At 45.1% G+C, this 57,671-nt stretch carries 52 protein-coding genes and 1 tRNA gene (1 of these 53 running past the window's edge); 9 read left to right on the top strand and 44 right to left on the bottom strand.

Annotated elements, in window-relative coordinates; all coding sequences use genetic code 11:
• The 7 genes from I2F54_RS02890 to mnmA form a co-directional block, all read right to left on the bottom strand.
• Window positions 1–804, bottom strand: partial view of a SusC/RagA family TonB-linked outer membrane protein gene (locus I2F54_RS02890; protein WP_162609573.1) — the 5' portion only. The gene continues 2,784 nt to the left of window position 1, outside the view; 804 of the gene's 3,588 nt are visible here — the first part of the coding sequence; it begins with the start codon at window positions 802–804; its stop codon lies off the left edge, out of view.
• Between the two features lie 161 nt (window positions 805–965).
• Entirely contained in the window at window positions 966–2,111 is a 1,146-nt protein-coding gene (locus I2F54_RS02885) for a FecR family protein (RefSeq protein ID WP_195500478.1), read from the bottom strand.
• Window positions 2,112–2,190: 79 nt separating this feature from the next.
• A complete protein-coding gene (locus I2F54_RS02880; protein WP_009122780.1) occupies window positions 2,191–2,679 on the bottom strand; it encodes an RNA polymerase sigma-70 factor in 489 nt (162 codons plus the stop codon).
• A gap of 156 nt (window positions 2,680–2,835) precedes the next feature.
• A complete protein-coding gene (gene xseB / locus I2F54_RS02875; RefSeq protein ID WP_009122781.1) occupies window positions 2,836–3,045 on the bottom strand; it encodes an exodeoxyribonuclease VII small subunit in 210 nt (69 codons plus the stop codon).
• 4 nt (window positions 3,046–3,049) lie between these two features.
• The gene (gene xseA / locus I2F54_RS02870) at window positions 3,050–4,300 is read right to left on the bottom strand and encodes an exodeoxyribonuclease VII large subunit (protein WP_195500477.1); all 1,251 of its coding nucleotides are present in this window, start codon (window positions 4,298–4,300) and stop codon (window positions 3,050–3,052) included.
• Between the two features lie 41 nt (window positions 4,301–4,341).
• Window positions 4,342–5,712, bottom strand: a complete 1,371-nt coding sequence (locus I2F54_RS02865) for a S8 family peptidase (protein WP_195500476.1) — start codon at window positions 5,710–5,712, stop codon at window positions 4,342–4,344.
• Window positions 5,713–5,750: 38 nt separating this feature from the next.
• Window positions 5,751–6,818 carry a tRNA 2-thiouridine(34) synthase MnmA gene (gene mnmA / locus I2F54_RS02860; RefSeq protein ID WP_129618653.1) on the bottom strand — a complete coding sequence of 356 codons (1,068 nt, stop codon included), beginning with the start codon at window positions 6,816–6,818 and terminating at the stop codon, window positions 5,751–5,753.
• A gap of 206 nt (window positions 6,819–7,024) precedes the next feature.
• Between mnmA and I2F54_RS02855 the strand changes: the two genes are divergently transcribed.
• From I2F54_RS02855 to I2F54_RS02845, 3 genes are all read left to right on the top strand, one after another.
• Window positions 7,025–8,080 (top strand): porin, encoded by a 1,056-nt coding sequence (locus I2F54_RS02855; RefSeq protein WP_195500475.1) that lies wholly within the window; start codon window positions 7,025–7,027, stop codon window positions 8,078–8,080.
• 37 nt (window positions 8,081–8,117) lie between these two features.
• Window positions 8,118–8,969: an exodeoxyribonuclease X C-terminal domain-containing protein gene (locus tag I2F54_RS02850; protein WP_195500474.1), complete on the top strand. Its 852-nt coding sequence runs from the start codon at window positions 8,118–8,120 to the stop codon at window positions 8,967–8,969.
• 103 nt (window positions 8,970–9,072) lie between these two features.
• Window positions 9,073–10,431, top strand: a complete 1,359-nt coding sequence (locus tag I2F54_RS02845; protein WP_009122787.1) for a glycoside hydrolase family 28 protein — start codon at window positions 9,073–9,075, stop codon at window positions 10,429–10,431.
• 10 nt (window positions 10,432–10,441) lie between these two features.
• On the opposite strand, the gene ispF is transcribed toward I2F54_RS02845, so the two are convergent.
• From ispF to I2F54_RS02830, 3 genes are read right to left on the bottom strand one after another with little or no spacing between them, the layout of a single operon-like run.
• Window positions 10,442–10,921, bottom strand: a complete 480-nt coding sequence (gene ispF / locus I2F54_RS02840) for a 2-C-methyl-D-erythritol 2,4-cyclodiphosphate synthase (RefSeq protein ID WP_039950980.1) — start codon at window positions 10,919–10,921, stop codon at window positions 10,442–10,444.
• Between the two features lie 42 nt (window positions 10,922–10,963).
• Complete coding sequence (locus I2F54_RS02835; protein WP_087426945.1) at window positions 10,964–11,581, bottom strand: fumarylacetoacetate hydrolase family protein; 618 nt, start codon at window positions 11,579–11,581, stop codon at window positions 10,964–10,966.
• Complete coding sequence (locus I2F54_RS02830) at window positions 11,581–12,237, bottom strand: redox-sensing transcriptional repressor Rex (protein ID WP_009122790.1); 657 nt, start codon at window positions 12,235–12,237, stop codon at window positions 11,581–11,583. Before I2F54_RS02830 ends, I2F54_RS02835 begins: the two co-directional genes overlap by 1 nt.
• Window positions 12,238–12,406: 169 nt before the next feature.
• Between I2F54_RS02830 and I2F54_RS02825 the strand changes: the two genes are divergently transcribed.
• Window positions 12,407–12,766, top strand: a complete 360-nt coding sequence (locus I2F54_RS02825; RefSeq protein ID WP_087412878.1) for a translation initiation factor — start codon at window positions 12,407–12,409, stop codon at window positions 12,764–12,766.
• Window positions 12,767–12,856: 90 nt separating this feature from the next.
• Here I2F54_RS02825 and tsf read toward each other — a convergent pair whose 3' ends face one another.
• From tsf to carB, 12 genes are all read right to left on the bottom strand, one after another.
• Entirely contained in the window at window positions 12,857–13,849 is a 993-nt protein-coding gene (gene tsf, locus I2F54_RS02820) for a translation elongation factor Ts (protein WP_009122792.1), read from the bottom strand.
• Window positions 13,850–13,977: 128 nt separating this feature from the next.
• Window positions 13,978–14,814, bottom strand: coding sequence for a 30S ribosomal protein S2 (gene rpsB / locus I2F54_RS02815; RefSeq protein ID WP_005658322.1), 837 nt, complete (start codon window positions 14,812–14,814; stop codon window positions 13,978–13,980).
• 177 nt (window positions 14,815–14,991) lie between these two features.
• Window positions 14,992–15,378, bottom strand: coding sequence for a 30S ribosomal protein S9 (gene rpsI / locus I2F54_RS02810; RefSeq protein ID WP_004288304.1), 387 nt, complete (start codon window positions 15,376–15,378; stop codon window positions 14,992–14,994).
• Between the two features lie 6 nt (window positions 15,379–15,384).
• The gene (rplM, locus tag I2F54_RS02805) at window positions 15,385–15,846 is read right to left on the bottom strand and encodes a 50S ribosomal protein L13 (protein WP_195500473.1); all 462 of its coding nucleotides are present in this window, start codon (window positions 15,844–15,846) and stop codon (window positions 15,385–15,387) included.
• A gap of 337 nt (window positions 15,847–16,183) precedes the next feature.
• Window positions 16,184–16,675, bottom strand: a complete 492-nt coding sequence (locus tag I2F54_RS02800) for a DUF4488 domain-containing protein (RefSeq protein ID WP_009122795.1) — start codon at window positions 16,673–16,675, stop codon at window positions 16,184–16,186.
• Window positions 16,676–16,831: 156 nt separating this feature from the next.
• Complete coding sequence (gene asnS, locus I2F54_RS02795; RefSeq protein ID WP_009122796.1) at window positions 16,832–18,235, bottom strand: asparagine--tRNA ligase; 1,404 nt, start codon at window positions 18,233–18,235, stop codon at window positions 16,832–16,834.
• A 29-nt stretch (window positions 18,236–18,264) separates the two neighbouring features.
• Entirely contained in the window at window positions 18,265–19,731 is a 1,467-nt protein-coding gene (locus I2F54_RS02790; RefSeq protein ID WP_195500472.1) for a pseudouridine synthase, read from the bottom strand.
• A gap of 140 nt (window positions 19,732–19,871) precedes the next feature.
• Window positions 19,872–21,218 (bottom strand): adenylosuccinate lyase, encoded by a 1,347-nt coding sequence (gene purB, locus I2F54_RS02785; protein ID WP_195500471.1) that lies wholly within the window; start codon window positions 21,216–21,218, stop codon window positions 19,872–19,874.
• A 155-nt stretch (window positions 21,219–21,373) separates the two neighbouring features.
• Window positions 21,374–21,448, bottom strand: a tRNA-Val gene (locus I2F54_RS02780).
• Window positions 21,449–21,578: 130 nt separating this feature from the next.
• Window positions 21,579–22,139 (bottom strand): sugar O-acetyltransferase, encoded by a 561-nt coding sequence (locus I2F54_RS02775; RefSeq protein ID WP_195500470.1) that lies wholly within the window; start codon window positions 22,137–22,139, stop codon window positions 21,579–21,581.
• Between the two features lie 34 nt (window positions 22,140–22,173).
• Window positions 22,174–22,806, bottom strand: coding sequence for an HAD family hydrolase (locus I2F54_RS02770; protein ID WP_195500469.1), 633 nt, complete (start codon window positions 22,804–22,806; stop codon window positions 22,174–22,176).
• 144 nt (window positions 22,807–22,950) lie between these two features.
• The gene (carB, locus tag I2F54_RS02765; protein WP_039951031.1) at window positions 22,951–26,178 is read right to left on the bottom strand and encodes a carbamoyl-phosphate synthase (glutamine-hydrolyzing) large subunit; all 3,228 of its coding nucleotides are present in this window, start codon (window positions 26,176–26,178) and stop codon (window positions 22,951–22,953) included.
• A gap of 427 nt (window positions 26,179–26,605) precedes the next feature.
• Here carB and I2F54_RS02760 point away from each other — a divergent pair, with 427 nt between their 5' ends.
• Entirely contained in the window at window positions 26,606–27,232 is a 627-nt protein-coding gene (locus I2F54_RS02760; RefSeq protein WP_009122803.1) for an HU family DNA-binding protein, read from the top strand.
• Between the two features lie 203 nt (window positions 27,233–27,435).
• Window positions 27,436–28,530 (top strand): tryptophan--tRNA ligase, encoded by a 1,095-nt coding sequence (trpS, locus tag I2F54_RS02755; protein ID WP_195500468.1) that lies wholly within the window; start codon window positions 27,436–27,438, stop codon window positions 28,528–28,530.
• A gap of 67 nt (window positions 28,531–28,597) precedes the next feature.
• Here trpS and I2F54_RS02750 read toward each other — a convergent pair whose 3' ends face one another.
• From I2F54_RS02750 to tig, 12 genes are all read right to left on the bottom strand, one after another.
• The gene (locus tag I2F54_RS02750; RefSeq protein ID WP_087426948.1) at window positions 28,598–29,788 is read right to left on the bottom strand and encodes an OmpA family protein; all 1,191 of its coding nucleotides are present in this window, start codon (window positions 29,786–29,788) and stop codon (window positions 28,598–28,600) included.
• A 250-nt stretch (window positions 29,789–30,038) separates the two neighbouring features.
• Window positions 30,039–31,934: a DNA mismatch repair endonuclease MutL gene (mutL, locus tag I2F54_RS02745; RefSeq protein WP_195500467.1), complete on the bottom strand. Its 1,896-nt coding sequence runs from the start codon at window positions 31,932–31,934 to the stop codon at window positions 30,039–30,041.
• Between the two features lie 46 nt (window positions 31,935–31,980).
• Window positions 31,981–32,271: a hypothetical protein gene (locus I2F54_RS02740; RefSeq protein WP_022219432.1), complete on the bottom strand. Its 291-nt coding sequence runs from the start codon at window positions 32,269–32,271 to the stop codon at window positions 31,981–31,983.
• A 4-nt stretch (window positions 32,272–32,275) separates the two neighbouring features.
• Complete coding sequence (locus tag I2F54_RS02735; protein WP_009122808.1) at window positions 32,276–33,901, bottom strand: OstA-like protein; 1,626 nt, start codon at window positions 33,899–33,901, stop codon at window positions 32,276–32,278.
• Window positions 33,886–35,253: a peptidylprolyl isomerase gene (locus I2F54_RS02730; RefSeq protein WP_009122809.1), complete on the bottom strand. Its 1,368-nt coding sequence runs from the start codon at window positions 35,251–35,253 to the stop codon at window positions 33,886–33,888. Before I2F54_RS02730 ends, I2F54_RS02735 begins: the two co-directional genes overlap by 16 nt.
• Before the next feature lie 15 nt (window positions 35,254–35,268).
• Window positions 35,269–36,111 carry a peptidylprolyl isomerase gene (locus I2F54_RS02725; protein ID WP_087426950.1) on the bottom strand — a complete coding sequence of 281 codons (843 nt, stop codon included), beginning with the start codon at window positions 36,109–36,111 and terminating at the stop codon, window positions 35,269–35,271.
• A 57-nt stretch (window positions 36,112–36,168) separates the two neighbouring features.
• The gene (locus tag I2F54_RS02720; protein WP_195500466.1) at window positions 36,169–37,725 is read right to left on the bottom strand and encodes a peptidylprolyl isomerase; all 1,557 of its coding nucleotides are present in this window, start codon (window positions 37,723–37,725) and stop codon (window positions 36,169–36,171) included.
• A gap of 121 nt (window positions 37,726–37,846) precedes the next feature.
• The gene (gene guaB, locus I2F54_RS02715) at window positions 37,847–39,322 is read right to left on the bottom strand and encodes an IMP dehydrogenase (RefSeq protein WP_009122813.1); all 1,476 of its coding nucleotides are present in this window, start codon (window positions 39,320–39,322) and stop codon (window positions 37,847–37,849) included.
• A 106-nt stretch (window positions 39,323–39,428) separates the two neighbouring features.
• Window positions 39,429–41,612: a DNA helicase RecQ gene (gene recQ, locus I2F54_RS02710; RefSeq protein ID WP_009122814.1), complete on the bottom strand. Its 2,184-nt coding sequence runs from the start codon at window positions 41,610–41,612 to the stop codon at window positions 39,429–39,431.
• A 174-nt stretch (window positions 41,613–41,786) separates the two neighbouring features.
• Window positions 41,787–43,031, bottom strand: coding sequence for an ATP-dependent Clp protease ATP-binding subunit ClpX (gene clpX / locus I2F54_RS02705; RefSeq protein ID WP_009122815.1), 1,245 nt, complete (start codon window positions 43,029–43,031; stop codon window positions 41,787–41,789).
• Between the two features lie 2 nt (window positions 43,032–43,033).
• On the bottom strand, window positions 43,034–43,696 hold the full coding sequence (gene clpP, locus I2F54_RS02700; protein WP_009122816.1) for an ATP-dependent Clp endopeptidase proteolytic subunit ClpP: 663 nt from the start codon (window positions 43,694–43,696) through the stop codon (window positions 43,034–43,036).
• Window positions 43,697–43,829: 133 nt separating this feature from the next.
• Complete coding sequence (gene tig, locus I2F54_RS02695) at window positions 43,830–45,185, bottom strand: trigger factor (protein WP_195500465.1); 1,356 nt, start codon at window positions 45,183–45,185, stop codon at window positions 43,830–43,832.
• A gap of 520 nt (window positions 45,186–45,705) precedes the next feature.
• Between tig and I2F54_RS02690 the strand changes: the two genes are divergently transcribed.
• Window positions 45,706–45,954 (top strand): RNA recognition motif domain-containing protein, encoded by a 249-nt coding sequence (locus tag I2F54_RS02690; protein WP_009122820.1) that lies wholly within the window; start codon window positions 45,706–45,708, stop codon window positions 45,952–45,954.
• Between the two features lie 92 nt (window positions 45,955–46,046).
• Here I2F54_RS02690 and I2F54_RS02685 read toward each other — a convergent pair whose 3' ends face one another.
• The 5 genes from I2F54_RS02685 to lptB form a co-directional block, all read right to left on the bottom strand.
• Window positions 46,047–47,447 carry a hypothetical protein gene (locus tag I2F54_RS02685; RefSeq protein ID WP_195500464.1) on the bottom strand — a complete coding sequence of 467 codons (1,401 nt, stop codon included), beginning with the start codon at window positions 47,445–47,447 and terminating at the stop codon, window positions 46,047–46,049.
• A 30-nt stretch (window positions 47,448–47,477) separates the two neighbouring features.
• Complete coding sequence (locus I2F54_RS02680; protein WP_009122822.1) at window positions 47,478–47,852, bottom strand: hypothetical protein; 375 nt, start codon at window positions 47,850–47,852, stop codon at window positions 47,478–47,480.
• An 83-nt stretch (window positions 47,853–47,935) separates the two neighbouring features.
• Window positions 47,936–48,583, bottom strand: a complete 648-nt coding sequence (locus I2F54_RS02675; protein WP_195500463.1) for a response regulator transcription factor — start codon at window positions 48,581–48,583, stop codon at window positions 47,936–47,938.
• 81 nt (window positions 48,584–48,664) lie between these two features.
• Window positions 48,665–50,446 carry a tetratricopeptide repeat-containing sensor histidine kinase gene (locus tag I2F54_RS02670; protein ID WP_195500462.1) on the bottom strand — a complete coding sequence of 594 codons (1,782 nt, stop codon included), beginning with the start codon at window positions 50,444–50,446 and terminating at the stop codon, window positions 48,665–48,667.
• 5 nt (window positions 50,447–50,451) lie between these two features.
• Window positions 50,452–51,210 carry an LPS export ABC transporter ATP-binding protein gene (gene lptB, locus I2F54_RS02665; RefSeq protein ID WP_004288278.1) on the bottom strand — a complete coding sequence of 253 codons (759 nt, stop codon included), beginning with the start codon at window positions 51,208–51,210 and terminating at the stop codon, window positions 50,452–50,454.
• Between the two features lie 199 nt (window positions 51,211–51,409).
• Between lptB and I2F54_RS02660 the strand changes: the two genes are divergently transcribed.
• Together I2F54_RS02660 and I2F54_RS02655 are read left to right on the top strand one after the other, a co-directional pair.
• Complete coding sequence (locus I2F54_RS02660; RefSeq protein WP_009122825.1) at window positions 51,410–52,153, top strand: MlaE family ABC transporter permease; 744 nt, start codon at window positions 51,410–51,412, stop codon at window positions 52,151–52,153.
• Window positions 52,154–52,185: 32 nt separating this feature from the next.
• Window positions 52,186–52,956, top strand: coding sequence for an ABC transporter ATP-binding protein (locus I2F54_RS02655; protein WP_009122826.1), 771 nt, complete (start codon window positions 52,186–52,188; stop codon window positions 52,954–52,956).
• A gap of 230 nt (window positions 52,957–53,186) precedes the next feature.
• Here I2F54_RS02655 and der read toward each other — a convergent pair whose 3' ends face one another.
• The 5 genes from der to I2F54_RS02630 form a co-directional block, all read right to left on the bottom strand.
• Window positions 53,187–54,500 (bottom strand): ribosome biogenesis GTPase Der, encoded by a 1,314-nt coding sequence (der, locus tag I2F54_RS02650; protein ID WP_009122828.1) that lies wholly within the window; start codon window positions 54,498–54,500, stop codon window positions 53,187–53,189.
• Between the two features lie 46 nt (window positions 54,501–54,546).
• A complete protein-coding gene (era, locus tag I2F54_RS02645) occupies window positions 54,547–55,428 on the bottom strand; it encodes a GTPase Era (RefSeq protein ID WP_195500461.1) in 882 nt (293 codons plus the stop codon).
• 89 nt (window positions 55,429–55,517) lie between these two features.
• Entirely contained in the window at window positions 55,518–56,522 is a 1,005-nt protein-coding gene (locus I2F54_RS02640; protein WP_009122829.1) for a beta-ketoacyl-ACP synthase III, read from the bottom strand.
• A 120-nt stretch (window positions 56,523–56,642) separates the two neighbouring features.
• A complete protein-coding gene (rpmF, locus tag I2F54_RS02635; RefSeq protein WP_002562387.1) occupies window positions 56,643–56,828 on the bottom strand; it encodes a 50S ribosomal protein L32 in 186 nt (61 codons plus the stop codon).
• A 12-nt stretch (window positions 56,829–56,840) separates the two neighbouring features.
• Window positions 56,841–57,422: a DUF177 domain-containing protein gene (locus I2F54_RS02630; RefSeq protein ID WP_009122830.1), complete on the bottom strand. Its 582-nt coding sequence runs from the start codon at window positions 57,420–57,422 to the stop codon at window positions 56,841–56,843.
• Between the last annotated feature and the right edge of the window lie 249 nt (window positions 57,423–57,671).

The following is a 57,671-nucleotide window of genomic DNA, read 5'->3' as shown; positions in this document are numbered from 1 at the left end:
AACCCACAAAGGCTTGGAACTACCATAAATGGAAGTTGCGCCACGTACGCGAATTTTGGGCGCCGTACCGAAAGTTCCGGATACGTTTTGTACGGAGACACCGGCCGAACGTCCTTCCAGACCGCGGCTGATATCCGCCATACCATCCATTTTTATATTTTCTGCCTTTAACTGGTCGGTAGCGCCGGTAAACATACGTTTATCCATACGCTGCATACCCGTCACAACAACCTCCGACAGTGTCTGTACATCCGATTGCAGAGACACTTTCATTGTCGGTGAGGGAGAAAGTGACTGCGGCAGCATACCTACATAGGAAAATTCCAACTTGGAACGACTGGACACATTAGGTAATGTAAATTTACCGTCCATATCCGTCAGCACACCGGTAGAAGTACCTTTCACCATAACGGTAGCTCCGATAAGCGGTTCACCATCATCAGCCGACAACACAACACCGTTTACCGTATATACTTTAGCCTGTTTGGACGGGCCTTTCGTTGTAATGGTAATAAATTCCTTATCGATATTGTACTCAAGTTTCTTACCCGACAGGACAATATCCAAAGCCTCCCGGATATTTTTATCCTTGATGACACCGCTATACGTATATGGCTTCACATCATCATACGTAAAAAGGATTTTATAACCCGAAATTTTGCTTAACTGTTTAAATACGGAAGATAGCTCTTCATTTTTAAACTCTACCGTAAGTTTCTTCTCACTCACTTGAGCTTCCGCACAGAACGGAAGCCAAAATAGGAAAAAGAAAAGCGGAAATAATAAGTACCTCTTTCTTCTCATCATACGTTTATTTTTAATAATATTAGCGAAGCTTCATTTATTAATAGTGCGTACGACTTGAATAACAAGACACCTCTTTTCCTTATTTTTTTCGATTCATGAAACTTTTTCTCTAAAAAGCATCTACAATATGGAAGAATTTACACAAAATATGCATTCATTTAGTCAACATAGACTGTATTCTCACAAAGTGTTAACGTTACCTTTTTTAAACGATTCATTAAACGAATAGTTTCTTCGATGCCACTTTGGCGATTAGACATAAAATGTATGCGATATGCCATGGCTTCTTTATTTCTAAATGTAACGTTCACATTATACCAACGTCCGATAGACTTCATGATATCCGCCAACGGCAGTTCGTCAAAATAGAAATATCCGTCTTTCCAATAAGTATAGGCTTCACTGTTTACTTCTTTCACCTCAAACAATCCATCGGAAAGAAGCATGGCGTCTTTACCCGGTTCCAAATCCACAAAACGTGCATTTTCATGACTGCGAACCTGTACTTTACCGCTAATCAGTGTTACATGACTGTTTTCAGCCGTATAACTTTTCACATTAAATTCTGTTCCTAGAACCTTAGTCTGCAAATAATCTGTCTTTACGATAAAAGGCTTTGCGTCTTTTGTAACTTTAAAGTACGCTTCTCCTTCAAGAAAAACCGTACGTTCCTTTTCTATAAAAGCGGTAGGATAAACCAATTTACTATTGGCATTCAGCCAAACCTCCGTACCATCACAAAGAATCAATTTGAATGTCTCGCCTCTGGGAATGACAATAGAATGAGTCTGCAACATTTTTTTTACTACCGGAACGGAAGTCTTTGCCAGATTGGTATAATCAAGAGTTCGCCGTTTTTCCACCTGTTTGTTTTCTTTTTTAGGCTCATCGTCCAAAAAGAACTGCTTACCGTCATTTAATTCCAGAACAATACGCTGCTCATTCGGATCTGCAGCAAACACCGTGACTGATTTAGGCGAAGTAACCGGTACATTAAATAGATAATTCAATGAGAAAAAAGCTCCTACCAAGATAGCTGCCACCGAACCGCTCCATATCCAAAACATCTTAAGATATTTTTTCCTATTGCGTCTGCTTTTCAAACGGGCTAGCTCAGCCTCAACGTCGACCATACCGGAAGCTTGGTGCTTATGTAAAAGAAATCTGACATCCATCAAATCCTTACAGGCATCTAATGTCTCCGCATCTTCCAAATCTTCCCATTTCTTATCAGAAATATCGGATGAGCTCTCCATTAAATCCAATGCTTTCTCAAATTCAGATGTACTATCTTGATTACTCATAAATCCGCTAATTAGTTAATACTCTATTATAATTGCGTTTATAAAACTTATTTTGAACCGTTTAGCCTATTTTTTAGGTTTATTTAGCAAATTCTTCCCGAATTGCTTTCAAGGCTTTAACAATATGTTTTCTAACCGCACTTATGCTTATATTCAATTCTGCGGCTACTTCTTTATATTTCTTCTCATGTAGATAGCACTCTTCCAGGATGTGTCTCGTATGCGGTGTCATTCCATCCAATACTTTCTGAATCTTCACCATACGTTCGTCTTGTTCCTTAAATTCCACTTCAGTATAATTTTCATACAATTTCTGAGAGAATTCAGCATAAGCGTAATGTATGTCTTGGTGTCTCAGATAGTCGATAGAGCGATTGCGTACATATATAAAGAGATACGACTTAGCCGTGGCCTTCTCTATCCTATCAAAATTCTTCCATATATATTCAAAAGCATCACTCGCTATATCACGGCTTACTTCCCAATTGTTAATGAGAGAATGTGCATAGGAATAAAGAGGGACATAATATTCTTTAAAAAAGAAATCAAAGTCAGCAAAGTCCTCCACCTTTTACAATTTATTATTTATCTTAAACAAATTCGCCAGCGAAATTAATTATTATAATAATAAAGAAAAAGCAGAATCTTCTCTTTCAGCCTCTAAAAGAGTTATATAATATTAATACATTAAAAATCGAGCTAACAAAAAGCCGTTCCAGGTTGTTTAATCTTGCTGTTTATCCGATAAAAGTTTTTTGACCTCACAATCTGCCTTGGTCAATTTATCACTACAAAATGCAATGATTTCATTCGCTTCTTTTATCTTTTCGGCAAGTGCATCTATTTCCAACTCATTGTTGTCTATCTGACTGACAATTTTCTCCAGCCGTTCCATTGCTTGGGAATACGTCTCTTTTTTCTTGGGTGTAGGCATAGGATTATTTATTTTTTGACGATTTATTCGTTACTACTGAAATCACTTCTCCGTGATACAATCGAGTGATGATTTCATCACCCTCGTTTAGGAGAGAAGTATTCTTTACAGCTTTACCGTTTTTCAATGTAATACTGTAACCACGGGCCAGTTGTTTTTCCGGGGAAGCATCCATCAGCCGCTGTTGAAGTAGTTCCAGCCGATGATGTTGACGAAACAAAGAAGACGTTACAGCTTGTACAATATCTTTTCGAACGGTAAGTAAAGTTAATTTCGCATCCGAGATACAACTATAAGCAGCGGAAGGAATACGATTCTTACAGGATACTAACCTCTGATGTTCTTGCATCAGCAAATTCCGGGCACCATCGTATAAACGGGCAGCCAACAAATCCAACTCATCGGCAGCGTCATTCATACAGTCTATCAGGAATTCCGCAGCAGCAGTAGGAGTCTTGACACGGGTGTGGACTACAGAATCAATCACCGTATCGTCACGCTCATGCCCGATACCTGTAATAACAGGTAAAGGAAACTGCGCACAGGCCGCCGCGAGCAAATAAGTATCAAACCCGGAAAGGTCGGAGGTTGCTCCACCACCACGAATAATGACCACCACATCGAAATTATCCAAGCGGGAGTTTATCTTGTCCAAAGCAGCCAAAACAGATTCTTCAACACGCTCACCTTGCATCAATGCCGGAAAAAGCTCCGTATGGAAGTAAAAACCTCCCGGATTATTTTGTAACTGGTGGCAAAAGTCACCGTATCCGGCAGCGGTTGGGGAAGAAATAACCGCGATACGCTGCGGCAAGCGAGGTATTTTCAATTCTTTATTTAAAGTGAGTACCCCTTCTTCTTCCAATTGTTTCAGAATTTCCTTACGACGACGAGCCATATCACCCAAAGTATAGGTGGGGTCTATATCCTGTACCGTAAGACTGTATCCATACAGCTCATGGAAGCTGACGGTAACTTGCACCAACACTTTGATACCCGAAACAAATGCCTGTCCTGTGGCTTCCTCAAAATAAGGTTTCAACAGACGAAATACATTCGACCAGATTGTTCCTCTTGCCTTGGCTATCAAACTATTACTACGGGCATCCTTCTGTACGAACTCCAGATAACAATGTCCGGTGCTGTTGGTACGTACATCGCTTAATTCCGCCTGTATCCAATAGGTATCAGGCAGACATTGTTCCAAGCTTCGGCGTACCAGAGCATTCAAGTCGTATAGTGATAATGCATCCACGTTTTTAAATATAAAGTATAGGTTTGAAGGTTTCTGTTTTTTTACTTCTTTTGCTTATAACTATTATAAGCTTTCCACATATCCGGCACACCATAACCATAGATATTATCCGGATAGTCGGCACGGTCACCGGAAGTACGAACCAATTCAATCAGTTCCTTCGCGGTCAGCCGGGGACATGCCTGCCATAAACAAGCCACCATTCCACACATGATGGGCGAAGAAAAAGAAGTCCCGTTTGCTTTGCCTTGATTCCCGTCCGTACGAATCACATCCGATCCTTCACCCACAGCTACAACATCCGGCTTAATCCGGTTATCGGCCGTATTGCCGATAGAAGAGAACGGAGCCAGTACCGCTTGTTTGTTGATAGCGCCTACCGTCAATACATTCTCAGCATCTCCCGGAGGAGTTATCTTTTTCCAAGCCCCCATTCCCGAATTACCGGCACTGCACACCAACACCATACCCTTATCAGCTATATGTGAGGCCTGACGGGACATCAAAGCATGGCGTCCATCCAAATCACGGTATTTATAATTTTTCGATTTATCATCGAAAGCATAATACCCCAAAGAGGTATTAAGCACGTCCACACCCACACTATCGGCAAATTCTACGGCGGCAGCCCAATAGTCCTGCTCTACCAAATGCTCGGAATATTCATCCTCACTGCGAAGCAGCCAAAAAGAAGCTTCAGGTGCGGTACCTGTCATAATACCCGGCCGGTTCATTCCGATACAAGAAAGCACACTCAGTCCATGACTGCTCTCAGCAAATAAATCCGCCTGAGGATTGACAAAATCTTTAACACCTAAAACACGGATGTTCCGCATTGCCGTTATCTTATCCAAATTATGAAATCCGGCATCAATGACAGCAATCGTCATTCCCTGCCCCTTAAATCCGGCATCATGCAATTTATCTCCATTGCTCAACTGAATTTGGGTGATAGCAGGTCCGTAAATACTGTCAGTGTATATCTTCGGCTCATTAATTACAGAATCACGTGTTGCGACCCTCGTCCCTTCATTCATTTTCGGAGCAGTCCATACCTTTTCCGCAGTACGTACAAACGGCAATGCGGCAATACGGTCAATCAAAGTAGAATCATTGCAGGAAACCGTAACAAAGTTTTCCCATTTTCCCTCAACCACGATATTCACTCCTTGCCTGCGTATCTCATCGATATACTTACGGCAAACCGGCAGATCGGTGGAGTCAATCGCCAGATTCTGTTTTTGGCGTCTTGCAATGGCTTTCTCCGAAAGAAACTGTTCCGGACGTTCCAATGAATAAACGGTAGCTGCCTTGTCTCTTAAACTAATACGATATTTCAACGTATCTTGCTGTGCCGATGCACCTGCCACAAACAACGCTAAAACTGAAAGAATAATTAATCTCTTCCTCATCAATCTCTTTTTATTTTCAAATTTCCATTCTTAATTCTCTAAATATACATACCGATACCCCGTTGCGAAGCGATAAACGAACCGCCTGCCACCCGTTTTCCGATGTAGAATACAGCAGACTGTCCCGGTGCAATGGCAGATGCTTCCGCCTCAAAATGTACCAGTAACCGTCCGTCTTCCAGGCGTTTTACCGAACAAGGAACCGGCTTACTGCGATAGCGGATGCGAACCGTCAGTCCACTGCTTCCGAGAACCTCTCCCTCATCAATCAGATTATCCTGTTCCGCAAGCATATATTCCGCTTTGAGTTGCTCTGCATCTCCCAGCATTACGGTATTCTTCTGCGGATTGATTTTCAACACATAAGCGGGTTTTCCCAATGCGATTTCAAGTCCTTTCCGTTGTCCGATGGTATAGTAAGGAAAGCCCTTATGTTCTCCCAACTTCACCCCTTCCGAATTGACAAACCAGCCCGGTCCTACTTCATCGTCTATCTCCGGAGAATGTTCGCGCAGAAAATCCCGATAATCTCCCTTTATGAAACAGACTTCCATGCTTTCCCCTTCTTCGGCCTTCAGCGTATAACCTTTATCCCGCAGGTAATCACGTACTTGCAATTTTGTATATGCTCCTAATGGAAAAAGGCAGCGTCTCAAAACATCCTGCCCCAGTCTCCAAAGAAAATAAGACTGATCTTTCTTCTCATCGTCCCCGGCGACTATGTATATTTTCCCATTCAGTTCTTCCAAACGGGTATAGTGCCCCGTAGCAATATACCGGCAATTCAATTTATCCGCCCACTCCGTAAGAATACGGAACTTAAACAGAGGGTTGCACATCACACAAGGGTTGGGTGTCCGCCCCTGTCGGTATTCATCTATAAAATTCTGAACAATCACATTGCGAAAGGCCTCACGTTCGTCAGCCACATGATGTTCAATGCCCATACTCCGAGCCAGTTGACGGGCCTCTAACGGTTCGTCTCCCCACACCCACATCGTAAGGCCGATTATCTCGTAGCCCTGTTCTTGCAGCATCAAACATGTAGCGGTACTGTCAATACCACCGCTCATACCAACCAGCACTCGCTTTTCTATCTTGTTCATTTCTCGGATATTCATCGTTTTAGCCTGCAAAAATACGGGTTTTCGAGTAGAAGACAGAGAAAAGCCCCGCCTTTTTAGCAAGACTTCACATAGATACATATAGTTTTCTCTCTGATTTTGTAACAAAAACGAAACGTATATGACATAAAAACACAACATATATGACCGTATCTTTGCCGCCGTAAATAAATCGACAACAACAAATTATGAAAAAAAGCGCATTGATGCTGCTCATCATCCTGCTGCCCTTTACGGCGAAAGCCCAAAGTGCCTACAACAACGAGGACGGAAAGAAGATAAACAAAGAAAAACTGGAAACAAAAGACTATCTGCCCGAAATTCATGGAACCATCCGCTCCAAATACGAATACCAGACCACTATGGGCGCCGGACGCTTTGAAGTGCGAAACGCACGTGTCAGTGTCACCGGTAATGTCTTACCGATTGTGGCCTATAAAGCCGAAATCGACCTATCGGACGAAGGAAGCATCAAAATGCTCGATGCCTATGCACGCCTGTTTCCGGCAAAAGGGCTGACAGTAACCGCCGGACAGATGCGTGTACCCTTTACCATCGACGCACACCGTTCACCACACCAACAATATTTTGCCAACCGTTCATTCATCGCCAAACAAGTAGGTAACGTACGTGATGTGGGTGTCACACTGGGATATACCCTGCCTACCGAACTACCCATCACGATAGAAGGCGGACTGTACAACGGTTCGGGACTGACCAATCAAAAGGAATGGCATAAAGAAATAAATTATTCCGCCAAAGCCCAATTCCTTTTCACCAAAGGGCTGAACCTGACACTGAGCGTACAAAGCATACAGCCGAAAGAGATACGCGTACAATCATACGATATCGGCGCTTACTATGAGTTCCACCGCTTCCATATAGAAGGTGAATATCTATACAAGCAATACTCCGACAACGCCTTCGGAGATGTACAGGCCGTAAACACATTTATCAATTACGACCTTCCCCTGCGGAAAGTATTCAATAAAATGTCTTTCCTGCTACGCTACGACATGATGACAGACCAAAGTGACGCCAAAACAACCGACGAGGAAACCGGTTCATTAATCACCACCGACTACAAACGCCAGCGACTGACAGGCGGTATCACTTTCAGTCTCAGTAAAGCGTTCCGCACAGACCTGCGTCTGAATTACGAAAAGTATTTCTATGCCCACAACAGTATTGCAAAAGAATCTGAACAAGACAAAATCGTACTGGAACTGATGATACGATTCTAAATAAAATTCCGTATATTTGGAATAAGCAAATTGATGTATGGCAAATCCGCTTATTCCAGGCATCACCGCCACAGAACAAGACTTGTTGTATCAAAAGCTCAATGCATACAACCGGCAAAAGACCTCCTTCAAAGAAGTTGGCGCTTATCTTGTGGTACTGCCGAGAGCGGATCATCCCCGCTATTCACTTTGGATTTACTCCCCCTTACCCGAAAAGCAATCCATATTTTACATATTCGACCTGGACGAAGACGTACACGAAGCCTTACGCATATCCAGTACTTTATGTTATTACTCTTCACGCCCTCTGTTTTTAGTGGAATATAACGCCAAACGAATGCAGAACAGAGGCGACGACATTATCTCTTTCGGTAAATACCACGGACATTACCTGCACGAGATTCTGCAAGTGGATCCCGGCTATCTCACTTGGATAGCTTTTAAGTTCACCCCCCGAATACCCAAGCAAGAACGTTTCGCTCAAATCGCCCGGATATATCATTCCGTATATATCGACATCCTGCAACGAAAAGCCCAACAACCGTCTATCGGACGCTATCTCGGCAAAGAGGGAGAAAAAGTAGAGAATCTGGTTCTAACCATTTTCAGTGTCCGTCTGGAAGACGATCCCTATAAGACGCAAGTCAAAGGTACGACCCCTTACTTCTATGTCCGACAAATACTGAAACTGAAAGACGCCTCCGGAAATCTTGTAACTTTCCGCATCAGCTCTCGTACGGCAAGCAGGCATTCATGCCAACTGCCGGCCATGGAGCATGCTTACCGGATAGACGAAACAGTCCATATAGCCTCGGCACGTATTGCCAACACCTATACCATTGGAAAAAACAAATGGACGCGACTTAATTATGTAAAAATCCGGCAATAGCACAAATCCAATCAAAAATTCCATTTCAAACATCAATTCATCCACCTTTCCCCGGAAAGAAACCCGTATTTTTGCCTTGTACATATTTAGATACTGTAATACCATGAAAAAACAATCTGCACTCTGGTGCTTACTTCTCTTATTGACGATAGTAGCATGCACTGCCACATCCCCCCGGAAAGAAACCGGAGAATGGGCAAAAGTACCCGGAATACTAAAAAATATCGTACCGCCTGCATTTGCCGATACGATTTATGATGTGACCGAATACGGAGCAAAAGACGATACAGCTTTCGACAGCCGTCCCGCCATCCTGAAAGCCATCAATCAATGTAACACCGATGGCGGCGGTACCGTACTGATTCCCGCGGGAAACTATTTCATCAAAGGAGCCATTACGCTGAAAAGTAACATCAATCTGCATATCGCCGAAGGTGCACGTCTGGAATTCTCTACCGAAGCCGCCGACTACCTTCCTATGGTACTGACTAAATGGGAAGGAACGGAATGCTTCAACTACTCTCCCTTTATCTACGCATACCAGTGCACAAATGTCGCAGTAACCGGCAAAGGTACTATCGACGGAAACGGTTCGGTGACCTTCAACGACTGGCATGCCATACAAGGCCCTGCCGTAGACCGTCTGCGCCAAATGGGCATCGATTCCGTTCCGGTCTACGAACGCGTATTCGGCGAAGGACATTATCTACGTCCTTGTATGATACAATTTTACGGTTGCAAAAACGTATTGGTGGAAGACTTGAAGATATACGATTCTCCTTTCTGGATTATCCACCCCGTATTCTGTGACAACGTAACCGTACGAAACGTATATATCGACAGTAATAACTACAACAATGACGGCTGCGACCCGGAATCCAGCACCAACGTACTGATAGAGGGAATGGACTTCAATGTAGGCGACGACGGCATCGCCATCAAATCCGGACGCGACCAGGACGGCTGGCGCATCGGACAGGCTACGGAAAATGTCATCATCCGCAACTGCCACTTCGCACGTTGGGCCATCACTATCGGAAGCGAGATGTCCGGCGGAGTACGAAATATCTATATCGAAGACTGCAAGATAGACAGTTGCCGCAATGGCATATACTTCAAGTCCAACTTAGACAGAGGAGGTTATTTTGAGAATCTGAATATGCGCCGCATTGAAGCGGATGTCTGTCTATGGGGTGTCATCAATTTCCGTACAAACTATCACGGATACCGGGGCGGCAATCATCCTACATTGTTCCGTAACATCTGCATTGAAGATGTAACCTGCAACCGTGTGGACAGCGTAGCTCTCATGGCTAACGGACTGCCCGAAGCCAAGCTGTACGACATCACCTTGAGAAATATAACCGTAAAGAAAGCCCCGAAAGCCATCCAAATGGAAAATGTGGTAAATCTGACATTGGATAACGTGACGGTTAACGGAAAGGCGGTAACCGCTCCCTGATTAAATCAGCCTATTCTTTCATTATCAACACGGTTGCATAAGCGGATATACCTTCCTCCCGTCCGGTAAAGCCCAGTTTTTCCGTGGTAGTGGCCTTTATGGAGATATCATCTTCATCAATCCCCATTACAGCGGAAAGAGTTTGCTGCATGGCAGGTATATTCGCTTTCAATTTAGGACGTTCGGCACAAATTGTCGCATCGATATTACCGACAGAATAGCCTTTGTCACCTATCAGCTCTACCGTTTTCTTCAACAGAATCTTGCTATCTATGTTTTTGAACTCACCTGCCGTATCTGGAAAGTGATAACCTATATCACGCATATTCGCCGCCCCCAGCAATGCATCACAAATGGCGTGTATCAATACGTCGGCATCCGAATGTCCCAACAGACCTTTCTCATGTTCCAAACGCACGCCACCCAACCAAAGTTCTCTGCCTGCCACCAATTGGTGAACATCAAAGCCAAAGCCAACACGTATCTTCATATCTTTTTGATTCTTTTGTTTTGACACAATAAGCAACCGAAATCAGCGAATATAGAAATCGAGCAGTTTTTCTTCTCCCAGATAACCTTGCAAATGCTGCCCGATACCGACAGGCCCTACACCGGCCGGCGTACCCGTAAACAATAAGTCGCCAATCTTCAAAGTCATGAAGCGACTGACGTAGGCTATTATATCATCTATCTTGAAAAGCATATCTGCCGTATTACCGCGCTGCACTTCCTTACCGTCTATATCAAGATGAAAATCCAGCTTCTGTAAGTCACCGCCGGCTTGTTCCGGAGAAATGAACGTACCGATAGCCGCCGAGTTATCAAACCCTTTACACAACTCCCACGGATTGCCGGCCTCACGGAATTTCCTCTGCAAGTCACGGGCAGTAAAATCAATACCTACCGTCACCGCATCATAGTAACGATGAGCAAAGCGCGGAGCGATATTCTTGCCCAGCCTGCAAATACGCACTACAACTTCCGTCTCATAATGCACCTCATTGGAAAAGTCGGGAACAAAAAACGGCTTACCGTCTTTCAGGATGGCCGAATCGGGTTTCATGAAGATAACAGGTTCCTGATTTATTTGAGTATGCCCCAGCTCCTTATTATGCCGTGCATAGTTCATCCCTACCGCAATAATCTTCATTACTTTATCTCATTAAAGTTCAAACGGTTAAACATAACAGCCAGATGTGCATACAACGAGGTGTTCTGAACTACTATATCTTCCGGCACGCGGATACGGAACGGAGTAAAGTTCCATACGGCCTTAATGCCGCCGGCCACCATAGTATCCGTAATGGTCTGCGCAATCTCGATAGGTACTGTCAACACACCGATATTGACATCATATTCGCGCATTTTCTTCTCAAAGTCATTGGAGTGATAAATAGGAATGCCATTCAAGGTCGTACCCACCAAATCCGGGTTTACATCGAACGCCGCTACAATCTCCAACCCGAAATGATTCAAACCGGAGTCGCGCAACAACGCGCCTCCCAGGCTTCCTACGCCGAAAAGAAAAGCTTTATGTATATTGGTAAATCCCAGAAAATCTTCCAATACAGCAATCAACGTATCTATCTCATACCCCACACGAGTACGGCCGGAGATATTGACATACGACAAATCCTTTGCTATCTGGGAAGCATCAATATTGATTTCTTTGGAGATTTGAGTAGAGGAAACAAAGCGTTCACCTTTCTTTCTAAGCAACTTTACATTGGAAAGGTACCACGGAAGCCGGCGCAAGGTAGGTTCCGGCACCTTCATGGAGTCTTTCTTTTGTAACTGATTGTTCATAGTCTTCCCTTTAAGTTCTCAATATTATGACTGACAAAAGTAGTGCTTTTTTTCTAATCTATAACATATCTATGACAAAAGGTTAACATTATTTCTACCTATGATTGCAAACTTCCCTATAAAACCGTATTTTTGAACTCCTTTTCACAGACAATTAAAATAGATATATATGGCTAAGAATCCAAAAGACAACGACTGGAAAGACAGACTGAACGTGGTGTACTCCACCAACCCCGACTTCAATTACGAAATGGATGATGAAGAAGAGCAAGCCACTCTCCAACCTTCCCAACAGCGTCTGCGCGTACAATTGGACCGCAAGAACCGGGGTGGTAAAGTCGTAACTCTCATTACCGGATTTGTCGGTACGGAAGATGATTTGAAAGAATTGGGCAAGTTCCTTAAAAGTAAATGCGGCGTGGGCGGAAGCGCCAAAGACGGAGAAGTCATTGTACAAGGAGACTTTAAACAAAAAGTGCTGGAATTACTGAAGAAAGAGGGATATACACAAACCAAGCCGGTGGGGTAACCTGCTTCCGCTTTAAAAACATAATAAATAAAAACGGCCGCTATGGATATTTCCATGCGACCGTTTCTATTTATTTCTATTCGTACAGAATTATTCAGCACGCAAAGTGAAACGCTTGAAGTCGACGATCTTCAGTTCGGGATCAGCTTCTTTCAGCACTTCTCTTACTGTCTTCTTAGCATCCATGATGTCTTCCTGGTTCAGCAAGCAAACTTCTTTCAAGAATTTACCCAGACGACCCTTAGCGATGTTCTGAATCATCTGTTCGGGCAAGTTAGCAGCCTTTTCAGCGGAAACGGTAGCGATGATTTCTTTAGCTTTTGCCACGTCTTCAGCTGTAATCCAGCCCTTAGCCATGTTGCTTTCCATGTGGTCTTCGCTGTCTACATGAGCCGGGTTGATATTCGCTTTCTTCAAAGCAGCCTCAACAGCCTTCTGTACTTGTTCAGCTTTTGTTTTCTCGATGGCAACATCGATTTCTTTCTGCTTAACTTCCTCAGATACGCCGTCTTCATCGATAGCCAACGGATTCATAGCGGCAATCTGCATAGCTACTTGCTTAGCCAACTGCTCGTTTACTTCCTTGTTGAAAGCAACGATTGTACAAAGACCGTTTCTGTTCATGTGGTTGTACACAACAGTGGTTGTACCCTCTACGGTCAGATAACCGTCGAGTTCCATTTTCTCGCCTGTAATACCGCTACGGTCTGTTACAGCATCCTGTACGGTACCGTTACCCATCGGCAACGCTTTCACTTCATCCAAAGTCTTGCACTTGTTGGCGACAGCGAGATCAAGGATATCCTGAGTCAGTTTCACGAAGTCAGCATTCTGAGCAACGAAATCGGTTTCGCACTTCAAAGCGATGATAACCGCAAAGTCACCGGTAGTCTTAGCCAAAACGCAACCTTCAGAAGCTTCACGGTCTGAACGCTTAGCGGCAACAGCCTGTCCCTTCTTACGGATAATTTCCATTGCCTTGTCGAAATCGCCTTCAGCATCATTCAATGCATTCTTGCAATCCATCATACCAGCGCCGGTCATTTTACGGAGCTTGGTTATATCAGCCATACTTACAGCCATAATATCTTTCCTTTATATTTTAGTTAATAAATATCGTTCTAAAAAGCGAAAAAGAGCTGAGAATAGAGAATTGAGAATTGCCGTAAAGTAACTCTCAACTTTCAATTCTCAACTCTCGGTTCTATGATTTAAGCCTCTTCGTCTTCCTTGATGAAAGCGGCAGCTTTGGCTGCGTTGATTGCTTCCTCGTCAGACTTGTCGAGTCTTGCTTTTGTAGCTTTCTTCTTGCCTTTGTTGGCAGGAGCTTCGCCGGCGGCTTCCATATCTACCTTTTCAGCCTTACGTTCTTCCAAACCTTCCTGCATAGCGGCGCAGCAAGCATCCAAGATAACTTCTACCGACTTGGTAGCGTCATCATTTGCCGGAATAACGAAGTCGATGTTTGTAGGATCGGAGTTGGTATCAACGATACCGAATACCGGAATACCCAAACGGTTAGCTTCGCGAACTGCAATATTCTCTTTCATTACGTCGATAACGAACAAAGCGGACGGCAGACGAGTCAGGTCGGCGATAGAGCCCAAAGTCTTGTCCAACTTAGCGCGTTGACGGGAGATTTGCAGAATTTCTCTCTTAGAGAGGTTAGAATAAGTACCATCGTTAGTCAACTTATCGATAGTAGCCATCTTCTTCACAGCCTTACGGATTGTCGGGAAGTTAGTCAACATACCACCCGGCCAGCGCTCGATTACATAAGGCATATTTACAGATGCAGCCTTGTCGGCAACCACCTGCTTAGCTTGTTTTTTAGTAGCAACAAACAGGACTTTCTTTCCTGATTTAGCGATTTGCTTCAAAGCTTCAGCAGCTTCGTCAATTTTAGCAACCGTCTTGTTGAGGTCAATGATATGAATACCATTGCGCTCCATGAAGATATAAGGAGCCATTGCAGGGTTCCACTTTCTTTTCAAGTGACCGAAGTGACAACCGGCTTCCAATAATGTATCAAAATTTGTTCTTGACATTTTGTTTTAATCTTTAAATCGTTTACTTTCTTTTTTGTTTTTTCTAAACCAACCGCCGGGTAGCCTATCCAGATGAAGAGTCCCGGTAGTTTAGATACTAAACGCTTTTTCAGTTGAGAGTTGAGAGGTGAAAGTCGAGAATTAAGCAACTTGTCCGCCCCAACCGTTCTCCAACTCTTAACGTTTACTGAACTGGAATCTACGACGAGCTTTCGGCTGTCCCGGTTTCTTACGTTCAACAGAACGGGGATCGCGGGTCATGAAGCCTTCAGCGCGGAGAGCAGCCTTGTCTTCAGCATTGATTTTCACCAGCGCGCGAGCGATTGCAAGACGCAATGCCTGAGACTGACCGGTAAAACCGCCACCGCAGAGGTTTACTTTGATGTCGTACTTTTCAGCAACACCCAGTTTGTTCAACGGTTGTTTCACTACATACTGAAGAATGCTTGATGGAAAGTACTCTGCGAGGTCTCTCTTGTTAATAGTAATCTTTCCAGTACCTTCGCTTACGAAAATACGTGCAATTGCACTTTTACGTCTGCCTAATGCATTTACTACTTCCATTATCTCTTATTTAAGTGCGTTAATATCAATCATTTTCGGGCCCTGAGCTTCATGTTTGTGCTCGCTGCCTGCATAAACGTACATATTGCCCAGCAATTGAGCACCCAGTTTATTCTTAGGCAACATACCCTTTACTACTTTTCTCAGCAACTTGTCATCACCGTTCGGTTTTGCCTGCAAACGAGCAGGAGTGATTTCTCTCTGACCGCCGGGATAGCCTGTATATGACAGATATACCTTGTCATTCCATTTGTTACCGGTTAATTTTACTTTGTCGGCGTTGATAATGATTACATTATCGCCACAATCTACGTGAGGAGTAAAGTTTGGTTTATACTTTCCTCTCAACAGTTTCGCAACTTTCGCGCCCAGACGACCCAATACTTGATCCGTAGCGTCAACAATGACCCATTCTTTAGTCACTGTAGCTTTGTTTGCAGAAATGGTCTTGTAACTTAAAGTATCCACTCTTAATTGTTTTTTTAAATGTTACTACTAAATGTTTTGCTTCACCACGAATTAACCGCCTCGGACAAAGGGAGATTAACTCGCTATGAATTAAATGCTTATCCTTATGAGATAATAATCGGCTTGCAAAGGTACGGATTTTCTTATAACTGGCAAACGTTTTCTTCTTTTTTTTAAATTGCACTTGGCTGATATACAACAAAAAGAAATTATCTTCCGAAGAAATAAAAATATCCCCGGAAGATAATTTCAAAAGTTCCCGCCCGCGCATGCAAACACCTGTAAACAGGATATTCCCGGATTTGCGCAAGGGGTATGAAATGGCATTTGTTTTCTGTTACCGGACAATGTCCTCCGGAAATGCGGATGGCATATTTACCCGTTTCCAGGTTTCATGAAACCATGTATTCAGTTCATTTCCGTTTAAATCTTTTGCGATAAAATATTTCAGATACATCACACCGCCCTCACCCATTTCAAATTCAAGGATATTATCCTTATTATCCAACATAGGCAGATGGATGTTCTTCTCGATGCTTTCCTTATAGGCCGTGCCCGATATTTGCCGATAGGTGCCATACCCCGTAATAATGGCGTCCGCACCGGGTCGTATCGTGAAATTAACAATACGGCCGTCATCGCTCAGCACCTTAAATGTATTGCTCGGCTTCAATATTCCGGGAATATCCGGATTTTCGGACACATAATGACACAACTGCCAAATACCTTCCAGATGCGCCGGCTCGAAAACAGCCTTATCCTGCGCCCGGACTCCTGTTACCGCAAGCAGCACCGCCGCCAGCATGGTAAAGAAATAACTCTTTTTCATATTCGTATGATATTGGTTAACGCTATGTCATTCCTGTTGACACAAATATAAAGATTTATTTTGAGAAAATAACAGTTTATCGCATAAAAAAGCCCGCATAAACCAAAGTTTATGCGGGCTTATCCGTTAAAGATATTCTATTCCGTTCTCCATCGATTAGAACTCCGCATTGCGCGGAGTACGCGGGAACGGTATCACGTCACGAATATTAGTCATACCGGTTACGAACAGCAACAGACGCTCAAAGCCTAATCCGAAACCTGAGTGCGGACACGTACCGAACTTACGGGTATCAAGATACCACCACATATCTTTCATCGGGATATGAAGCTCCTCGATACGGTTCATCAGTTTAGCGTAGTCGGACTCACGCTCGGAACCTCCGATAATCTCGCCAATCTTCGGGAAGAGTACGTCCATGGCACGTACCGTTTTACCGTCGTCGTTCTGTTTCATATAGAACGCCTTGATTTCTTTCGGATAATCCGTCAGGATAACCGGACGCTTGAAGTGCTCTTCCACCAAATAACGCTCGTGTTCGGAAGCCAGGTCGACGCCCCAGTATACGGGGAACTCGAACTTATGTCCCTTCGCTACGGCTTCTTCCAGAATCTTGATACCTTCCGTATAAGGCAGACGAACGAAGCTTTCTTTCAGAACACCCTGCAGACGTTCTACCAAGCCCTTGTCAAACATATCGTTCAAGAACTTCACGTCATCGGCGCAGTTATCCAAAGCCCACTGTACGCAGAACTTGATGAATTCTTCCGCCAAGTCCATGTTATCGGCAATGTCGTTGAACGCGACTTCCGGCTCAACCATCCAGAACTCCGCCAAGTGACGGGGAGTATTGGAGTTTTCGGCGCGGAACGTAGGTCCGAACGTATAGATAGCGCCCAATGCCGTAGCGGCGAGCTCACCTTCCAACTGGCCGGAAACCGTCAGGCTGGCCTGTTTGCCGAAGAAATCGTCATCGTAGATAATGGAACCGTTTTCATCTTTCTTCAAATCATACAGGTTCATCGTAGTAACCTGGAACATCTGTCCGGCGCCTTCACAGTCAGAACCCGTAATGATAGGCGTATGGAAATAGAAGAACCCTTTCTTATGGAAGAACTCATGAATGGCGATAGCCATATTGTGACGAATGCGGAACACAGCGCCGAACGTATTCGTACGCGGACGCAGATGGGCTATCTCACGAAGGAACTCCATAGAGTGTCCCTTTTTCTGCAAAGGATATGTATTGTCGCAAGTTCCCAACACTTCGATTTCACGAGCCTGGATTTCGGCTTTCTGACCGGAGCCTACCGATTCCGTCAGCACGCCGTTCACGCTCAAACAAGCGCCTGTGGTAATATCTTTCAGCATCTCCTCATCGAAGTTCGCCAAATCCACCACAATCTGCACATTATTTATTGTAGAACCATCGTTCAGCGCGATAAAATTAACTTGCTTACTACCTCTGCGGGTACGAACCCAGCCTTTCACGTTGACCATAGCGCCAAAATCCTCGCGCTTCAACAGGTCAACAATCTTTGTTCTACTAATTTTTTCCATAAAACAGTTATTATACCTTATTATATATATTATTCGAAAGAGCCCATACGCAGGAAGTTTACCTCCGGTTCAGTGAGGTAACGCCACTCGCCGCGACGCAAGCCTTTCTTGGTTAAGCCGGCAAAGAATACACGGTCCAGTTTCACAACCTTATATCCCAGCGATTCGAAAATACGACGCACGATACGGTTCTTACCGGAGTGGATTTCTATGCCCACCTCATCTTTTTTGAATTCATCAGTGTAACTGATAGCATCCGCCTGGATTTCACCGTCATCCAACTGAATACCGGCCGCAATCTGCTCCATATCGGCTTTAGTCAGATTCTTATCCAAGTGCACATGATATATTTTCTTTTTCAGATACTTGGGATGAGTCAGCTTGGAAGCCAGGTCACCGTCGTTCGTCAGCAACAATACTCCTGTAGTATTACGGTCCAGACGACCTACCGGATAGATACGTTCGTCGCAAGCGCCTTTCACCAAATCCATTACAGTACGACGCGCCTGCGGATCATCGGAAGTTGTCACCGTATCTTTCGGCTTGTTCAACAGAACATATATCTTACGTTCGATGCTGACCGTCTGATCGTGGAACTTCACTTCATCGCCACGCTTAATCTTAGTACCCAATTCCGTAACCACCTCTCCGTTTACAGACACTACACCGGCTGTAATAAACTCATCCGCTTCACGACGTGAGCACACACCGGCATTAGCCAGGAACTTATTCAGACGAATCGGTTCGTTCGGGTCGACAAACTGTTCCTTATACTCTATCTGTTTCTTCTTGCTGTACTTGGCATTGGGATCGTAATCCCCCGTACGGCGAATCGGACGGCTGTAACTATCCCTGTTGCCATAAGGGCGTTGAGGACGGTCGCCATTCGAGTTATAGCGCGGACGGAAAGGACGGTCGCCACCGGCATTGTTACCGTAAGGACGCTGAGGACGGTCGCCGCCTTCGCTGTTATAACGGGGACGGTAAGGACGGTCACCACCGGCATTGTTGCCGTAAGGACGCTGAGAACGGTCACTACCTTCGCTGTTATAACGGGGACGGTAAGGACGGTCACCACCGGCATTATTGCCGTAAGGACGTTGGGGACGGTCGCCGCCTTCGCTGTTATAGCGGGGACGGTAAGGACGGTCACCGCCGGCATTATTACCGTAAGAGCGTTGGGGGCGGTCGCCGCCTTCACTGTTATAGCGGGGACGGTAAGGACGGTCGGTATTATAAGAACGCTGAGGGCGGTCGCCATTCTCCGCATTCGGATTAAAACGCGGACGGTAAGGGCGGTCACTGCCGTAAGAGCGTTGCGGACGATCGCCGTTTTCACCATTAAATTTCGGACGATAAGGGCGGTCCCCATTTTCACGGTTATAAGACGGGCGGCTATAGCTTCCCTCTCTGTTAAATTGGTTACCATCACGGCCGGCGCCTGAGTTCTCCTCTGAGGAAGAAGCATCACGCCAAGTTTCATTTTCTGTACTCATTGTTTTTTTATTCGAATAAAATTAAACCTACTGGCCTCACGGCCATTCTTTCTTTATCTCTGATTACCTTTTCTTTTATTTTAGCTTATAAACAAATTCCGGATTAAAAAGTTGAATATTCCGGACTCTCTTGTCGCTTCTTAAAGCCCCGTATATGTATGGGGAGTAATTGCACGTAATTCTTTCTTTATCTCTTCGCTTACATTCAATTCTTCGATGAATTCTTTGATAGAACTCTCCGTGATAGCCTGATTGGTACGCGTCAACGCTTTCAGCGCCTCGTAAGGATGCGGATAGGCCTCACGGCGCAGGATTGTCTGGATGGCCTCGGCCACAACACTCCAGCAGTTATCCAAATCGCGGTAAATAGCCGTTTCGTTCAACAGCAGCTTCCGCAATCCTTTCAATGAACTCTGAATGGCAATTACGATATGCCCGAACGGAACACCCACGTTACGCAATACGGTAGAGTCCGTCAGGTCGCGCTGCAGACGTGACACCGGCAACTTCACGGCCAGATGCTCCAGAATAGCGTTCGCTATCCCCAGATTACCTTCGGCATTCTCAAAGTCAATCGGATTTACCTTATGCGGCATTGCGCTCGAACCGACCTCGCCCGCCTTAATCTTCTGCTTGAAGTATTCCATGGAGATATACTGCCAGAAGTCACGGTTCATATCAATCATCACCGTATTAATGCGCTTCATCGCATCGAAGACAGCGGACAGATTATCATAATTGGAAATCTGGGTCGTATACTCCTCACGCTCCAATCCCAGCTTCTCCGCAACAAACTTATTACCGAAAGCCTTCCAGTCATATTCCGGATAAGCCACATGATGCGCATTGTAATTTCCCGTAGCACCGCCAAACTTGGCGGTAACCGGGCAAGCCTTCAATGCAGCCAGCTGGCGTTCCAAACGGTATACAAACACCATTACCTCTTTTCCCAAACGAGTAGGAGAAGCCGGCTGTCCGTGTGTCTTGGCAAGCATAGGAATGTTCGCCCACTCTTCCGCATAAGTACGGAGTTGCGCTATCAGTTCCTCTATCTGAGGGTAATACACCTGCTCCAATGCCTCTTTGACAGACAAAGGAATAGAAGTATTGTTGATATCCTGTGAAGTCAGTCCGAAGTGGATAAACTCTTTATAGTCGTCCATTCCGCCCAGCTTATCAAATTCTTCTTTCAAAAAATATTCAACAGCCTTCACGTCATGGTTAGTCACGCTTTCAATATCCTTAATACGTCCGGCATCGGCTTCTGAAAAATTGCGGTAAATGTTTCTCAATGTTTCGAACACACCCTTATCCACCCCTTTCAACTGGGGTAAAGGCAGTTCACACAAGGTTATAAAATATTCCACTTCAACCTGTACACGGTATTTTATCAGTGCGAATTCTGAGAAATAGGCGGCCAAAGCATCCGTCTTGCCCCTGTATCGACCGTCAATCGGAGAGATTGCGGTAAGTAAATCAAGTTCCATACGTCGTATTTATGATAATTATCGGGCTGCAAAATTACGGCTTTTTTCCGAGTAATAAGGTATAAAGAAGAAATAAATTACAAAAATGAAGTCGCAGGACAAAAAAATAGCTTTGCATATATCATGCAAAGCTATTTTCAATAAAAACTACACTGTGGGCGTTGACGGATTCGAACCGCCGACCCTCTGCTTGTAAGGCAGATGCTCTGAACCAGCTGAGCTAAACGCCCGTACACTTCCGTTTCAAAAGCGATGCAAAGGTACAGCTTATTTTGAAACTACCAAAACTTTCGCCATCTATTTTGCAAGTTTTTTTTCACACAATACCGACTGTTATTGAAATTCAAGCAATTAGCCTCATCACTTTTTTACTTCATTTTTTCGGATTACCCTTGCCGGATTCCCAACGGCTACACAATCGGACGGAATATCTTTTGTCACTACACTCCCCGCACCTATAATGCAACGGTCGCCAATGGTTACCCCGGGACAAATAACAGCGCCGCCGCCAATCCAGCAATCTTCACCTATCGTCACCGGATAGGCGTGTTCCTGCTCCACACGCCGTTCCAGATAATCAAACGGATGCTGAGGGGTGTAAATCTGCACACAAGGTCCTATCAGCGTATACGCTCCGACAGTGATGTAACCACCGTCCAGGAAAGTACAATTGGAATTGATAAAGACATGTTCCCCAAGACGGATACCGTCACCATGGTCGCAACAGAAAGGCGGCCAAATAGTGGCGGAAGCAGGAATACCGGGTATCAATTCTTCCAATACGCTCCGGCATTCTTCATCATAACCGCTCGTGGCATTCAGTCTCAGCAACAGTTTTTTCGCACGTTTAAAACGCTCCTGAATTTCCGGAGAAGCAGTATTCGCCAATTGCGAGCTTCTCATTTTATCTACCTCACTCATATTCTTATCCTAATTGCTTTTCATTGCAAATATACTACAAACCATTACATGTATGCAACAACGCTGTCAGCCTTTCCATCCAATCTTCATCGGGAGCTACATGCAACCCGCGTATGCCAAGCGCTTCCGCAGCCCTGATATTCTTTAAGCTGTCATCTACGAATATCGTTTCTTCGGCTTTCATACCATCAGCGGCCAACGCTTTAAGAAAAATATCAGGTTCAGGCTTGTAAGCCCGCATTTCATAACTGCAAAACAGTGTATCGAAGTAATCGCTTATCGGTCTGTGTTCGTCACTGAACTTATCGCTACGGGTAAAAGCCATAATAAACGGGTTGGTATTACTAAGCAGGCAGACATGGTATTCAACCCTCAACTTCAACAAGTTATGAAGCCTGTCCACCGGAACATCACGTATAAAGCCCAACCAGCAATGCTGCGCTTCATCCCAACTGACAGACTCGCGTCCGGCAGCCTCAGCCATTCTCCGGCAAAACTCGCCGGCGTCGATTTTTCCCGTTTCCACATCCAGGAAAAAACCTTTCTGGCCATATTCACCCATGTAATCATCCGTATTCACTCCCATCGCCCGAAAACGGCGATAAGCCTCTTCCGAATTCTGGCGGAATATCACACCGCCCATATCAAATAATAGATTCTTTATCATACGCCAATGCCTATTTAAGGAAAAGAGGCTGTACAAAACTCTGATAAACATATCATTCTGTCATCAGCTACGCTCTGCACGACAGAATGATAGTAGGATTCGAGTTTGGTACAACCTCTTTATTACAATAACATACCAACCGGCTTATTTATATTCCTGCCAGCTCTTGATTTGGATATCTTCCATTTTCATCTCACAGAAAGCTTCAATGAAAGCGCCTGCCAGACGGGCATTCGTAATCAACGGAATATTGTGGTCGATAGCGCCGCGGCGAATCTTGTAACCGTTAGTCAGCTCGCGTTTGGAATGATTCTTCGGAATATTTACAATCAGGTCGAACTTATGCTCAGCAATCATTGTCATTACATTATTTTCCGCATCGGCACGTTCATCCGGCCAGAACACGGCTTCGGTGCTTACGCCATGCGCATTGAGGAATGCGGCGGTACCTGCCGTAGCGTAAATCTTATACCCCTTCGCAAAAAGCATGCGGCTGGCATCCAGCAAATCCACTTTCGATTTCATCGCGCCGGAAGAGAACATCACACCCTTTTCAGGACGCGGAATCTTGAAGCCGGTAGCAATCATGGAGTTCAGCAACGCTTCGGAGAAGTCATCACCGATACAGCCCACCTCACCCGTAGAGGACATATCCACACCCAATACAGGGTCTGCGTTGTGCAGGCGGGAGAATGAGAACTGGGAAGCCTTCACGCCGATCCAGTCGATGTCGAACGCCGACTTGTCCGGACGGGAATAAGGAGCATCCAGCATAATCTTCGTGGCAGTTTCGATGAAGTTGCGTTTCAGCACTTTAGACACAAACGGGAAACTACGTGAAGCACGCAGGTTACATTCGATAACTTTCACCTCGTTGTTGCGTGCCAGGAACTGGATGTTGAAAGGACCGGAGATATTGAGCTCTTTTGCAATCTGGCGGCTGATTTTCTTGATACGGCGCGCCGTAGCGAAGTAAATCTTCTGCGCCGGGAATACCAGTGTAGCGTCACCGGAGTGTACACCGGCAAACTCAACATGCTCGGAGATGGCATATTCCACCACCTCGCCGTTTTGAGCAACAGCGTCAAACTCAATTTCTTTCGTATTCTGCAGGAACTGGGAAACCACTACCGGATATTCCTTGGAAACCTCGGCAGCCATTTTCAGGAAGTTCTCCAATTCTTCTTCATCGTAGCATACGTTCATCGCAGCGCCGGAAAGCACATACGACGGACGCACCAATACCGGATAACCCACTTTCTCAACGAAGCCCTTCACGTCTTCCAGACTGGTAAGTTCCTGCCAAGCCGGCTGGTCGATACCGAGCTGGTCGAGCATGGCTGAGAACTTGTTACGGTTCTCCGCACGGTCGATAGAGATAGGAGAAGTACCCAGCACAGGAACAGACTGGCGATGAAGCTTCATAGCCAGATTGTTGGGAATCTGTCCGCCCACGGACACGATTACGCCGCGCGGTTGTTCGAGGTCGATAACATCGAGCACACGTTCGAAAGACAGCTCATCGAAGTACAGGCGGTCGCACATATCATAGTCGGTAGACACTGTTTCGGGGTTATAGTTAATCATGATGGATTTGTAACCCAGCTTGCGCGCAGTCTGGATGGCGTTCACCGAACACCAGTCGAACTCTACGGAAGAACCGATGCGGTAAGCGCCCGAACCCAATACAACCACCGATTTCTCATTCTTATAATAGTTCACATCATATCCCTGTACGGCATACGTCATATAGAGGTAGTTCGTCAGCTCCGGATGTTCGGAAGCGATGGTATTGATGCGTTTCACAGCCGGAAGAATACCCAGCTCCTTACGACGGGCGCGCACCATGAGGTTTTCCTTCTCCATATTGCCTTCCGGGCTCAGCACGAAGCGCGCAATCTGGAAGTCGGAGAAACCGAGCACTTTCGCTTCGCGCAGCACGTCGGCCGGAATGTCTTCCACTTTATCATATTGTGAGAGTTTATTCTTATAGTCCACAATGTTCTTCAGCTTGCCGAGGAACCAGGGATCAATTTTAGTCAGTTCGAAGATACGGTCGATTGTATAGCCTTTTTCCAAAGCCTGGGCGATAGCGAACACACGCAGGTCGGTGGGATGAGACAATTCGTGATCCAAATCATCGAATTCCACATCGTCATTACCTACAAAGCCATGCATGCCCTGACCTATCATACGCAGACCTTTCTGGATAATTTCCTCGAAAGAGCGGCCGATAGACATGATTTCGCCCACCGACTTCATGCTCGAACCGATTTCGCGAGACACACCCGCAAACTTAGTCAAGTCCCAACGGGGAATTTTACAAATCAGGTAATCCAACTGCGGAGCCTCGTAAGCGGAATTAGGAGTACCCATTTCGCCGATTTGGTCGAGCGTATAGCCCAATGCAATCTTGGCGGCAACGAAAGCGAGCGGATAACCGGTGGCTTTGGACGCCAATGCGGAGGAACGGGACAGACGGGCGTTCACCTCGATTACGCGATAGTCGTTGGTCTCGGCGTTGAACGCATACTGGATGTTGCATTCGCCCACGATGCCGAGGTGACGGATACATTTGGTAGAAAGTTCCTGCAACATTTTCACCTGTTCGTCGGTAAGAGAGCAGGTTGGAGCAACCACGATAGACTCACCGGTATGAATGCCCAGCGGGTCGAAGTTTTCCATGCTTGCCACGGTGAAGCAGTGGTCGTTGGCGTCACGGATTACCTCGAATTCGATTTCCTTCCAGCCTTTCAGGGATTCTTCCACCAGAATTTGCTTGGAGAACGTGAAAGAACTTTCAGCCAGCTTGACAAACGCTTCCTCGTCCGGACAGATACCGCTGCCCAAGCCGCCCAAAGCGTATGCCGAACGCACCATTACCGGATAGCCGATTTCGCGGGCAGCCTTCAGGGCGTCTTCCATGCTTTCCACGGCGTGGCTCTTCGGAGTTTTCATAGGAATCTCATCCAGCTTCTTCACAAAGAGGTCGCGGTCTTCCGTATACATGATAGCCTCTACCGAAGTACCCAATACACGTACGCCGTATTTTTGCAAAGTTCCGTTCAGGTAAAGTTCCGTACCGCAGTTCAGCGCAGTCTGTCCGCCGAAAGCCAACAGGATACCGTCCGGCTGCTCTTTCTTAATGATTTCTTCTACGAAATAAGGAGTTACCGGCAAGAAGTAAACTTTATCGGCAATACCTTCCGACGTCTGGATTGTAGCAATATTCGGGTTAACCAATACCGAACCCACACCTTCTTCGCGCAAAGCCTTCAAAGCCTGCGAGCCGGAATAGTCAAACTCCCCGGCCTGACCGATCTTGAGCGCACCTGAGCCCAAGACAAGCACTTTCTTCAAATTCTTTTCCATATTCTCTTGTTGTCTATTAAGTTCATTCTTCACGTTCCGGCACAAAAAAAATGCGTTACCCGAATAAGGATTAACGCATTACCAAAGAACTAAAAATATCGTTTTCGAAAAAAGAGAAACCGACAGCCAGCGAATGAAATTCATTCGAACGTAGGTTGTATGTACTTCTCTTTTCCTGCGGTTGCATAGTTATCTCTAAAATTTTTGCAAAGTAACGACTTATTTACGATTTGAGCAAATTAATCAAAAGAATAAATTTCTTATCCGAAAAGAATAGTTACTTTTGTTGCAACGCAATCTTAGAATTAAACTTTGATTTATAGGAACTAAAGTATCATTTATAAAAACTAAGATTTAATTCTTAAGAACAGAAGTTTAATTCTGAGATTGCGTTGCAACAATACCCACTTTATAATACAAGGAAATCATGTCTGCACAGTATATAATGAAGAAAATGCCCGATATTCATGGAACAGGCGAGGAAATCACCTATCCGCAAATGGTTATGACGGGGCAAACGGGAACTCGCGAACTGGCGGAATACATATCCGCGAAGTGCGCTTTTGCCAAAGGGGTCACCGAAGGGGTGATACTGGAGCTTGGAGAAGCATTGGCGCATGAAATGGCCATGGGACGCTCGGTTAAGATAGAAGGGATAGGCGTATTCTCACCCGCACTTGCCCTGCGTGAGGACAAAGAACGCGAAAAGACCGATGAAAATGCGGTACACCGCAACGCCCAAAGCATCGTTGTGGGCAACATCAACTTCCGGGCCGATAAAAGACTGGTCGGAGAAACCCGCCGGAAATGTCGTTTGGAGCGTGCTCATTGGCGTCCGCGCCGTTCTTCGCAAAAATACGTTCCGGAACAACGTTTGGACATAGCCCGGAAATACCTGGAAGAGAATCCGTACCTCACCGTACGCATCTATTGCCGGCTGACCGGATTACTGAAAAGTTCCGCTACCACGGAATTGCGTAAATGGGCGCATACGCCCGAAAGCGGAATCGGCATCAGCGGCTATGGCAGCCACCGCATATATATAAAGGAATAAGGACAGGGCGGAGCTTTCACCGTTTAATTTTTAAAGCGATGCACTGTATTCGACGAAAATAATGGTATCTTTGCATTCCATTATAACAGACAAGATGTTAAGTATATGTTGAAATTCGGTTTATACCAAGAGTATCTGTCATTCAGACGGTATAAACGAAATCATACGTATTTACTTATAAGAAAAAAATAATAAATACAGATATGGCAAAAGAAAAAATCATCCTCACGGGCGACCGCCCCACAGGACGCCTGCACATCGGACATTATGTAGGCTCGTTGAGACGCAGAGTGGAGTTGCAGAACTCCGGACTGTATGACAAGACATTCGTGTTCATCGCCGATGCGCAAGCATTGACAGACAACATGGAGAATCCTGAAAAAGTACGTCAGAACGTTATCGAGGTAGCCCTCGACTATCTGGCTTGCGGACTGGACCCGGCGAAGAGTACCATCTTCATCCAGTCGCAGATACCGGAACTGTGCGAACTGACTTTCTATTATATGGACCTTGTCACCGTATCGCGCCTGCAACGCAACCCGACGGTAAAGACGGAAATCCAGATGCGCAACTTTGAAACGAGTATTCCGGTAGGGTTCTTCACCTACCCCATCAGCCAGGCCGCGGACATTACAGCGTTCCGCGCCACCACCGTTCCCGTCGGCGAAGACCAGGAACCGATGATTGAACAGGCCCGTGAAATCGTACGCCGCTTCAACTTCATCTACGGCGACACGCTGGTGGAGCCGGAAATCCTTCTGCCGGACAATGCAGCCTGTCTGCGCCTGCCGGGTACGGACGGAAAAGCCAAGATGAGCAAGTCTTTGGGCAACTGTATCTACCTTTCCGATACCGCCGACGAGGTTCAGAAGAAAGTGAAGAGCATGTACACCGACCCCGACCATCTGCGCGTACAAGACCCGGGTAAGATTGAAGGCAATACCGTATTTACTTACCTGGATGCCTTCTGCCGTCCCGAACACTTCGAGCGTTACCTGCCCGACTATCCTTCCTTGGAAGAGCTGAAAGCGCACTATCAACGTGGTGGTTTAGGTGATATGAAAGTGAAAGGTTTCCTCAACAATATCATGCAGGAAACGTTGGAACCGATTCGTAATCGCCGCAAGGAATTCGAGAAAGATATTCCGAGCATCTACGATATGCTGAAGAAAGGCTGTGAAGCGGCACGCGAAACAGCCGCAGCGACATTGGACGACGTGCGTCGAGCCATGAAGATTAACTACTTCGATGACGCGGAACTTATCGCGGAACAGGTAAAGAAATTCAGCGCGGAATAAAGAAAAGCATACAAGAAAGGGCTGTACCCGTCACCGGATACAGCCCTTGTTCTTTTCCTTTTATCTGTTAGTTGGCAGATTTTACTAATACCACACGGTTCAGAATCGGTTGTCCGAACTTGTCGACGCCACCGTCGGCGGAAACTTTCAAGCGGTTGGCAGGAATACCGTAATCCTTTACCAAAACATCTACCACGGCCTGCGCACGTTTCAAACTCAACTCTTTGTTGAACTCAGGAGTACCTGTTGCAGAGTCGGCGTAACCGTTTACCGTATAAGTTGCATTCGGGAACTCTTGCATCTGTTTTGCCAGGTAAGAGATGTTCATAACCTCACGCGGAGACAATTCGGCAGAACCTATCTTGAAGAATACGGTACGCGGCGCGATGTTCGGATCGGTAACGACAACTTCGGTTTCGGTAACTTCTACCGGTCTGTTCTGCGCTGCGGTCAGAGCTGACTCCAACTGTTGGTTGGCGGCAGCCATTTCAGCCATCTGTTGCTGCATGGCAGACAATTCGAGAGCGGAAATCAACTGTGGCATCGGACGGTTGAAACCACGTTTCGGGAAGTGGTAAGTCAAACCGAGCGTAGCACTGAATACGCCGTCATAACCTTTGCCGGCAACTGTTCCGTCGAATTTATCCTCAACACCCATCGCACTGAGCTCCAGATTAATGTCTATCGCATTCGAAATACGGAAGCGGTTGATAATACCTGCGTTTACCGACAGCGCCTGACGGTGAGGCTTTGTATAGTTATGAGTAATACCGGCTCCCAGGTAAGGGATGATTTCGTATACACGGTCCTGGTTGTATCCGCCAAACAGGGCATTCAGGTTGAACATTACGTCACCGTGGAAGTTCATATAGTCAAAGCGTTGCTTGTACGAACCGTTTTCACGTTGGGTACCCTTTACATAATCGGCTAACGGGTCTGTCGTGAAACCTTTTGCCTGAAGGCCGCTATACTGCAAACGCAATCCGAGCCCCGGAGTGAACCATTTACCGACAGAGATATTCATCGTAGGGCTGATACGCTTACCGAAGTCGCCCAACTCCTGATCGTTGTCTCCATACATTACCGATGCACCGCCACCGATAGAGAAGAACCAGTTGCTCCAGAACGGATTTGTGATTACTTGGTACTTATCCTGTACCTGAATAATGTCTACCTGTTCTACAACAACAGGTTTTTGCTGCGCCATAGCGGCAGAAGATACGCCGGCCAAAGCCAGCAACATTAGAATCTTTTTCATATACCTTAAATAGTTAAGTTGGTTAATTAAATTCTTTATCATTCAAACTGATTAATTAACGCCGGCAAGACTAAAAGGTTCTGAAAAAAAGATTTTTTTTGATAGTTGTGGACAAATAATATAAAAAGCAGGCACGGATTATACGGAAAATCAGGGATTTATTTATTGTCACCTGTGAAGTTCCATATAATCCGTGCCCGGAATTTATGCCGACCCTCTATGCTTTATAAAGGGAAAAGTACGCAAATCGTCATTTCAGGAACAGCTTTTCAATGTCCTCTTCCTTGATAGTGGCAAGAACCGTACGCCCGTCAGGCGTATAGTTGGGAGTGGAACAAGCAAACAGGCTGTCCACCAGATTGGACATCTCATCATTGCTCAGCACTTGTCCGTAGACAATGGCTGCCGCACGCGCCAGTGTCAGCGCAAGGATAGTCCGGACTTCTTCCTTAACGTCATTACCTTTCTCCATAGCGGTATGCACCATATTGCGCACCAGCTCCACGGGATTCAGTCCTTCAATACCGGAAGGAATACCGTTGATGGCGTAACTGCCTCCGCCCAAAGGACTGAGGTCGAAGCCTACCGCCGCCAAATCATCCGACAGGCTTTCCAGTACCGCCGCCTCGGAAGCCGGCAACTGAATCATTTCCGGAAACAGCACTCCCTGAGATACCCCTTGTTTCTGGCGAATCTGATTCATATACCGGTCGAATAACACACGTATATGCGCGCGATGCTGGTCTATCAGCATCAAACCGGATTTTACGGAGGTAAGAATAAAGCGTCCCTTGAATTGCAAATGCTGCGCTCCCTTCTCCATCGAAGAAGGCTCACCGGAGTACAACAAAGACGATTGGGAAGATGCCGCAACCGGTTCTGCCACGGCAGAAGCCGTTTCCCCGAAATCAAAAGGCTCTTCCGCCATAACAGGCTCGTTCATCTTGCTCGCTTTCTCCAAGCCGGAGTACAAACCCTCCCATTCCACGCTCTGACGGGAATAATTACCTCCGACACCGTAGGAAGAGGCAGATGAAGTTTTGAAAGGATTGAAGTCCGCATTATAATGCACTTTAGGCGGTTCAATAGGGCGGCTTTGCTCAAATGCCGGAATATCGGGCATACCCTCGGTGTCAAAGTCGATGGACGGTACGGCGTTGAACTTGCCAAGCGATTCTTTAACGGCGGCCGAAAGTATCTGCCAAATAGCCTGTTCATTCTCGAACTTGATTTCCGTCTTCGTAGGATGTATATTCACATCTATGTTGGCAGGGTCGACTTCGAAATAGATGAAATAGGATATTTGCTCCCCTGCGGGAATCAGTTGCTCATAGGCATCCATAACCGCTTTATGGAAATACGGATGGCGCATGTAGCGTCCGTTCACGAAAAAGTACTGATGCGCGCCTTTCTTGCGGGACGTTTCCGGCTTCGCCACAAAACCGGAAACCTTTATCATCGTCGTATCTACATCCACCGAGAGCAGTTGCTGGTTCAGTTTCTTACCGAATACGGCAAGAATACGTTGGCGCAACGGCATGACGGGCAAATTGAACAGCTCCGTATCATTGCTGTACAGATAGAAAGCGACATCGGGATGCACCAAAGCGATACGCTCAAACTCGGTCAGGATATTGCTCAGCTCCGTTGAATTCGCTTTCAGGAATTTACGGCGGGCGGGAATATTGAAGAACAGGTTTTTTACGGAAAAGTTACTGCCCTTAGGACAAGATACGGCTTCCTGGCTTTCGACTTTGGAACCGGCAATCACAAGCCGCGTACCGAGCTCTTCATCAGCCGGACGGGTCTTCAGTTCCACCTCTGCCACCGCGGCAATAGAAGCCAATGCCTCGCCGCGGAAACCCATCGTACGCAAAGCGAACAAATCGGACGCTTCACGTATCTTAGAGGTGGCATGGCGTTCAAAGGACAGACGGGTATCCGTTTCGGACATTCCCTTTCCGTCGTCGATAACCTGAATGCAGGTTTTTCCGGCATCCGTTATCAAAACATGTATTTCTCCGGCTTCCGCATCAATCGCATTTTCTACCAATTCTTTGATGACAGATGCCGGACGCTGAATCACCTCTCCGGCAGCAATCTGGTTCGCAACCGAATCGGGCAGCAAATGAATGATATCGCTCATGATAAGTAGTAAGTATAAAGTATGAAATATAAAGGTACGGAAAAATTCAGATGATACCGTTGGTTATAGCGTACCATAGGTATATCAGCAAAGCTATGATAAGCAGCAGTACTCCCAGATGAACGGGTTTACGCCCGCTTTCCTTGCGACGCTTCAGATGGGTGGTACCCTCAACGAACTTTCCCCGGATATCTTCGGGTGAAAACTCTTTTTCCGGCAACATGCCTAATTCGCGCTTGGCATCTTCTTCCATTTTAGCCAGCTTCTCTTTCCGTTCATCCACATAGATATATGAATGGTGAAAACCTCGCGGCTTACGCATTGTAAACATTCCCATAGCGTTATTTTTTAGTTCGTTTTATATGCATATCTCTTGGCGAAGTTAAAGGTTTCCGGTCACTTTTTTGCAATGTTTCACCCGCTTTTTTACCTCGCCACTCAAAGATGTCATACTTATCCAACGGACGGATGTAATCAAACCACACGAAGGACGGCAGTTTCATCTTGTCCGCCGGTATCTGGTCCATGGGATACAATATACCATTGGACTTGCCTATTAAAGCGGCTTCTTCCATTTTGCGGTCTTTGAGATAGATACGAAGGAAACTGCCTTCGGCATAATTCATTCCGATCATCGTACTGTCTTTCTCCTCCGGATAGAAGATAATCAGAACATTACCGTTCACATCCACACGGCGCATATCTCCATTTTGAAAAAAGGCTTTCATCTCCTTGCCCGTCACCTGGTTATAATGGACAGAATCTTTTTGTTCGACAGCTAATGCCTGGTTGATGATATGCGCCCAATCGATGGTGCTGTCATTCATGTAGACCTTTATCTCCTCACCGAGCAATTGCTGCGCACCATGCCACAGGATGGGGTCTGTGTACATTGTCATGCAGGAATCTTTGGAGTTGTAGACCAAAGAGTCGCACACCGCCTGCACATCCGTCCGATAGGCACGTACTTTATGATAAACACGCATTTCACGATAAGCGGAATCGGTATTCATATGGTAAGTTACCAATCGCAAGGTGTCGCCATGCATGAAAAGGCTGTCGCCCTGGGAATAGTCTATGGCAACCGCACGCCGGGTGGCAATGGCATTGCCGGTCAGTTCATTGTAGAAACAGTAATTACCGGTAAGCATATTCTTGTTTACCGTATCATTCATCTGTACATTATCGAAGGCTTCGCCATATCCCAATTTGCGATCGTAAAAAAGACTGTCGCCGGTAAGTTTCTTGCCTTCATTAGTCAATACGGAACGGTCTAATAATTCCGCTTGCTCGGAAACGGTGTTATACTCTCCGCGCTCCGAATAGATATGATTCTTATCGCTGACAATATCGGAAGGCCCCAGAATAGTGGCTATTTTGGACTCCGTACTGTATTTCAGCGTGTCGGAAGTAAGGACAAATTTGGGATTTACCAGTTTCACCTCATGGTTGAACACCGCCAGTTTGGTTGCCGGACTGTACTCTCCCCATTCGGAAGTAAGGACATTTTCCTCGTCGGTCAGCGTACCGCCGTCAAAGTAATATCCTAAATTGTAAAGACGGTCGTAATTCAGGCTATCCGTCGTCAGTTCCGTATTACGATTAATCATGCGGACATTCTCACGCAACATGGCAAGCTGCGACATCCCGTCATAATACAGGTAGTCGCCGTATATAAATAAGGTGTCTCCCTGCTCCATGCGGACATTGCCGAACGCTTCTACGGAATTGATTTTTTCGTAAATCAGAGCGCTGTCGCAAAACATGTACATACTGTCATGCTTCATCCGGACAGAACCAATCAACACCTGCACATCGGGGCGCAACTGTTTATCCGCCTGCGCCTCATCGGCATAAAGCAAATCCACACGTTTCTTTTTCTTGTCAGGCTCACTTTTCCTGTCCTGGGCGCTCAACAAACAAACGCCGAACAGGCATATCAAACCAATTATCAGTCTTTTATCCATCCCGGATACTTGAATGTACAGTTTCTCCAATTTTCGTTGATGCGAACGTAAGTGTGTTTCTGTTTTTCACGAATCCACTTGTCCAGCATTTCATCACGACGTTTCTCCAATACGATTTCCTTCAAGTTCTGATAATCGTCGGCAACGGTTGCCTTATGACCGTTTGTACGGCTTTTCAGTTTCACGATAACACATTCCTCCTTACCTGTTTTCTGCGGAATCATGGTGAAGGCTTCGGAGATTTCCCCTACTTTCATTTTGTCTACCACTTTGGCGATTTCGGGTGGCAACTCCTGCATCTCGAATTTGGAAGTGTTGGTATTGGGATTAGGCAGCAAACCATGATTGTTGCGCGTATCCTTGTCTTGCGAAAGTACCGATGCCGCTTCCTCAAAAGAGAATTTTCCGTTACGGATATCATCGGCGATGGAATCCAGACGCGCCATACCTGAAACTAACGCTTCTTCGGGTATATGCGGCTTCAGCAAAATATGACGCACTTTAATACGGTCGCCCCGCTTCTCCATCAACTGGATAATGTGGAAACCGAACTCAGACTCTACAATCTTAGATACTTTATTGGGGTCTTGCAGATTGAACGCCACGTTTGCGAAAGCAGGGTCCAGATATCCGCGTCCCGTAAACGGCATTTCGCCGCCGTTGATAGCCGTTCCGCGGTCTTCCGAATACATACGCGCCAACGTGGAAAAGCTGGTTTCGCCCTTCGTAATACGATCGGTAAAATCGCGCAAACGTTTCTTTACGTTCTCTATTTCTTCCAAAGGAACTTTCGGCTGCTGAGTGATTATCTGTACCTCTACCTGGGTCGGAATATAAGGAATACTGTCTTGCGGAAGGTCTTTGAAGTAACGGCGTACCTCGGCAGGCGTTATCTTGATTTCACCGACCAGTTTCTGCTGCATTTTCTGTACTTTCAAACCCTCACGCGCATTGTCACGCAAAGTTTCACGAATCTGGCTGGAGGTCTTATTGAAATACTCCTCCATTTTTTCGCGGGAACCGATATTGGTGATGTACATATTCGTCATATAGTCCACACGCTGGATAACTTCAGCTTCGGAAACTTCAATACTGTCGAGTGCGGCCTGATGCAGAAACAACTTTTGTACGGCAATTTCTTCCGGTATCACACAGTAAGGGTCCCGGTCGAACTTACGCCCTTCGTACAAAGCGCTCATACGCGCCTCTTCCACTTCGGACTTTAATATAGCCTCGTCGCCTACTACCCACACAACCTCGTCAATCACATTGTCTTGTCCATAAACGGTAGAACCGGCTAACAGCGTCAAGGCAAATAAAACTACAAACTTAAAGTTCATACACTTCTTCATTCTTGGTGTCTTATACTAATAATATTTAATTTTGTCTCTTTTCTCCGCACGTCGATACAAGTCTTCTTTCACTTGCTTCATAAACTCCACCTGCTTCATATTGAGCATCATATCTTTCACTTGGGTACGGGCGAACTCATACGGTTCCTGTTCTCCCACGGCACGATAATCACTCACATTCAGGAAATAATGAAAGGCCGTGTCTTTCAATTCCACGTGGCGGTTCTTATTCAGATATTCTCCGGCATCGGGCACTTTCAGCGGCATCAAATCCATCACCTCGGTTATCGGCACCCACTTGTCGTAAAAATACTCGTACTTCACCGCATTCTGCAAACTGTATTTTTCCAGATGTTCCACAGCTTCGCGGGTTTCCGTCTTGTACCAACGGCGGACACTGCCCAACTGAGGAGCCGTAAGAGGGACTTTTATGAACAATCCTTTCATCAAAGGACGCTCCACCTTAAAAAGTTCCTGATGTTTCTCATAGTAACCGGTCAGTTCCGCTTCCGAGATTTCTTCGGAAAGAGTTTGATTTATCAATTCCTGCTGATAAGTGTGCATAATCAGCGCTTTCCGGTAATTCTCCACCAACTTGTCTATTTCATCGCTGTTGGGAATATTGCTTTGAGCTTTCTCGTACAACAATACATCTTCCGCCCAGTTACGGATATAATGTTCGGCAAACAACAGACTGTCATCCTTCGACAAATCCGCGGGAAGTACCGATTGCAAGTCCTCATGGTAAAGGAAGTTGCCATCTAATTCCACCAGCGGCGTTCGTCCTCCGTGATCGTGCCGCTCCTTGCATGATCCGCAGAAAAGAAGAATTAAAAGCCCCAAACAGGTTGTTCGCATTATCAACTGATATTTACTATATTTTAAGGTACGAAGATACGGCTTTAATCGGTTGCATCAGTGATTATTAACGGTTTTTAAAACCTCTTGGTTAATTTCAACCTTAGCCGAGGCTCGTAAACGGGCTGTCCACTGATTATCCAAATAGTTCTGATAATCCGCGACCAACCGGTCTTTTACCTCCCGATAGTCGTCCGGGCCTTTTACCTTTTCACCTAACACAGCAGTAAAAGGGAATGACACCATCGGAGCGGCATCCTTTCCTTTGAACACTAAATCATCGACATACGCATTGTCACCGGGAGCGAACAATCCCTGTTCCGCAAAAATCTGAGGCTGCGTACCAGCATTAAACGTCAGACGAATCGCATCCTTCCATTCCGCCTCCGGCAGGCTCTTCAAAAACTTACGGGCCTGCTTGGCAATACGTTTGCTCACTCCATGCAGTACAATGCCTTTGTATCGCGGCTCTTTCCACTGATAATCGGAACGGTGCTTTTCGAAGTAAGCTTGCAGTCCGGCTTCATCCGTCGCAGCCCGTTTACGGATTTCTTGTTCCGTAATCTTATCCGCCAGCAACCGATTCCCGTAGTCCCGTACCAAACAACGTAAATCCGGATGTTTCCGCTCTAAACGCGTATTTTCATAATCGAGCACGGTTTTCATTATGAAAGCATCCAACTGCCTGCGCACACCGGCCGGATACGCCGCCGCAAAACGGGCAAAATCGTGTCCCGTATAGTTTTTTCCCGCCAGTGTAAACAAAGTACGGTTTGTTCTCCCTGTATTTATCAGCTCGTCCACACCTGTTTTGTCGGGGGTATACCGATATTCTTTCTTTAATTTCTCCACCTGTGCCTCTGCACCCGAATCCACTCCGTGACGATGTGCCCGGCGAGCCATCAACTCCTCTTTCACACTCTCAAAAGAAGGCATCTCCAATCGTTCAAGAACTTTTACAATATGAATACCTTGCGGAGTAAAAAAGGGCTGAGACATTTCTCCCGCCGACAGGCCGAAGACCACATCTTCAAACTCTACCGGCATCTGCAGCCAACTCACCCGAAATGCCCGTTTCTCATCGGAGAAACGCTCTACACAGGAATCAAAAGCCTCGCTATCCGGATTTCTTTGAAGATACTCATAAATGGAGTCCATCCGGGCAACCGCATCACGCAATGCGGCACCGGATACATTCTGAGGAAGGTATTTAAAAATATGGCTTACACGTACTTGCCCTGCACGATGGCCGGATTTCATTTTGTCGTACAACCTGCGGGCAGCTTTTTCGGTTACAACCGTATCGGTCAGGTACGATTTTATCAACCGGCTGCGGTAACCTTCCACTCTTTCACGGAAAGCAAGAGCCGTATCCAACCCGGCCGCCTCGGCGGCAGCGACTTTCAGCTTAAAGTTCACAAAGCGCTCTGCATACTTCTCCGGTGCGGCATACTTAGGAGCAAGTGACGCTTTATCCCTGTTATAGTTATACTCGAATTCAGAACGCAATACATCTTTCCCGCCGATGCGCATCAACACCGGGTCTTGTTGAGAGAAAACACTCCAACCCAACCCGAGAAAAACCATCATCAAACAACTTCTTATCATAATCATCTATCTAAAATAAGCAAAACCAAACAACAGGCAATATCACAAAGATACAATTTCATAAACAAATAATGCCCGAAAAGTATAAATTACTCTCCGGGCATATATCTTCATGGATGAATATTCTTTATTCAGGACGGCTATAATTCGGAGCCTCGCTGGTAATCGCGACATCATGCGGATGGCTTTCCAACACACCGGCATTAGTAATACGAGTGAATTTGGCATCATGCAGCTTTTCGATATTGGCGGCGCCACAATATCCCATACCTGCACGCAAACCGCCGGTCAGCTGATAAATCACCTCATACAAAGTTCCCTTATAAGGAACACGGGCCGCGATACCTTCCGGTACGAGTTTCTTCACATCGTTCGTCCCGCTCTGGAAATAACGGTCTTTAGAGCCATTTTCCATAGCTTCCAAAGAGCCCATACCCCGATAGGATTTAAATTTACGACCATTGAAAATAATCGTATCGCCCGGAGATTCTTCCGTTCCGGCAACCAGCGAACCGATCATCACAGAGTAACCACCGGCCGCCAAAGCCTTCACCACATCACCCGAATAGCGCAAACCACCATCGGCAATCAGAGGAACACCTGTGCCCTTCAGTGCCTTTGCCACATCATAAACGGCAGACAACTGGGGAACACCCACACCTGCAACGACACGAGTGGTACAAATGGAGCCCGGACCTATACCTACTTTCACTCCGTCAGCACCGGCCTCAACCAATGCCTTGGCAGCTTCACCGGTAGCAATATTACCGACAACAATATCGATATGAGGAAAATGCGCCTTAGCTTCTTTCAATTTTTCAATAACCCCTTTGGAATGTCCATGAGCCGTATCGATTACGATAGCGTCCGCTCCGGCATCAACCAATGCCTGCATACGTTCCAAGGTATCGGCTGTCACACCTACACCCGCAGCTACGCGAAGGCGGCCCTTGCTATCCTTGCAAGCCATCGGTTTATCTTTAGCCTTGGTGATGTCTTTATAAGTAATCAAGCCTACCAGTTTATTATCTTTATCGACTACCGGCAGTTTTTCTATCTTATATTCCTGCAAAATTTGAGCGGCAGCTTCCAAGTCTGTCGTCTGATTGGTGGTAACGATATTCTTTTTCGTCATTACCTCATCGATACGCTTGCTACGGTCTTTCTCGAAACGAAGGTCGCGATTGGTAACAATTCCTACCAAATATCCTTCATCATCCACTACCGGAATACCACCGATTTTATACTCGGACATCAAATCCAGAGCATCCGCAACCGAAGAACCTCTCTTGATAGTCACCGGATCATAAATCATACCGTTTTCGGCACGTTTTACGATAGCGACCTGACGAGCCTGCTCTTCAATAGACATATTCTTATGAATCACACCAATACCGCCTTCACGAGCAATGGCAATAGCCATTTTCGCTTCGGTAACAGTATCCATAGCGGCTGTTACAAACGGGATTTTTAACTCAATGTTGCGTGAAAACTTAGTCGAGAGTTCGACTGTTTTAGGAAGTACCTCAGAGTAAGCAGGGATTAACAAAACGTCGTCGTAAGTCAATCCGTCCATTACAATCTTATCAGCAATAAATGACATAGGGCTATGCGTTTAAAATTTATTGCGTGCAAATATACGGTTTTTATTCCATTTCGTATATTTACACGCAATATTTTTTTCTTTTTTTTAAATCACAGCCCGGAGGTCAATTCGCCATTTCGGAGATGAATTTAATACGTACCAAGCGCACCTCTTCTTCTGTGAAATCATCTCCCAGTTCATCCAAGGCGTCATCGATATCGTCCGTAGTAGATTCTTTAAAGTAATCGTATATATCCAACAGATGGTCTTCGTCCATGATATCTTCCAGGAAGTAGTCGATGTTCAGCTTCGTGCCGGAATAAACAATAGCTTCTATTTCATCCAGCAGCTCCTCAAATTCGATTCCTTTCGACATAGCGATATCATCCAACGCCACCTTACGGTCAATAGCCTGAATAATAGCCACCTTCATCTTGGATTTATTGGCTACGGTGCGTACACGCAAATCTTCAGGACGTTCTATTTCGTTTTCCTCGCAATGGCGTTTAATCAGTTTGCAAAACTCCTCGCCATAGCGTTTCGCCTTACCGGCTCCCACACCCGGAATATTCTGCAATTCATCCAAGGTTACCGGATAAATAGTAGCCATCGCTTCCAAAGAAGGGTCTTGGAATATAACATAAGGCGGCACTTCCAGCTTCTTGGAGAGCTTCTTACGCAAGTCTTTCAACATGGAGTAGAGTGCAGGGTCTACCGCACAAGCGCCTCCACCGCGTGCCGGCGCTTCTTCTTCCACTTCCTCGAAATCATTATCTTCCGTAATCTTAAAGGACTTAGGATGCTTCAAGAATTTTTTTCCTTCTTCTGTCACCTTCAACAAGCCATAGTTTTCTACTTCCTTAGTCAAATAACCGGCAATCAATGCCTGGCGGATAACAGCATTCCAAGTTTTGTCTTCTTCTCCCATACCGGAACCGAAAACTTCCAAGTCCTCGTGCAGATGCGCCTGCACTTCCGAAGTTTCTTTTCCTTGTATAATGTCTATAATATAGTCTGCTTTAAAATTTTCTTTTACCGCAAGAATAGCTTCTATCACGGTGCACAATAATTCCTGAGCTTCCACTTGTTTTTTCGGATTTAAACAGTTGTCACAATTTCCACAATTTTCTTCCGTATACTCCTCACCGAAATAGTGTAGCAACGTCTTTCGGCGGCAAACGGATGATTCGGCATACGCAGCGGTTTCCAGCAGAAGCTGCTTGCCAATTTCCTGCTCTGCAACAGGCTTGCCTTGCATAAACTTTTCCAGTTTCTGCAGGTCTTTATTCGTATAAAAAGTAATACACTGTCCTTCGCCTCCGTCTCTTCCGGCACGTCCGGTTTCCTGGTAATATCCCTCCAGACTTTTCGGAATATCATAATGAATCACATAACGCACATCAGGTTTGTCAATACCCATGCCGAAAGCAATAGTAGCCACAATCACATCGATTTTTTCCATAAGGAAATCGTCTTGGTTCTGTGTTCGTGTGGCCGAATCCATTCCGGCATGATAGGCACGGGCATTAATCCCGTTCGCCTGAAGTATTTCAGCAAGTTCCTCTACTTTCTTCCGGCTCAGGCAATAGATGATGCCCGACTTTTCCGGATTATTCTTGATGAACTTGATAATATCCTTATCTACGTTTGCAGTCTTGGGACGTACCTCATAATAAAGATTCGGGCGATTGAACGATGACTTAAACACTTGCGCTTCCACCATACCCAGATTCTTTTGGATATCGTGCTGCACTTTCGGTGTAGCCGTCGCAGTCAACGCAATGAGCGGAGCTTTTCCGATTTCATTGATAATAGGACGAATACGGCGATATTCCGGCCGGAAGTCATGTCCCCATTCCGAAATACAGTGAGCCTCATCTACGGCATAGAAAGAAATCTTCACTGTTTTCAAGAACTCCACGTTTTCTTCTTTTGTCAAAGATTCCGGAGCTACATACAACAGTTTTGTCCGTCCTGCAAGGATATCGGACTTCACTTGGTCTATCGCGCTCTTGTTCAGGGAAGAATTAATGAAATGGGCTATCCCGTCTTCCTCGCTGAAGTTACGCATCGCGTCGACCTGGTTCTTCATCAGGGCAATCAAGGGGGAAATCACAATAGCCGTGCCGTCCATCAACAAAGAAGGTAACTGATAGCACAAAGACTTTCCGCCACCGGTAGGCATCAACACGAAAGTATCGTTACCTGCCAGCAGATTCTGTATGATTGCTTCCTGATTTCCTTTAAAAGTGTCGAACCCGAAGTAGTTCTTCAGCTGGTCTGTCAAATTAATCTTCTTCCCTGCCATGATTCATTAGGTTGTTTATTGAGTTAAGCAATTAATAACGCCGCTACATGACGTTTCTTATTTTCAAGAACTCTAACAAAGTTATAAACAACTTCTTAAATTTCAAGCATAATCCGCCGAATATTTTTCAATAAAACACAAAAAAGTCAGCCTTATTTGTATTACCTTTTGATTTTAAGCACTTTGAAGTCTCGCTATATTCGCTTTTTCCAACTGGCGGCGGGCATAGTCCAAGGTTACGACAAAACTATCTTTGTGTTCGGAAGGGATTTCAAACATCACATCCATCATAATAGTTTCTACTATGGAACGTAGACCGCGGGCTCCCAACTTGTATTCAACAGCTTTGTCTACAATGTACTCAAACACCGCATCTTCAAAAGTCAGCTTTACACCGTCCATTTCAAACAGCTTGACGTATTGCTTGATAATGGAATTCTTCGGCTCCGTCAGAATGGAACGCAATGCCGTACGGTCCAAGGGATTCAAATAGGTCAATACCGGCAGACGACCGATGATTTCGGGAATCAGGCCGAACGACTTCAAATCCTGCGGAGCAATATACTGCATCATGTTATTCTTGTCAATGGACGCCGTATTACGCACCGCGCCATAACCTACTACATTGGTATTGAGGCGTTGCGCTATTTTTTTCTCGATACCGTCGAACGCGCCGCCGCAAATAAACAATATATTCTTGGTGTTCACCGGGATCATCTTCTGGTCGGGATGCTTGCGTCCACCCTGAGGGGGAACGTTCACGACAGAACCTTCCAACAACTTCAGCAATCCCTGCTGTACACCTTCGCCGCTTACATCACGGGTAATGGAAGGATTGTCGCTTTTACGGGCAATCTTGTCTATTTCATCTATGAACACAATGCCTTGCTCTGCTTGCGCCACATTATAGTCCGCCACCTGTAACAGACGGGTAAGGATACTTTCGATATCCTCGCCTACATAACCGGCTTCCGTCAGTACGGTTGCATCCACGATAGTGAAAGGCACATGCAGCAGTTTGGCAATGGTACGGGCAAGTAAAGTCTTACCGGTTCCGGTACTGCCCACCATGATGATATTGGACTTTTCAATCTCCACATCATCATCTCCCGCCTTCTGCAACAGACGCTTATAATGATTGTACACAGATACCGACAGGAAACGTTTCGCATCATCCTGTCCGATAACATACTGATCGAGAAAATTCTTAATCTCTACCGGTTTAGGAAGTTCTTTCAGATTCAGTTTCGTAGCGCCATCGCCTTTCTTGGCACCCAAAGCCTCTTGAGTAATCTCGTAGGCCTGGGTAGCGCAACTGTCACAGATGTAACCGTTCATTCCCGTTATGAGGAATCCGACCTCATCTTCCGAACGCCCGCAGAAGCTGCATCTGTTTTTGTTTCGTTTAGAGTCTGCCATATTTATTTCTTCGTATAAACTTGGTCTATCATACCATACTCTTTGGCCTCTTGCGCCGTCATCCAATAGTCGCGGTCGGAATCGGCCCACACCTTGTCGAAAGACGTATGCGAGTGGTCGGCTATGATAGTATAAAGTTCTTTCTTCAATTTTTGGATTTCACGCGCCGTGATTTCAATGTCCGAAGCTTGTCCTTGCGCACCGCCCATCGGCTGGTGAATCATCACACGCGAGTGCGTCAGCGCAGAACGCTTGCCTTCCGCTCCGGCAACCAGCAACACCGCCGCCATACTGGCCGCCATACCGGTACAGATGGTAGCCACATCGCTGCTGATAAACTGCATGGTATCATAAATGCCCAGTCCGGCATATACCGAACCGCCCGGAGAGTTGATATAGATAGAGATATCTTTACCCGGGTCTACGGAATCCAGGTACAACAACTGAGCCTGCAAGGTATTGGCTGTATAGTCGTCTATCTGCGTACCGAGGAAAATAATGCGGTCCATCATCAGGCGGGAGAACACGTCCAACTGGGTTACATTCAGCTGACGCTCTTCCAGAATATAGGGATTTAAATACCCGGCTTGTGACTTAATCACATCATCCAACACCAAGCTGCTCATTCCCAAATGCTTGGTAGCGTATTTTCTAAAATCATCCATTGTCTTTCTGTTTTTAATTTTTAATGTGAATGCAAAGAAACGAAAAAGAACACAGAGACACAAAAAAACACAGAGTTATAGTTTGTCAAACTCTGTGTTTCTTTATAAAAACCAGCGGTTTCCCGCCAAAGTATTATGCAAGCATTTTATTGAACTCTTCGGCTGAAATGTTCTTGTTTTCCAGCGTTACCTGAGTCTTCAGGGCCGAAGCCAGTTTCGTTTCAACGACACGGTTCACCAAGCCCTCGATGCTTTCTTTCTTCTTCAACATTTCTTTTGCATAGTTGTCGAGGATTTCTTCGGGCACGCTCAGCATACCGTACTGTGCAAACTGTGCACGGGTAGCTTCTTTTGCCATATTAAGGATGTCATCCTGTTCAACTTTAATATCGTTGGCTTTCACCAACTGCTCTTTAATCAGATGCCAAGTCAGTTCTTCGATACTCTTGTCGTAATTGTCTTCTACGAACTTTTCGTCTTTATCCTGGTTATTCAGACGCATGATACGTTTCAGCAACGCATCCGGGAATTCCAGTTTACCGACTTTTTCCATCAACATTTTACGAACATCCAACAAGAACTTATAATCGCTGTCAGCAGCAAACTGGTTAGCAATAACTTCTTTTACCTTGGCACGGAATTCTTCTTCGGTCTTGACAACACCTTCGCCAAATACCTGGTCGAAAATCTCCTGGTTCAGCTCACCTGCCACGAAGCGAGTAATTTCTTCTACCTGGAAGCTGAAATCGGATTTCATTTCGGCGACAGCTTCTTTGTCAATCTTCAACAGAGAAGAAAGTTCGGCTGCATTACCGTCCCATGCGGCATAAGGATTGAACACGAGTACGTCGTTCACCTTTGCGTTGGCAAAGATAGTTTTCTGGTCGTCGTTCTTCATATAAGCCGGCATCATCACGGCACCTTCCACCTGAATACCGCCTTCTTTGGTATTGCCTTCTGCATCCAGTTCGGCGAGCAAACCTTTCAACATATCGTTATCGGCATAAGCGTCCACCTTTTCGTATTTACCGTTACGCTGCGTATAAGCCTTTACCTGGTTGTCAACCATTTCTTCGGTTACATCAATCGTATAGTAATCCACTTTATCGGCGGCAGCAACCTCAGCTTTGAATTCCGGAGACAAAGCTATGTCGAACAGGAATTCAAATTCTTCCATTGTGTCGAAGTCGATAGCTTTCTGCTTGTCTTCATTAGGCAGAGGCTCGCCCAACATATTCACCTTATTATCTTGAATATACTTATATACGGAATCAGAAAGAAGCTTATTAACCTCTTCAGCCAATACCGACTTACCATACATCTTCTTCACCAGGCTCATCGGAACCATACCTTTACGGAAACCAGGGATTTGAGCTTTCTGACGGAAGTTCTTCAATGATTTGTCTACCTTTTCCTGATAGTCTGCTTTCTCAAGCTTTACAGTAAGCAATGCGCTTACTTTGTCAATGTTTTGCAATGAAACGTTCATTCTGACAATTATTTATTTGATTTATACTTTATTTCGTTCTCCAATTTGAGCGTGCAAAATTAGTGTTAATCTTTCAATTATCAAAAAACACAGGCAATTATTTCCTCTGTCGCCCCTCACCAAAAACTTTTCCATCCCGGTTCTTATGTTTGGTACACGTACCACTCTATAAATCAAAGGATGTTGCAAAAGGAAAGATATCTCTGTGTAAGCAAGACATATTACCCGTCGGTAGATACAACCGGCCGGGTAAGCTCAAAAAAACGTATGAATCAAAGAGTTATTCCCTGCCGTGAAACAAGAAAAATAAAAATAATTGAGAAAAAGTATTGTATATCCGAAATTAATGTGTTCCTTTGTCGCGGAATGATGGCACATTAGTTTCTCGATTTCCATTACATGGTTTTTACTTCCGTTGAAAAAACGTATTTGTAAACTCTCTGTCGTTGTGATCCTTTTATTATTCAGCCGTCTTTCTAAAAGAGAGTTTTATTTATTTTTATTTATTTACATTTTCATTATGAACATTTATGTTGGAAACCTTAACTACCGTGTTAAGGAAGATGACCTGCAGAAGGTTATGGAAGATTACGGTACAGTATCTTCTGTTAAATTTATCATGGACCGTGCAACCGGACGTTTCAGAGGCATTGCATTCGTAGAAATGGAAGACAGTGCAGCTGCTGCTAAAGCCATTGCCGAACTGGACGGCGCTGAATTCTTCGGCCGCCAGATGGTAGTAAAAGAAGCAAGACCTCCGAAATACTAATCATATAGATTAAAGGAGAAAAGACAAGAGGATATGTCAACATTCAATTTGACATATCCTCTTTTTATTTATTAGAGAAGAGAGAGAGTTTATCAATAACCGGGATTCTGGATTATCTCCGGATTTTCATCCAATACTTTTTGAGGGATGGGAAGATAATGATGTTTATCTTGAGCACCCGTTACAGGCAGAGCAATCTGCAATATTCTATAATAAGGATACAGCTGCCCGCCATTGCCTTGCAGAAGCACCCTGGCCAATGACGCCAGACTTTCATCCGTAGTATCATACTCCTTGCCTTCGAAAAACCCTTTTGTCAGACGATCGATATATGCCATACCTTCCGTGCGGTTACCAAGCCTGCTGTTAGCTATGGCAGCAAGCAAATAAACTTCGCGAAGTAGCGGCAGAGGCATTCGAACTTCATTACCATCTTCCGATATATATTCGTATCCGCTCCATAAAGCTTCTTTTTCCGTGGGAGACCAAAGAGAAGTTAACTGATACGAGCCGTTCTCTATTCTTTTGCAATACTCCGAAGCATCATTCCAATCTCCTTTATCCGCATATATTTTTGCCAACAAAAGACTCATGGCATGCTTGGCTTGGGAAGGATACGCGTCTATCGACTTCTTTAAATCCTCAATCAACTGTTCCGGAGGAATCTGCGTCCCGCCATTAAGCAATTTTCCATAATATCCGTAGAGATGACAACGGATTATCGCCATATCTACGTTGATATCAATAAGTAAATCCGCCGCGTCCTTCGTCATTGAATCCAGCCTCTTCCTATATTCCACGCCTTTCTCCAGCGTTGCGTAAGCCAGCTTCCAAAAGGAATCGGAATAAAACTTCAGGGTTTCATCCGAAGTAAAAGCCTCCGGGTCAGAACCGGTAATCAAGATGCGTTCCAATGAAAGAATTCCTTCAAAATACTCCTTGATTACCGCGTCCCACTCTTCTTCAATCTCCGCCAGGTCTGTTTCGGGCGTTACCGGAGTATCCGGCAGTTCCGCCAAGACTTCCGGAACGATGAATATATAACTATTACCCGCCGCAATGGAATTACCTTCTATAATCACTCCATTTACATATACACTGCCATCAGCGGAACGAGTGACACGAAGGCTGTCTCCATTGATGCATTCCAATCCTTTGACATTCGTAAGTTCCTTATAACTGCCTTTAGCTATGTGACGCTGGATAGACGCAGAATCCAAAACCGCTCCCGAAGCACGCGTCGAAGCGGTAGCGTTGCGTACCGCAAAGACCGTTAATTTATCTTCCTCAAGATTGGCTACATCGACCTTTTTCAGAATTTCCACAAAATCACTGACTTCCTTGTGGTCTTTTTCCAATACTTCCACAATCTTGTTCACCGCTTCCACTCCTTTGGAGGATGGAGGAGCCGGAGTAGGCTCATCATCTTCGCTACACGCAGTAAGTGCGCACAGAAAAGCCAAACTCATTACATAATAATAAAATCGTTTCATAATATTCTCATTTTAGTAATCGTATACAGATTATTGTTTTACCGCCTGTTGAAATTTGGCTGTGGCATCTTCATACCGTTTCAACTCACTATCGCTAAGCGACTGTATCCAACCCGACAAAGACGTACCGGCATCTTTACAAGCTTTATCGATAGCCTTACTGGTCTCGGCCATAATGGCGAATGCCTTTTCAGGGTCGGTACAGTCTTTAACTTTATCCGTGGCATCTTCAATCAGTCCGAGGATTTTATCTGACAGTTCATTTTGCGAAGCTACACTCTCTCCGGCAGCCTGTTCACCGGATTGCTCTGTTGCCTGCTCCGCTTTGGCGCTTTTACCGGAACAAGCACTTTGTGTCATTAAAGACAGGCACAATACTACTAACGTAAAAACAACTTTTTTCATGGTATTAATGATTTTAAGTACAGCCCTATGCTTCAGTTTATCAAAACTACCTACGAACGGCAGGACTTATTCCGGCTGTAGCGTTAAAGTGGAATCGTCAGATAACCTTTCGTCAGTGCCTTTATCACCAAATCGGTCGCATTACGCGCAGCAAATTTCAGCATCAGATTTTTCCGATGCCATTCAACCGTATTTTCCGAGATAAACAGATGCCGGGATATTTCATGGGTACTCATGCCCTGGGCTATTGCTTTCAGTACATCCAACTCACGCGAAGTAGGCAACATATCCGGCAACTCGGTTTCATCGTCCGGCCGGCTTTTCTCTTTATATAACTGCTGATAACGCTGACAATAATAGTTTTCATCCACCATAACGGCACGCACCGCTTCACGTAATGCCTCGGTTCCCGAAGATTTGAAAACAACGGCATTGATATCCGGATGCCTTAGCTTATTCACAATCCATATCTCCTCATGCATGGTACAAACAATTATTTTAGCCTGAGGATTATTCTCTTTTATGCTGTGTATCAACTCAAAACCGTCAATATCCGGTAATTCAAGGTCTGTAATGTATATATGGAATATTTGTGATTTGATTAAGCTCAGTAATTCAGTGCCGTTCGTCACCGTACAAACACTGTTTACGCCGGCAATATCTCTCAATAGAGTTTTCAGCCCTTCCAACACTAAAGAATGATCATCTATAAGAACTATGTCGAACTTCATTTGTCATCTATTTTATATTATCTTTGACAAAATTAAACATACACGCCGACATATACCCTACGGGAAACCGTAGTTTTTATATTAAAAGACAGGAATGAGCACGATTATCGTAGTGCCCGACATTGTTGAATCTATTGTGAAAGTACCTTTTAAAGCTGCTACACGCTCTTTCATGGTCTGTATTCCTATACCCGGTTTGTGTGTTGCAGTCCCTTTTCCATTATCAGTAACTCTGATTTCCAGATTGGGCAGTTTCCATTCCATTACGACAGAAATACGGGTGGCACAGGCATGCTTCAGTGCATTGCTTACCGCCTCCTGAATAATTCGATAGATATTTAACGACATTGTATCCGGCAGAACCGCCCATTCCACATCTTCCGGGAGAGTTTTAAAAGAAATCGGACATTCCTGCGTGGAAAGGCTCTCCAGATAATCGGATATAATCTCATTGATGGTAGCTTCCTGAAAAACAGGTGGAAGCAATTCATGAGAAACAAGACGGATATTCTCTCTGATTTTCCGCAGATTTGCAATCCAGTCTCTCGTCTGCACGCCCTGTTGCGAGTCTACACTTACTTCCATAGAGAACAGGTCGTTACACACGCCATCATGCAGTTCTTTAGCCAAACGTGCATGTTCATACTCCAACTTGTCCAGGTAGTTACGAGTCAGTTTCTGCTCCGTGACGCGTTGCAACTGTTCAAATTCATGCCGCTGAGTTTCCATTTCCCGCTTCTGACGTTCCGCACGCAACCTCTGCCGCTGTACGAAATAAGCGAAAAACAACCCCGATATCACCAATATAACTCCCGAACCGCCTAAAGCAACGTACAGACGCTGGCGAGCCCACCGTTTTTCCTCGTTCAGTTTCTGTATTTCAAGCTCTTTCTCCTTACTTTCATATTTTACAGAAAGCTCCTCCAGTTGTTTTGCCTTTTCTTTTTGAAACAGGGAGTCGTTTAATTGCTGCGCTTGGCTTAAAGCCGCATAAGCATGTTCATAATCATGTACGCTCTTATATGCCAGGTGCAGATTATTATAAATATCATATAAAAGAAAAGGATAGCTTGTGATTCCATCCAAACTTAATAATTTATCAGCGGTAGCAATAGCCGCCTGATAATCCTTATTATCTTGCCGGATCACAAACAAAATCTGGTAATAATTTATCAAAGCCATCACTGAATTTACCCGGGGAAGAATAGAATCCGCTTTTCCGGCATATCGGTTTATCTCACTTTGCGAACTATCGGTTTTCTGCAGAACCAACATATAATAAGTAAGAGCGCCCAATTCCTTATCAAACTGCCCTTCTTCGTGCGACAACTCAATCGCCTTCGCCAAATACTCTTTAGCCTGGCCATAAAGTTTTCTGATAATAAAAACAGAAGAGGCGACGGTATAAATCTGTGCGCGAAAAGTTTTATCAGTACATTTATCAGCCAATGAAACTGCAAGCAACGCATACTCCTCGGACTTATCAAGCGACTTCATATCCATGTGCAGAGTAGAAAGATTGTTATACAACACCACAGCGCTCTGCCTGTCATCTTCCGATGTCGCGTCCAGTCTGCCTACATATTCCAAAGCCGTATCATAAGATTTCACCGCATCCGGCAACATACCGGAAGAACGCAGGTATACCCCCTGCGAAGTATAAAATGAAACAATAACACCGGGATTTTCTTCCTGCCGAACCAACGGAGCCGCTTGCCGGCAAACGATTAATGCGGAATCCACCTTACCAAGTGAATAAAGCGAGTCCGTTATTTCAAGGACACGCCTGATTTCCGCGGTATTCTGTCCTATAACCGAAACAAAAAGAAATACCGCCCCTACAAACAACAGCACCCTTTTCATCCTGCCTACACCATAAAGTCCTTGCGGCGAAGCACGAAACTGTTACTCAAATACTTTTCACGTACAATCTTATTCTCGGCAAGCTCTTCCGGCGTACCTTGAAACAAGATTTTTCCTTCAAAAAGCAGATAAGCGCGATCGGTGATACTCAAGGTTTCCTGTACATTGTGGTCGGTAATCAGAATACCGATATTCCGGTCTTTCAGTTTCCATACAATCTGTTGGATATCCTCTACCGCAATGGGGTCTACTCCCGCAAACGGTTCATCCAGCATAATGAATTTCGGGTCGATGGCCAAGCAACGGGCAATCTCCGTACGACGGCGCTCTCCACCGGACAACTGGTTACCTTTATTCTTACGAACCTTCTGCAAACGAAACTCCGCAATCAGGCTCTCCAGCTTATCTTTCTGGTAATCCAAAGGTTTGTCCGTCATTTCCAATACGGCGGCGATATTATCCTCCACACTCATCTGACGGAACACGGATGCTTCCTGCGCCAAATAACCGATACCTGTCTGCGCGCGCTTGTACACAGGATATTTCGTAATATCCAAATCATCCAAAAAGATACGTCCTTCATTAGGAGTTATCAATCCTACGGTCATATAGAATGAAGTAGTCTTACCGGCGCCGTTCGGCCCCAGCAGTCCAACGATTTCTCCCTGCTTTACGTTGATAGAAACATGGCTCACTACTGTACGCTTACCGTACTTTTTCACCAAATCCTCTGTCCGGAGTACCATTTTGCTTTCTTCTTCCATAACGCTATATCACCACAGATTATACATATACAGATTAATATCGGTCGGCAAGACCGTTATTTCCCCGCAGATTACGACAACCCTATCGTGTTTTATGTAAAAATACTGTGCCATTCGGCGTAATCTGTGGTGAAACTGGCGCAAATGTAGCAAAAATAAGCTGAAATAGTGTACATTTGCAGACAAATACTTACGAGTCATGATTAAAGCACTTAGAACAGTCGGAAGATATATTATGCTAATGGGACGTGTTTTCGCCCGTCCTGAACGTATGCGTATGTTCTTCCGTCAGTATATCAATGAAATAGAGCAGCTTGGCGTAAACTCTATCGGCATCGTATTGCTAATATCGTTTTTCATCGGAGCCGTTATTACCATACAAATCAAACTGAACATAGAAAGCCCTTTTATGCCGCGTTGGACAGTGGGATACGTTACCCGCGAAATCATGCTGCTGGAGTTCTCATCTTCCATTATGTGTCTGATATTGGCGGGTAAGGTGGGTTCGAATATCGCTTCCGAACTTGGAACGATGCGGGTTACCCAGCAAATAGACGCTCTTGAGATTATGGGTGTCAACTCTGCCAACTATCTGATATTACCTAAAATAGCCGCAATGGTATCAACCATTCCCCTTATGGTGACGTTCAGTATATTCGCCGGAATCATAGGAGCGTTTTGCACATGTTGGTTTGGCGGTATCATGTCGGCTGTGGATTTGGAATACGGTTTGCAATATATGTTCGTAGAATGGTTTATTTGGTGCGGTATCATCAAGTCGCTGTTTTTTGCCTTTATCATTGCCAGCGTATCGGCGTTCTTCGGCTATACGGTCGAAGGCGGTTCCATCGAGGTGGGTAAGGCATCTACGGATTCGGTAGTATGCAGCAGTGTGCTGATTCTGTTTGCCGACCTCATATTGACACAGTTGTTAATGGGTTAATAAGTTGATTCTAAATTCAAAACCAAGTAAGAATGATTGAGCTGAAAGGACTTTGCAAGTCATTTGAAGAGAAAGAGGTACTGACGGATATCAATGCCACATTCGAAAACGGAAAGACCAACCTTATCATCGGACAGAGCGGTTCGGGAAAAACCGTGCTGATGAAATGTATCGTCGGCCTCTTGACACCCGAAAAGGGAGAATTGCTATACGACCACCGCAATTTCCTCACAATGGGAAAGAAAGAGAAAAAGGCCCTGCGTCGGGAAATGGGGATGATATTCCAAAGCGCCGCCTTGTTCGACTCGATGACGGTGCTGGATAATGTAATGTTTCCCCTTAATATGTTCAGTTCGGATACGTTGCGCGACCGTACACGTCGTGCCATGTTTTGTCTGGAACGCGTGAACCTTATCGAAGCGAAAGATAAATTTCCCGGTGAAATCAGTGGCGGTATGCAGAAGCGTGTGGCCATTGCACGTGCCATTGCCTTGAATCCGCAATATCTGTTCTGCGACGAACCGAACTCCGGTTTGGACCCTAAAACTTCTCTCGTTATCGACGAGTTGATACAGGACATCACTCGTGAATACAACATGACCACGCTCATCAATACCCACGACATGAACTCCGTAATGGGTATCGGAGAGAAAATCATCTATATCTACGAAGGGCATAAAGAGTGGGAAGGCAGTAAAGACGATATCTTTACCTCTACCAACGAACGCCTGAATAACTTCATTTTCGCTTCCGACCTCTTCCGCAAAGTAAAAGAAGTGGAGATACAAAATATCGAAGGTTAAGTCTGTACAACATTCTCCATAAAAAAGTGTCCGGAACAGTATTCCCGGACACTTATCTTCATAAAACCAGTTAATAGAATTGATATATATCGTCCCGATATATTTGATTGCAGCACAAGTATGACGGCAATCTCGATTATTACGATTACAAATGTAAATAAAACAATCTGATAAAAAAAGACCGGCCCTGCCGAGCCAGTCTTTTAACTATTTTAGCCTATACAAGCTATTTATTTCTGTCGTATATATATATTAATCGGTGTCCCCGTCAGATTCCATTTCTCACGCATCTTATTCTCAAGGAAACGTCTGTACGGTTCTTTCACATATTGCGGAAGATTGGCAAAATAAACGAAAGAAGGAATCTGCGTATTCGGTAATTGCGTGATGTACTTTATTTTAATGTACTTACCTTTGATGGCGGGAGGCGGATAAGCCTCGATAAGCGGCAGCATTTCTTCATTCAAGCGGGCGGTCGGTATGCGTATCATACGGTTTTCATACACTGTACGCGCCTCTTCCAAAACTTTCAGAATACGTTGTTTCGTCAATGCCGAAGCAAAGATTATCGGAAAATCCACAAAAGGAGCAAAACGGCTGCGGATAGCATTCTCAAAAGTTTTCATCACTTTTACCGTCTTATCTTCCACCAAATCCCACTTGTTGACAACGACCACCAATCCTTTGGAGTTTTTCTGGATAAGCGAGAATATATTCAGGTCTTGGCTCTCGATGCCACGCGTAGCATCCAGCATCAGGATACAAACATCCGAATTTTCGATAGAACGGATAGAACGGATGACCGAGTAGTATTCCAAATCTTCACTCACTTTATTCTTCTTGCGAATACCGGCCGTATCCACCAAATAAAAGTCAAAACCGAACTTATTGTAGCGGGTATAGATTGAGTCACGTGTCGTTCCGGCTATTTCCGTTACGATATTGCGGTCTTCACCGATAAAGGCATTAACGATAGACGACTTTCCGGCATTCGGACGTCCTACGACCGCAAAACGGGGAATATCCTCATCCAGAATTTCATCGGACTCTTTCTTGAAATTCCCAACGATAAGGTCCATCAAGTCTCCCGTGCCGCTACCGGTCACGGCAGAAATACAATACGGATCTCCTAAGCCCAGACTATAAAATTCGGGAGCATTATATTGCAACTCGTTATTATCGGTCTTGTTCGCAACCAGCAAAACGGGTTTCTTCGCACGGCGCAAAATGGAAGCTACCTGTAAATCCAGGTCTGTCACTCCGTTCATCACATCCACCACAAACAGAATCACATCCGCTTCGTCTACAGCCATCAATACCTGTTTGCGTATCTCCTCTTCAAAAATATCATCCGAGTTCACTACCCAACCACCGGTATCTACAACCGAGAATTCACGTCCCAGCCATTCGGATTTACCATACTGGCGGTCGCGTGTCGTTCCTGCCTCTTCGTTCACAATGGCCTGCCGTGTTTTAGTCAGGCGATTAAATAATGTAGACTTTCCCACATTGGGGCGTCCTACGATTGCAACTAAATTTCCCATAGGTTACACTCTTTGTTTTTTTGCGACTATCACAGTCGTATGAATATTAGTCCAGCTGATACCCAAAATTACGCAGCTCTTTGTCCGAACTACGCCAATCCTTATTAACCTTCACAAATGTCTCCAGGAATATTGTTTTCCCGAAAAACCTCTCCAAATCGCGGCGAGCTTCGGTAGCCACTTTTTTCAAAGCCTTCCCTTGCTTACCGATGATGATACCTTTCTGCGAATCACGTTCAACGTATATCACAGCATTGATATGTATCTTCTTTTCTTCTTCCTTAAACTGCTCTACAACGACCTCTACCGAATAGGGTATCTCCTTGTCATAGTACAACAATATTTTTTCGCGGATAATTTCGTTTACAAAGAAACGGGCCGGTTTGTCTGTCCACTGGTCCTTATCAAAATAAGGAGGAGAATCCGGCAATAATTCTTTTATCCGCTTCATCACGTAATCCACATTAAACTTGGTAGCGGCTGAAATAGGAATAATCTCCGCATTCGGCAACAGCTCCTTCCACGCTTCCACCAACTCCACCAGCTTCTCCTGATTACTCAGGTCAATCTTGTTGACGAGCAGCAGTACCGGCACTTCCATGTGGCTCACTTTCTCCACAAAATCATTATGCTTGTCAGGTGTCTCAACCACATCCGTCACATACAGCAACACATCTGCATCCGTCAGTGCCGAAGTGGAGAAGTTCAGCATAGACTCCTGCAATTTATAAGTAGGTTTCAGTACGCCCGGCGTATCCGAAAACACAATCTGCATATCATCCGTATTATATATGCCCATAATCCGGTGACGAGTGGTCTGCGCCTTGAAGGTAGCAATTGAAATACGCTCACCCACCAGTGCATTCATCAATGTAGACTTACCTACATTAGGATTTCCCACGATGTTGACAAAACCTGCTTTATGCATAATCTTCACGTATTTGAATTAAGACAAAAAAACGCATCGAATCGAAATAGGATGCGTCTTTTTATCATATTTTGTTAATAACGGTTACATTACTGTTTCTTTCCGTCATAGCCCCATTTCACGTAAACGGCTCCCCAGGTAAATCCTGCGCCGAATGCCGTAAAGATAAGGTTATCGCCTTTCTTCAGTTTTTCTTCAAAGTCCCATATACAGAGCGGAAGCGTACCGGCGCTCGTATTACCGTAGCGGTCGATATTTATCAGCACTTTTTCATGAGGAACTTCCAAGCGATGCGCCACAGCATCAATAATACGCAGATTGGCCTGATGAGGAATCACCCAGTCAATGGTATCTTTTGTCAGATTATTCTTTTCCGCAATTGCGGCACTGATATCCGACATATTGGATACTGCATATTTAAATACTGTACGACCTTCCTGATAAAGATAATGCATATGATTGTCTATCGTGAAGTAAGAAGGGGGGCAAACAGAACCACCGGCTTTCAGATGCAAGAAAGGCAATCCCTTTCCGTCTGTTCTCAACATGGCATCCATAACACCCAGTTCTTCTGTTGTCGGCTCCATCATAAAGGCCGCTGCGCCATCACCGAAAATCGGACAAGTGGCACGGTCTGTATAGTTCACAATCGAGGACATCTTATCTGCGCCTACGATAATAACTTTCTTGTATCTACCGGAACGAATAAAGTTCGCAGCAGTTTCCATCATGTAAAGGAAACCGCAACAAGCGGCCGACATATCGAATGCAAAAGCATTCTTCAATCCGAGCTTGTCACATAAGATAGATGCAATAGAAGGGAATTGATAGTCCGGAGTAGAAGTAGCGACAATTACCAGGTCAACATCATCCGGATTGGAACCGGTGCGCTGCATCAACTGCTTCGCGGCTTTGCGCGCCATATATGATGTACCCAATCCTTCTTCGTTCAGAATGTGTCTTTCCTTAACTCCGATACGGGTCATAATCCATTCGTCATTGGTATCCACCATCTTTGATATCTCGTCGTTCGTCAAGATATAATCGGGTACATAACCGCCAACTCCTGTAATTACTGCATTTATTTTTTCCATTAATCTTATTTACTTATAAAGACACTTAAACAACGGCGGTCTAAAAAGGTTTGCTCTTTGAATGTTACAAATCTTTTTAGACGCCCGATATTCAAGTATAAGTTTAGTCAAACTGCTAAATTAAACCGCAGCTTCTTTCTCTATTGCCAGCTTACCACGATAGTAGCCACATGCACCACACACTGTGTGATATACATGCCATTCACCGCAATTCGGGCAAATAGCCAATGTAGGAGCTACTGCTTTATCATGAGTTCTTCTCTTTGCAGTTCTTGTTTTTGACTGTCTTCTCTTAGGATGTGCCATTTTCTTTAATCTTTAATTGTTATCTAATATTTTCTTTAATTCGTCCCAACGCGGGTCTACCGCAGTTTCCGTATCATCGTTAACAAGCTCGTTACTTTCTTCCGGTACAAAACTATCTTCATCCATTTCATCATCCGGAGTAGTACGCAAATGCTTGCTTAATTTACTGCTCATCGCTTTATTACACTTGCCCGGAGCATGTACATGCTTCATCGGGATAGCCAAAGCTATAAACTCATACATGAACCACGCCACGTTGATTTCCCCTTCTTCTTCGGGGATGACAATAAGGTTATCACCTTCCTCGGCATATTCATGTCCGAACTTCACCAGCAACTTATCTGTAGAGCTTACCGGCTGCTCCATATCATCCAAACAACGGTCGCATGGAACCCATACCATTCCGTCCGTCTGAAAGTTCAATTCGAAAGCACGAGATGTTTTCTTTACAACCAAAACAACATTGACTTTACCCTTCTGTACTTCCGGGCCGTCAATATTAGCGAAGAACAGGTTATCCAATACAAATTCATATTTGCATGAATCTGCTTGCATACCTTTCAAATCTATTTTGTATTTATCAAACTTTCCCAAAGCTTCTTTTATTTATTCGGGCGACAAAGATACAAATAATTATCCTCATTATGTAGTATTTAGGACAAAATATTCACTTTTTTATATTCATTTCACCCGATTCCGATCAGTAATATCCTTCTGAAAACAATAAAGCCCCCGTATCGATAGAAAGATACGGGGGCTTCTCTAAAAAAAAACGGCGACTACCTACTCTCCCACTGTTACGCAGTACCATCGGCGTGACTGAGCTTAACTTCTCTGTTCGGA

This window comes from Bacteroides clarus, from assembly GCF_015555825.1.
Classification (GTDB): Bacteria; Bacteroidota; Bacteroidia; order Bacteroidales; family Bacteroidaceae; genus Bacteroides; species Bacteroides clarus.
Note: the sequence above shows the minus strand (reverse complement) of the source record. Positions and strands in the feature narration are given on the sequence as shown.

Coding starts and splice junctions, on each gene's coding strand:
- I2F54_RS02760 (WP_009122803.1), top strand. CDS start 26,606: ATGTCTGCACAGTATATAATGAAGAAAATGCCCGATATTCATGGAACA.
- rpsB (WP_005658322.1), bottom strand. CDS start 14,814: ATGTCAAGAACAAATTTTGATACATTATTGGAAGCCGGTTGTCACTTC.
- I2F54_RS02750 (WP_087426948.1), bottom strand. CDS start 29,788: ATGAAAAAGATTCTAATGTTGCTGGCTTTGGCCGGCGTATCTTCTGCC.
- mnmA (WP_129618653.1), bottom strand. CDS start 6,818: ATGAACAAGATAGAAAAGCGAGTGCTGGTTGGTATGAGCGGTGGTATT.
- rpmF (WP_002562387.1), bottom strand. CDS start 56,828: ATGGCACATCCTAAGAGAAGACAGTCAAAAACAAGAACTGCAAAGAGA.
- I2F54_RS02675 (WP_195500463.1), bottom strand. CDS start 48,583: ATGAAGTTCGACATAGTTCTTATAGATGATCATTCTTTAGTGTTGGAA.
- I2F54_RS02735 (WP_009122808.1), bottom strand. CDS start 33,901: ATGGATAAAAGACTGATAATTGGTTTGATATGCCTGTTCGGCGTTTGT.
- carB (WP_039951031.1), bottom strand. CDS start 26,178: ATGGAAAAGAATTTGAAGAAAGTGCTTGTCTTGGGCTCAGGTGCGCTC.
- lptB (WP_004288278.1), bottom strand. CDS start 51,210: ATGGAAGAAGAAAGCAAAATGGTACTCCGGACAGAGGATTTGGTGAAA.
- ispF (WP_039950980.1), bottom strand. CDS start 10,921: ATGAAGATACGTGTTGGCTTTGGCTTTGATGTTCACCAATTGGTGGCA.
- I2F54_RS02885 (WP_195500478.1), bottom strand. CDS start 2,111: ATGAGTAATCAAGATAGTACATCTGAATTTGAGAAAGCATTGGATTTA.
- tsf (WP_009122792.1), bottom strand. CDS start 13,849: ATGGCTGTAAGTATGGCTGATATAACCAAGCTCCGTAAAATGACCGGC.
- rpsI (WP_004288304.1), bottom strand. CDS start 15,378: ATGGAAGTAGTAAATGCATTAGGCAGACGTAAAAGTGCAATTGCACGT.
- I2F54_RS02830 (WP_009122790.1), bottom strand. CDS start 12,237: ATGAACAATCAGTTACAAAAGAAAGACTCCATGAAGGTGCCGGAACCT.
- clpP (WP_009122816.1), bottom strand. CDS start 43,696: ATGGATGATTTTAGAAAATACGCTACCAAGCATTTGGGAATGAGCAGC.
- xseB (WP_009122781.1), bottom strand. CDS start 3,045: ATGCCTACACCCAAGAAAAAAGAGACGTATTCCCAAGCAATGGAACGG.
- I2F54_RS02740 (WP_022219432.1), bottom strand. CDS start 32,271: ATGGGAATGTTTACAATGCGTAAGCCGCGAGGTTTTCACCATTCATAT.
- I2F54_RS02775 (WP_195500470.1), bottom strand. CDS start 22,139: ATGAGTGAGGTAGATAAAATGAGAAGCTCGCAATTGGCGAATACTGCT.
- I2F54_RS02685 (WP_195500464.1), bottom strand. CDS start 47,447: ATGAAACGATTTTATTATTATGTAATGAGTTTGGCTTTTCTGTGCGCA.
- era (WP_195500461.1), bottom strand. CDS start 55,428: ATGCATAAAGCAGGTTTTGTCAACATCGTGGGAAATCCTAATGTAGGT.
- clpX (WP_009122815.1), bottom strand. CDS start 43,031: ATGGCAGACTCTAAACGAAACAAAAACAGATGCAGCTTCTGCGGGCGT.
- I2F54_RS02660 (WP_009122825.1), top strand. CDS start 51,410: ATGATTAAAGCACTTAGAACAGTCGGAAGATATATTATGCTAATGGGA.
- tig (WP_195500465.1), bottom strand. CDS start 45,185: ATGAACGTTTCATTGCAAAACATTGACAAAGTAAGCGCATTGCTTACT.
- purB (WP_195500471.1), bottom strand. CDS start 21,218: ATGGAACTTGATTTACTTACCGCAATCTCTCCGATTGACGGTCGATAC.
- mutL (WP_195500467.1), bottom strand. CDS start 31,934: ATGAGCGATATCATTCATTTGCTGCCCGATTCGGTTGCGAACCAGATT.
- I2F54_RS02725 (WP_087426950.1), bottom strand. CDS start 36,111: ATGCGAACAACCTGTTTGGGGCTTTTAATTCTTCTTTTCTGCGGATCA.
- I2F54_RS02845 (WP_009122787.1), top strand. CDS start 9,073: ATGAAAAAACAATCTGCACTCTGGTGCTTACTTCTCTTATTGACGATA.
- trpS (WP_195500468.1), top strand. CDS start 27,436: ATGGCAAAAGAAAAAATCATCCTCACGGGCGACCGCCCCACAGGACGC.
- der (WP_009122828.1), bottom strand. CDS start 54,500: ATGGGAAATTTAGTTGCAATCGTAGGACGCCCCAATGTGGGAAAGTCT.
- I2F54_RS02640 (WP_009122829.1), bottom strand. CDS start 56,522: ATGGAAAAAATAAATGCAGTAATTACAGGAGTTGGCGGTTATGTACCC.
- I2F54_RS02655 (WP_009122826.1), top strand. CDS start 52,186: ATGATTGAGCTGAAAGGACTTTGCAAGTCATTTGAAGAGAAAGAGGTA.
- I2F54_RS02720 (WP_195500466.1), bottom strand. CDS start 37,725: ATGATTATGATAAGAAGTTGTTTGATGATGGTTTTTCTCGGGTTGGGT.
- I2F54_RS02680 (WP_009122822.1), bottom strand. CDS start 47,852: ATGAAAAAAGTTGTTTTTACGTTAGTAGTATTGTGCCTGTCTTTAATG.
- I2F54_RS02790 (WP_195500472.1), bottom strand. CDS start 19,731: ATGAGTACAGAAAATGAAACTTGGCGTGATGCTTCTTCCTCAGAGGAG.
- I2F54_RS02770 (WP_195500469.1), bottom strand. CDS start 22,806: ATGATAAAGAATCTATTATTTGATATGGGCGGTGTGATATTCCGCCAG.
- guaB (WP_009122813.1), bottom strand. CDS start 39,322: ATGTCATTTATTGCTGATAAGATTGTAATGGACGGATTGACTTACGAC.
- I2F54_RS02865 (WP_195500476.1), bottom strand. CDS start 5,712: ATGAGGAAGAGATTAATTATTCTTTCAGTTTTAGCGTTGTTTGTGGCA.
- I2F54_RS02835 (WP_087426945.1), bottom strand. CDS start 11,581: ATGAAGATTATTGCGGTAGGGATGAACTATGCACGGCATAATAAGGAG.
- I2F54_RS02800 (WP_009122795.1), bottom strand. CDS start 16,675: ATGAAAAAGAGTTATTTCTTTACCATGCTGGCGGCGGTGCTGCTTGCG.
- recQ (WP_009122814.1), bottom strand. CDS start 41,612: ATGGCAGGGAAGAAGATTAATTTGACAGACCAGCTGAAGAACTACTTC.
- asnS (WP_009122796.1), bottom strand. CDS start 18,235: ATGGAAAAAATTAGTAGAACAAAGATTGTTGACCTGTTGAAGCGCGAG.
- I2F54_RS02670 (WP_195500462.1), bottom strand. CDS start 50,446: ATGAAAAGGGTGCTGTTGTTTGTAGGGGCGGTATTTCTTTTTGTTTCG.
- I2F54_RS02690 (WP_009122820.1), top strand. CDS start 45,706: ATGAACATTTATGTTGGAAACCTTAACTACCGTGTTAAGGAAGATGAC.
- I2F54_RS02855 (WP_195500475.1), top strand. CDS start 7,025: ATGAAAAAAAGCGCATTGATGCTGCTCATCATCCTGCTGCCCTTTACG.
- I2F54_RS02730 (WP_009122809.1), bottom strand. CDS start 35,253: ATGAAGAAGTGTATGAACTTTAAGTTTGTAGTTTTATTTGCCTTGACG.
- I2F54_RS02850 (WP_195500474.1), top strand. CDS start 8,118: ATGGCAAATCCGCTTATTCCAGGCATCACCGCCACAGAACAAGACTTG.
- I2F54_RS02825 (WP_087412878.1), top strand. CDS start 12,407: ATGGCTAAGAATCCAAAAGACAACGACTGGAAAGACAGACTGAACGTG.